The sequence below is a fragment of the Neomelitea salexigens DSM 19753 genome (assembly GCF_000422345.1).
GTDB lineage: Bacteria > Pseudomonadota > Gammaproteobacteria > Pseudomonadales > Spongiibacteraceae > Spongiibacter > Spongiibacter marinus_A.
In genome coordinates, this window is sequence record NZ_AULP01000005.1 from 1 (window position 1) to 57,671 (window position 57,671).

At 57.2% G+C, this 57,671-nt stretch carries 56 protein-coding genes (1 of these 56 running past the window's edge); 13 read left to right on the plus strand and 43 right to left on the minus strand.

What is annotated here, in order from left to right; all coding sequences use genetic code 11:
• Positions 1-320, plus strand: a 320-nt coding sequence (locus tag H573_RS0108905; protein ID WP_027873954.1) for an IS3 family transposase, incomplete at its 5' end; no start/stop codon positions are given.
• 248 nt (positions 321-568) lie between these two features.
• On the opposite strand, the gene H573_RS0108915 is transcribed toward H573_RS0108905, so the two are convergent.
• The 20 genes from H573_RS0108915 to H573_RS0109015 form a co-directional block, all read right to left on the minus strand.
• Positions 569-1,051 carry a hypothetical protein gene (locus H573_RS0108915; RefSeq protein ID WP_027873956.1) on the minus strand — a complete coding sequence of 161 codons (483 nt, stop codon included), beginning with the start codon at positions 1,049-1,051 and terminating at the stop codon, positions 569-571.
• Positions 1,052-1,495: 444 nt separating this feature from the next.
• Positions 1,496-2,479: a lipoyl synthase gene (gene lipA, locus H573_RS0108925; RefSeq protein ID WP_027873957.1), complete on the minus strand. Its 984-nt coding sequence runs from the start codon at positions 2,477-2,479 to the stop codon at positions 1,496-1,498.
• A 26-nt stretch (positions 2,480-2,505) separates the two neighbouring features.
• The gene (gene lipB / locus H573_RS0108930; protein ID WP_234701859.1) at positions 2,506-3,108 is read right to left on the minus strand and encodes a lipoyl(octanoyl) transferase LipB; all 603 of its coding nucleotides are present in this window, start codon (positions 3,106-3,108) and stop codon (positions 2,506-2,508) included.
• Between the two features lie 68 nt (positions 3,109-3,176).
• Positions 3,177-3,446 carry an HP0495 family protein gene (locus H573_RS0108935; protein WP_027873959.1) on the minus strand — a complete coding sequence of 90 codons (270 nt, stop codon included), beginning with the start codon at positions 3,444-3,446 and terminating at the stop codon, positions 3,177-3,179.
• Between the two features lie 10 nt (positions 3,447-3,456).
• Positions 3,457-4,617, minus strand: coding sequence for a D-alanyl-D-alanine carboxypeptidase family protein (locus H573_RS0108940; protein ID WP_036256325.1), 1,161 nt, complete (start codon positions 4,615-4,617; stop codon positions 3,457-3,459).
• A 52-nt stretch (positions 4,618-4,669) separates the two neighbouring features.
• A complete protein-coding gene (locus tag H573_RS19820; protein ID WP_027873961.1) occupies positions 4,670-5,488 on the minus strand; it encodes a septal ring lytic transglycosylase RlpA family protein in 819 nt (272 codons plus the stop codon).
• Complete coding sequence (gene mltB / locus H573_RS0108950; protein ID WP_422730526.1) at positions 5,485-6,498, minus strand: lytic murein transglycosylase B; 1,014 nt, start codon at positions 6,496-6,498, stop codon at positions 5,485-5,487. Before mltB ends, H573_RS19820 begins: the two co-directional genes overlap by 4 nt.
• Positions 6,499-6,552: 54 nt before the next feature.
• Positions 6,553-7,698: a rod shape-determining protein RodA gene (rodA, locus tag H573_RS0108955; RefSeq protein ID WP_027873963.1), complete on the minus strand. Its 1,146-nt coding sequence runs from the start codon at positions 7,696-7,698 to the stop codon at positions 6,553-6,555.
• The gene (mrdA, locus tag H573_RS0108960; protein ID WP_036256328.1) at positions 7,695-9,560 is read right to left on the minus strand and encodes a penicillin-binding protein 2; all 1,866 of its coding nucleotides are present in this window, start codon (positions 9,558-9,560) and stop codon (positions 7,695-7,697) included. The genes rodA and mrdA overlap by 4 nt, the downstream gene beginning before the upstream one ends.
• Positions 9,561-9,563: 3 nt before the next feature.
• Positions 9,564-10,031: a 23S rRNA (pseudouridine(1915)-N(3))-methyltransferase RlmH gene (gene rlmH / locus H573_RS0108965; protein ID WP_027873965.1), complete on the minus strand. Its 468-nt coding sequence runs from the start codon at positions 10,029-10,031 to the stop codon at positions 9,564-9,566.
• On the minus strand, positions 10,021-10,383 hold the full coding sequence (gene rsfS, locus H573_RS0108970; protein ID WP_027873966.1) for a ribosome silencing factor: 363 nt from the start codon (positions 10,381-10,383) through the stop codon (positions 10,021-10,023). Before rsfS ends, rlmH begins: the two co-directional genes overlap by 11 nt.
• Positions 10,383-11,057 carry a nicotinate-nucleotide adenylyltransferase gene (gene nadD / locus H573_RS0108975; RefSeq protein WP_027873967.1) on the minus strand — a complete coding sequence of 225 codons (675 nt, stop codon included), beginning with the start codon at positions 11,055-11,057 and terminating at the stop codon, positions 10,383-10,385. The genes rsfS and nadD overlap by 1 nt, the downstream gene beginning before the upstream one ends.
• Before the next feature lie 6 nt (positions 11,058-11,063).
• On the minus strand, positions 11,064-12,383 hold the full coding sequence (locus H573_RS0108980; protein WP_084498004.1) for a glutamate-5-semialdehyde dehydrogenase: 1,320 nt from the start codon (positions 12,381-12,383) through the stop codon (positions 11,064-11,066).
• A 51-nt stretch (positions 12,384-12,434) separates the two neighbouring features.
• Positions 12,435-13,037, minus strand: coding sequence for an LON peptidase substrate-binding domain-containing protein (locus tag H573_RS0108985; RefSeq protein ID WP_027873969.1), 603 nt, complete (start codon positions 13,035-13,037; stop codon positions 12,435-12,437).
• Entirely contained in the window at positions 13,027-15,684 is a 2,658-nt protein-coding gene (locus H573_RS0108990) for an efflux RND transporter permease subunit (protein WP_027873970.1), read from the minus strand. Before H573_RS0108990 ends, H573_RS0108985 begins: the two co-directional genes overlap by 11 nt.
• A gap of 58 nt (positions 15,685-15,742) precedes the next feature.
• Positions 15,743-16,342 (minus strand): flavin prenyltransferase UbiX, encoded by a 600-nt coding sequence (locus H573_RS0108995; RefSeq protein ID WP_027873971.1) that lies wholly within the window; start codon positions 16,340-16,342, stop codon positions 15,743-15,745.
• 2 nt (positions 16,343-16,344) lie between these two features.
• The gene (mpl, locus tag H573_RS0109000) at positions 16,345-17,715 is read right to left on the minus strand and encodes a UDP-N-acetylmuramate:L-alanyl-gamma-D-glutamyl-meso-diaminopimelate ligase (RefSeq protein WP_027873972.1); all 1,371 of its coding nucleotides are present in this window, start codon (positions 17,713-17,715) and stop codon (positions 16,345-16,347) included.
• 151 nt (positions 17,716-17,866) lie between these two features.
• Positions 17,867-19,066, minus strand: a complete 1,200-nt coding sequence (locus H573_RS0109005; protein ID WP_027873973.1) for an alginate export family protein — start codon at positions 19,064-19,066, stop codon at positions 17,867-17,869.
• Positions 19,067-19,465: 399 nt separating this feature from the next.
• The gene (locus tag H573_RS0109010; protein WP_234701852.1) at positions 19,466-21,160 is read right to left on the minus strand and encodes a bifunctional protein-serine/threonine kinase/phosphatase; all 1,695 of its coding nucleotides are present in this window, start codon (positions 21,158-21,160) and stop codon (positions 19,466-19,468) included.
• Between the two features lie 56 nt (positions 21,161-21,216).
• Positions 21,217-22,689, minus strand: coding sequence for a NarK family nitrate/nitrite MFS transporter (locus H573_RS0109015; RefSeq protein ID WP_027873975.1), 1,473 nt, complete (start codon positions 22,687-22,689; stop codon positions 21,217-21,219).
• A gap of 412 nt (positions 22,690-23,101) precedes the next feature.
• Here H573_RS0109015 and nirB point away from each other — a divergent pair, with 412 nt between their 5' ends.
• From nirB to H573_RS0109045, 5 genes are all read left to right on the plus strand, one after another.
• Positions 23,102-25,651 (plus strand): nitrite reductase large subunit NirB, encoded by a 2,550-nt coding sequence (gene nirB, locus H573_RS0109025; RefSeq protein WP_027873976.1) that lies wholly within the window; start codon positions 23,102-23,104, stop codon positions 25,649-25,651.
• A 69-nt stretch (positions 25,652-25,720) separates the two neighbouring features.
• The gene (nirD, locus tag H573_RS0109030; RefSeq protein ID WP_027873977.1) at positions 25,721-26,038 is read left to right on the plus strand and encodes a nitrite reductase small subunit NirD; all 318 of its coding nucleotides are present in this window, start codon (positions 25,721-25,723) and stop codon (positions 26,036-26,038) included.
• Positions 26,039-26,295: 257 nt separating this feature from the next.
• Positions 26,296-26,823, plus strand: coding sequence for an inorganic diphosphatase (gene ppa, locus H573_RS0109035; RefSeq protein ID WP_027873978.1), 528 nt, complete (start codon positions 26,296-26,298; stop codon positions 26,821-26,823).
• A gap of 158 nt (positions 26,824-26,981) precedes the next feature.
• Positions 26,982-27,416 (plus strand): Zn(2+)-responsive transcriptional regulator, encoded by a 435-nt coding sequence (zntR, locus tag H573_RS0109040; protein ID WP_036256333.1) that lies wholly within the window; start codon positions 26,982-26,984, stop codon positions 27,414-27,416.
• Positions 27,413-28,432 (plus strand): SO_0444 family Cu/Zn efflux transporter, encoded by a 1,020-nt coding sequence (locus tag H573_RS0109045; protein ID WP_027873980.1) that lies wholly within the window; start codon positions 27,413-27,415, stop codon positions 28,430-28,432. The genes zntR and H573_RS0109045 overlap by 4 nt, the downstream gene beginning before the upstream one ends.
• On the opposite strand, the gene H573_RS0109050 is transcribed toward H573_RS0109045, so the two are convergent.
• The 3 genes from H573_RS0109050 to H573_RS0109060 all read right to left on the minus strand — a co-directional run bounded on the left by H573_RS0109050 (position 28,429) and on the right by H573_RS0109060 (position 30,649).
• The gene (locus tag H573_RS0109050; protein WP_027873981.1) at positions 28,429-28,908 is read right to left on the minus strand and encodes a hypothetical protein; all 480 of its coding nucleotides are present in this window, start codon (positions 28,906-28,908) and stop codon (positions 28,429-28,431) included. The genes H573_RS0109045 and H573_RS0109050 overlap by 4 nt on opposite strands.
• Before the next feature lie 188 nt (positions 28,909-29,096).
• A complete protein-coding gene (gene cysE, locus H573_RS0109055; protein ID WP_036256397.1) occupies positions 29,097-29,855 on the minus strand; it encodes a serine O-acetyltransferase in 759 nt (252 codons plus the stop codon).
• Positions 29,856-29,884: 29 nt separating this feature from the next.
• Positions 29,885-30,649 (minus strand): M15 family metallopeptidase, encoded by a 765-nt coding sequence (locus tag H573_RS0109060; protein ID WP_234701853.1) that lies wholly within the window; start codon positions 30,647-30,649, stop codon positions 29,885-29,887.
• Positions 30,650-30,713: 64 nt separating this feature from the next.
• Between H573_RS0109060 and H573_RS17675 the strand changes: the two genes are divergently transcribed.
• Both H573_RS17675 and H573_RS0109070 read left to right on the plus strand, forming a co-directional pair.
• On the plus strand, positions 30,714-31,784 hold the full coding sequence (locus tag H573_RS17675) for a patatin-like phospholipase family protein (protein WP_051171158.1): 1,071 nt from the start codon (positions 30,714-30,716) through the stop codon (positions 31,782-31,784).
• Positions 31,781-32,119: a Rieske (2Fe-2S) protein gene (locus tag H573_RS0109070; RefSeq protein WP_036256335.1), complete on the plus strand. Its 339-nt coding sequence runs from the start codon at positions 31,781-31,783 to the stop codon at positions 32,117-32,119. The genes H573_RS17675 and H573_RS0109070 overlap by 4 nt, the downstream gene beginning before the upstream one ends.
• Here H573_RS0109070 and sfsA read toward each other — a convergent pair.
• Complete coding sequence (gene sfsA, locus H573_RS0109075) at positions 32,116-32,814, minus strand: DNA/RNA nuclease SfsA (protein ID WP_027873985.1); 699 nt, start codon at positions 32,812-32,814, stop codon at positions 32,116-32,118. The genes H573_RS0109070 and sfsA overlap by 4 nt on opposite strands.
• Positions 32,815-32,930: 116 nt before the next feature.
• Here sfsA and H573_RS0109080 point away from each other — a divergent pair, with 116 nt between their 5' ends.
• Positions 32,931-35,588 carry an AsmA family protein gene (locus H573_RS0109080; RefSeq protein ID WP_027873986.1) on the plus strand — a complete coding sequence of 886 codons (2,658 nt, stop codon included), beginning with the start codon at positions 32,931-32,933 and terminating at the stop codon, positions 35,586-35,588.
• Between the two features lie 22 nt (positions 35,589-35,610).
• Here H573_RS0109080 and H573_RS0109085 read toward each other — a convergent pair whose 3' ends face one another.
• The 3 genes from H573_RS0109085 to H573_RS17680 all read right to left on the minus strand — a co-directional run bounded on the left by H573_RS0109085 (position 35,611) and on the right by H573_RS17680 (position 37,985).
• Positions 35,611-36,654: a class I SAM-dependent methyltransferase gene (locus H573_RS0109085; RefSeq protein ID WP_051171159.1), complete on the minus strand. Its 1,044-nt coding sequence runs from the start codon at positions 36,652-36,654 to the stop codon at positions 35,611-35,613.
• Entirely contained in the window at positions 36,647-37,369 is a 723-nt protein-coding gene (gene rsuA, locus H573_RS0109090; protein ID WP_267878902.1) for a 16S rRNA pseudouridine(516) synthase RsuA, read from the minus strand. The genes H573_RS0109085 and rsuA overlap by 8 nt, the downstream gene beginning before the upstream one ends.
• A gap of 103 nt (positions 37,370-37,472) precedes the next feature.
• The gene (locus H573_RS17680) at positions 37,473-37,985 is read right to left on the minus strand and encodes a hypothetical protein (RefSeq protein WP_036256337.1); all 513 of its coding nucleotides are present in this window, start codon (positions 37,983-37,985) and stop codon (positions 37,473-37,475) included.
• A gap of 376 nt (positions 37,986-38,361) precedes the next feature.
• Between H573_RS17680 and H573_RS0109100 the strand changes: the two genes are divergently transcribed.
• Positions 38,362-38,676 (plus strand): hypothetical protein, encoded by a 315-nt coding sequence (locus H573_RS0109100; protein WP_027873989.1) that lies wholly within the window; start codon positions 38,362-38,364, stop codon positions 38,674-38,676.
• Here H573_RS0109100 and H573_RS0109105 read toward each other — a convergent pair.
• Positions 38,673-40,259: a peptide chain release factor 3 gene (locus H573_RS0109105; RefSeq protein ID WP_027873990.1), complete on the minus strand. Its 1,587-nt coding sequence runs from the start codon at positions 40,257-40,259 to the stop codon at positions 38,673-38,675. The genes H573_RS0109100 and H573_RS0109105 overlap by 4 nt on opposite strands.
• Positions 40,260-40,507: 248 nt before the next feature.
• Here H573_RS0109105 and H573_RS0109110 point away from each other — a divergent pair, with 248 nt between their 5' ends.
• Positions 40,508-41,818, plus strand: a complete 1,311-nt coding sequence (locus H573_RS0109110) for a DEAD/DEAH box helicase (RefSeq protein WP_027873991.1) — start codon at positions 40,508-40,510, stop codon at positions 41,816-41,818.
• 17 nt (positions 41,819-41,835) lie between these two features.
• On the opposite strand, the gene H573_RS0109115 is transcribed toward H573_RS0109110, so the two are convergent.
• The 15 genes from H573_RS0109115 to H573_RS0109185 form a co-directional block, all read right to left on the minus strand.
• Positions 41,836-42,960: a PepSY-associated TM helix domain-containing protein gene (locus H573_RS0109115; RefSeq protein WP_027873992.1), complete on the minus strand. Its 1,125-nt coding sequence runs from the start codon at positions 42,958-42,960 to the stop codon at positions 41,836-41,838.
• 1 nt (position 42,961) lies between these two features.
• The gene (locus H573_RS17685; RefSeq protein ID WP_051171160.1) at positions 42,962-44,938 is read right to left on the minus strand and encodes a TonB-dependent siderophore receptor; all 1,977 of its coding nucleotides are present in this window, start codon (positions 44,936-44,938) and stop codon (positions 42,962-42,964) included.
• 181 nt (positions 44,939-45,119) lie between these two features.
• Positions 45,120-46,163, minus strand: a complete 1,044-nt coding sequence (locus tag H573_RS0109125) for a hypothetical protein (protein ID WP_027873993.1) — start codon at positions 46,161-46,163, stop codon at positions 45,120-45,122.
• A gap of 54 nt (positions 46,164-46,217) precedes the next feature.
• Entirely contained in the window at positions 46,218-46,649 is a 432-nt protein-coding gene (locus H573_RS0109130; RefSeq protein WP_027873994.1) for a group II truncated hemoglobin, read from the minus strand.
• Between the two features lie 38 nt (positions 46,650-46,687).
• Positions 46,688-47,869 carry an acetyl-CoA C-acyltransferase gene (locus tag H573_RS0109135; protein ID WP_027873995.1) on the minus strand — a complete coding sequence of 394 codons (1,182 nt, stop codon included), beginning with the start codon at positions 47,867-47,869 and terminating at the stop codon, positions 46,688-46,690.
• A 75-nt stretch (positions 47,870-47,944) separates the two neighbouring features.
• Complete coding sequence (locus H573_RS0109140) at positions 47,945-48,682, minus strand: sulfite exporter TauE/SafE family protein (protein WP_027873996.1); 738 nt, start codon at positions 48,680-48,682, stop codon at positions 47,945-47,947.
• A gap of 90 nt (positions 48,683-48,772) precedes the next feature.
• A complete protein-coding gene (locus H573_RS0109145; protein WP_205618924.1) occupies positions 48,773-49,168 on the minus strand; it encodes a hypothetical protein in 396 nt (131 codons plus the stop codon).
• 33 nt (positions 49,169-49,201) lie between these two features.
• Positions 49,202-50,347, minus strand: a complete 1,146-nt coding sequence (locus H573_RS0109150) for a hypothetical protein (RefSeq protein WP_027873998.1) — start codon at positions 50,345-50,347, stop codon at positions 49,202-49,204.
• Positions 50,348-50,377: 30 nt separating this feature from the next.
• Positions 50,378-51,007: a class I SAM-dependent DNA methyltransferase gene (locus tag H573_RS0109155; protein ID WP_027873999.1), complete on the minus strand. Its 630-nt coding sequence runs from the start codon at positions 51,005-51,007 to the stop codon at positions 50,378-50,380.
• Between the two features lie 134 nt (positions 51,008-51,141).
• Entirely contained in the window at positions 51,142-52,224 is a 1,083-nt protein-coding gene (locus tag H573_RS0109160; protein ID WP_051171162.1) for an endonuclease/exonuclease/phosphatase family protein, read from the minus strand.
• Positions 52,221-52,601: a nuclear transport factor 2 family protein gene (locus H573_RS17690; protein ID WP_036256339.1), complete on the minus strand. Its 381-nt coding sequence runs from the start codon at positions 52,599-52,601 to the stop codon at positions 52,221-52,223. Before H573_RS17690 ends, H573_RS0109160 begins: the two co-directional genes overlap by 4 nt.
• Positions 52,582-53,283, minus strand: coding sequence for a YoaK family protein (locus H573_RS17695; RefSeq protein ID WP_051171163.1), 702 nt, complete (start codon positions 53,281-53,283; stop codon positions 52,582-52,584). Before H573_RS17695 ends, H573_RS17690 begins: the two co-directional genes overlap by 20 nt.
• Before the next feature lie 69 nt (positions 53,284-53,352).
• Complete coding sequence (locus H573_RS19000; RefSeq protein WP_051171164.1) at positions 53,353-53,652, minus strand: hypothetical protein; 300 nt, start codon at positions 53,650-53,652, stop codon at positions 53,353-53,355.
• Positions 53,652-55,082, minus strand: coding sequence for an ATP-dependent RNA helicase DbpA (dbpA, locus tag H573_RS0109180; RefSeq protein WP_205618925.1), 1,431 nt, complete (start codon positions 55,080-55,082; stop codon positions 53,652-53,654). The genes H573_RS19000 and dbpA overlap by 1 nt, the downstream gene beginning before the upstream one ends.
• A gap of 119 nt (positions 55,083-55,201) precedes the next feature.
• Complete coding sequence (locus tag H573_RS0109185; RefSeq protein WP_027874002.1) at positions 55,202-55,408, minus strand: cold-shock protein; 207 nt, start codon at positions 55,406-55,408, stop codon at positions 55,202-55,204.
• 380 nt (positions 55,409-55,788) lie between these two features.
• Here H573_RS0109185 and doeB2 point away from each other — a divergent pair, with 380 nt between their 5' ends.
• The gene (doeB2, locus tag H573_RS0109190; protein ID WP_027874003.1) at positions 55,789-56,955 is read left to right on the plus strand and encodes a N(2)-acetyl-L-2,4-diaminobutanoate deacetylase DoeB2; all 1,167 of its coding nucleotides are present in this window, start codon (positions 55,789-55,791) and stop codon (positions 56,953-56,955) included.
• 55 nt (positions 56,956-57,010) lie between these two features.
• On the plus strand, positions 57,011-57,671 hold the 5' portion of the coding sequence (locus H573_RS0109195; protein WP_027874004.1) for an aspartate aminotransferase family protein. Its footprint extends 611 nt past the window's final position; only the first 661 of its 1,272 coding nucleotides appear in the window; it begins with the start codon at positions 57,011-57,013; its stop codon lies off the right edge, out of view.

Below are 57,671 nucleotides of genomic sequence, written 5' to 3' on the forward strand. Positions count from 1 at the left end.
TGGTTCACTCGGATCAGGGCAGCCAATACACAAGCCATGACTGGAGCGAGTTTCTCAGAGAGCATGGCTTGGAGGGGAGCATGAGCCGCCGAGGCAACTGCCACGACAACGCGGTTGCGGAAAGCTTCTTCCAGTTACTAAAGCGAGAACGAATAAAGCGCAAAATATACGCGACACGAGATGCAGCAAGGAGCGATATATTTGATTACATCGAGATGTTCTACAACACAAAACGACAGCATGGTTCCAACAATGGGCTGTCGCCTGTAGATTATGAGCGTCAGTATTTAAAAGAGGCTGAAAAGCGTCTAGTGAACTAGTGGCGATTCACAACGAGAAGCAAATGCTATTCTCTAGTGAGACCATCATGGTCTCTAGCGGCCTTTCTTTAGCCCAATATGATGACCTTAAAAGTGCTTCAACCTTATCAAGCTGCACATCATTTCGGTCATCGCTTATGCGGTACTTTCCGTTTTCTTTGCTCATAGCTACCCTGAAATGTAAAGCCGGGCTCTGGGGCTGCATGAAGCGAAGCGTAGTGCTGTCCCTAGCAGCCGATTGTTATATTTTATTGGTAGAAAATCTCTCTTTTGGTTACAAGGCAGGTTCTACCTGTTTCAGAAGGCGTGAGATAGAAATATAGGTCCTTCTCATTATTTAGCGCCATTGTCGTTTCGTTGAGAGAGCCACCATACTTCATTTCGGAAAGCCGCTCTTCCCGAACAATTTGGCATGGTTTTTCGACTGGATATGTTTCGGTATATGACCAGTCGCACTGTTTTCCGCGAGGAATAACGGTGAGTGAGATATGACTATCACCATCTGAGTAATCTTTGATTATCAGGGAACTAAAGAATCTTTCATTTACAAAGTCTTTATTCCAGAAGTCGTGTGAAGCATGCGCATTTTGCTTGACAAGAAACTCAGCTAAAGTTTTTGTTGTTTCTAAACAATTTGTAAACCCTGCAGATTTTGCTTGTTCGTCTACCGTTGTTGCCATAGAGGACTGAGCAACCAACGAAAGCAACAGGGTGAGACCTACCTTTTTCATCTTTTCTCCTTGAGTTGAGTTTCACAAAATATAACAGCCTGCTTATGCGGCCTGTGGCCACATACTAAATATTATCGGGCGGCGTTCTATCACGCTGGCTCTTTTCCGCCCCATTGTTAACGCATTGTTTTTAATCGAGTATTTTTAACCCTGGTTTCGCCGCGACGAACAACAGGGCCATTTCACTGGCAAGAAGGGTTTACAGGGGTATGCGTACAGACTACTGACAGGGATTGTCATTATGAGCGCGTTACCATTCCTCCGGTCATATCGGGAGCACATGCTTGTGCGTCGCTATTGCTTACGTAAGATAAAGTCGTGCAGCTACGGGATCAAGTCTTTCATTATTTTTATGGCTAGCACCACCCAGCAGGGCCAGGTGGTTAAAGCAGGGCGCGCACGGCGTGCGCAGCCCCTTGAGTGGTTTGCTGGCTGAGGGCTGAGTTACTTCAGCAGACTAAGATCGACTTGTTTGTCGGCGTGGTAAGAGGAGCGCACCATCGGGCCGCTGGCAACGCTTTTAAAGCCGAGCTCTTCGGCGATGCGGCCGAATTCGTCGAATTCTTCCGGGGTAACAAAGCGGTCTACGGGTAGGTGGTCACGACTGGGCTGCAGGTACTGCCCGAGGGTGATCATGTCGATGTCGTGGGCGCGCATGTCTTTCATTACCTGAATCAGCTCGTCGGCGGTTTCACCGAGGCCGAGCATCAGGCCGGACTTGGTAAGCACGTCGGGGCGGCGCTCTTTGTATTTTTTGAGCAGGTCGAGCGACCATTGGTAGTCGGAACCCGGGCGGATTTTTTTGTAGAGGCTGGGTACCGATTCCAGGTTGTGGTTGAACACGTCGGGGGCTTCTTGCTCGAGTATATCCAGCGCCACATCCATGCGGCCGCGGAAGTCGGGTACGAGCACTTCAATGCGAATGCCTTCGCTGCGCTGACGGGTTTCGCGAATGCAGTCGGCAAAGTGCTGGGCACCGCCGTCGCGCAGGTCGTCGCGGTCCACCGAGGTGATGACCACGTATTTCAGCTGCATTTCGGCAATGGCTTCGGCCAGCTCGCGAGGCTCGTTTTCGTCCAGGGCATTGGGACGGCCGTGGGCAACGTCGCAGAAGGGGCAGCGACGGGTACAGATTTCGCCCATGATCATAAAGGTGGCGGTGCCGCCACTGAAGCACTCGCCTAGGTTGGGGCAAGCGGCTTCTTCACATACCGAGGCGAGTTTGTGCTTACGCAGAATTTGCTTAATACGGCTGATTTCCGGGCTGGCGGGCAGCTTGGCGCGAATCCAGCTCGGTTTAACCGGCAGTTCGACCGAGGGAATCACCTTGACCGGAATACGGGCGACTTTTTCGGCGCCGCGCAGTTTTTCGCCCTGCACCACTTTTTTGGCGGCGGGGCGTTTTTGGCCTTGGCTTGTCTCGCTCATTGCTAATACCTCTGCCGGGCTGCGACTTACAGCTCGGGTAGTTGATTGTCGTCCAGCACGGGGCTACTGCTGTAGCCCAGACGCGTGGCTAGGTGACGCGACAGGCTGTCCATCAGCCTTGCCATGTCTCTGTTTTGCTGCGGTGCCTGGCGAAGAATGTCGGTAACTTCCATACCGACATGGCCGCAGGGGTTGATGCGCTGAAACACCGACAGGTCCATATCGACATTCAGGCTCAAGCCGTGAAAGCTGCAACCGCGCCGCACACGCAGGCCCAGCTGGGCAATTTTAGCGCCGCTTTGCACATAAACGCCGGGGGCGTCGGCACGCGGGTGAGCGGCAATGGACAACTCGGCAAGGGCGTCGACAATGCTCTGCTCAATGGCGGTAACCAGGTCGCGGACACCAATGCCCAGCCGCCGCAAATCAATAAGCACATAGCCCACCAACTGGCCGGGGCCGTGGTAGGTAACCTGGCCACCGCGATCCACTTGCACCACGGGAATGTCGCCGGGCATTAAAATATGTTCGGCCTTGCCAGCCTGCCCCTGTGTAAATACCGCCTGGTGCTCTAAAAACCACAGTTCATCGGGACTGTCGGCATCGCGCTGATCGGTATAGGCCTGCATGGCCTGCCACACTGGCTGGTAGTCTTGCAGCCCAGCCAAGCGGCGCTGATAGAGGATTTTCTCGCTCACTACATTACCATTTTGACGACGCCGGTCGCCTTCAGGTCTACGTGGATGCGCTCAAGCTGGTCTTTGCCGGTGGCCACAATAGTCACGGTGAGCGACATAAAGCGCCCTTCGCGGCTCAGCCGCTCGGTAACACAGCCTTCGGCCAGCGGCGCGGCGTGCTGTTCCATCACCGCCAGTACCTTGCCCCGCGCTTCCTCGTGATTGTCGGCGATCACCTTGATGGGATAGTCGCAGGGGAATTCAATTTTCGGTGGTTCTTGCTGCGTCATGCTTTTACCCTCACGACACCAGGCTCAGGAAGAACAGCACGATGCTGTCCCACAGGCGTTTGAAGATGCTGCCCTCTTCCACTGACTCCAGTGCCACCAGCGGTACGCTCACTTCCAACTTGCCGTCCAGGCTCACTTGCAGCTCGCCGTATTCACTGTCGGCGGCGATGGGCGCAGTAAGCACCTCGTTAACAATCAACTGCGCATCCAGATCGTCGGCCTTGCCGCGGGGAATGGTCAGGTAGACATCGTCTTGCACGCCCAGCGCCACATCGGCACTGCCGCCCTTCCACACCTTGGTCTTGGTCAGCTCAGTGCCGGCCGAGTACAGGTGGTGGGTTTCAAAATACCGGAAGCCGTACGACAACAGCTTTTGCGTTTCGCGCTCGCGAACCCGCTCGCTGGAGGCGCCCATTACCACGGAGATCAGGCGCATGCCCTCACGCTTGGCGGAGGTCACCAAGCAGTAACCCGCTTCATTGGTGTGGCCGGTTTTCAGGCCGTCGACGCTGGGGTCGGTCCACAACAGGCCGTTGCGATTGTTCTGGCGAATGTTGTTGTAGACAAACTCTTTTTCGCTGTACAGCGCGTACTCATTGGGGAAGTCGATGATAGCCCGCGCCAGAATGGCCAGGTCGCGTGCCGAGGTGTAGTGCTCGGGGTGCGGCAAGCCGTGGGAGTTCACAAAGTGGGTGTTTTCCAAACCCAGCATTTGCGCGTGCTGATTCATAATGCCGGCGAAGGCATCTTCGCTGCCGGCCAGGTATTCGGCCACGGCCACACTGGCGTCGTTACCCGAGCTGATCACCACCCCCTTGTGCAGATCGCCGAGGGTGACTTGCTTGCCAACCTCGATCCACATCAGCGAAGAGCCGGCGAAGATGGGATTTTGCGCCCAGGCATTTTTGCTGATGGTCACCAGGTCGCTGTTGCTCACCTGCCCCTGTTCCAGCTCGTATGACAGCACATAGCTGGTCATCAGCTTGGTCAGGCTGGCGGGCGGCAGGCGCTCATCGGCATTGTGTTCAATCAATACCTCTCCGCTGTCGGCGTCCATTAGCAAGTAGCCAGACGCGGAGATAGCCGGTGGCGCTGGCACCAGATTTGGCTGGGCGGTAGCGTGACTAGCAAAGACCAGGGCAGAGACAATCAACAACACTAAGCGTTTCAAAACAAAACCTTTTTCGATGAGTTTTCGTTAGCTAATTTATCGCGACAGCGCCCTATTGACGCTCGTCGACCAGTAACTGCGGTTCACCAGACCAACGACTGCGCAACGCTTTGCGCGCCGCCTGTGCCGTTGCGTAGTCCGGTAGCGGGCCAATGCGCACGCGGTGAATCACCGGCTCCGACGACGCCTGGCTCGCGATGGATACCGGGTAGGCCATGCCGGCACCGAGTGCATCTTTCAGGGCCTGGGCGGAGTCCAGTTGCGAGAAAGCGGCCACCTGCAAATAGTAATCGGCAGCGGCTTTTTCTGCGCCGTCGATATTATCCGTGTCAATCACCTCAATTTCCACTGCGGCCGTGCCTTTGCGCGCAAAGCCGAGCTTAACCGCGGCAGCGTAGGAGAGGTCGATAATGCGGTCTGAATGGAATGGCCCGCGATCATTCACGCGAACAATTGTTGCGCGGCCATTTTCTAAATTTTTCACCCGCACATACACCGGAATGGGCAGTGTTTTGTGTGCCGCCGACATTTGGTAGAGGCTGTAGGTCTCGCCATTGGCGGTGGCTTTACCGTGAAACTTGGTGCCGTACCACGAGGCGATGCCGCGCTGTTTGAAGCCGCGATGGTCATCCACCAAGTGATAGGTTTTTCCCAGCACTTTATAGGGGTTGCTGTTGCCGGCCATGCGGATGATTTCCGGGCGCGGCGTGGCATCGGCGAGGCTATTTGGGTCGACGTCGTGCAGCGGGGCGCCGTCGTTCTCGGTGGGTGTTACCGGTGGTTCGACGGGCCCGCTTTGACGAATTGCCGGCTGACTACAGGCCTGCAGCAGCAGTAACAACAGCAGGCCATAAGATAAGCGTCGCGTCATTTCTGCGCGACTTCACTGCGGTAGGCCTCGGCCACTTTTTGGCTGAGCTGGTGCGCGGCCAATGCGTACATAGAGCTGTGGTTGTAACGCGTAATCACGTAGAAGTTTTTCAGCCCTACCCAGTACTCGTCGCCCTTGGCACCGTCGAACTTCATTGCCGTGGCCTTCATGTTTTCGTCCAGCGCTTGGTTGCTGCTGATCCCGCCCAGCTTCAACTCGGCAAGGGTTTTTACCGGTTTCAGGCCCGCATTAAACAGGGTTTCATCTACCGGTTCGCTCAATACCGCTGGCGTGACCACAGTTTCACCTTTGCGCCAGCCGTGTTCGGCAAAGTAGTTGGCAACGCTGCCGATGGCATCGACAGGATTGTTCACGATGTCCGCCTGGCCGTCGTCGTCGAAGTCGACTGCGTAGGCGCGATAGCTGCTGGGAATAAACTGACCATAACCCATTGCGCCGGCGTAGCTGCCTTTGAAGCTGAGCGGATCAAAGTCCTGCTCGCGTACCATTAACAGGTACTGCTCCAGCTGACCGAGGAAGAAGGTGCTGCGGCGGGGGAAGTCGAAACCCAGGGTCGCCAGCGCATCCACCACGCGGTAGCTGCCTTTATTGCGGCCGTAGCGGGTTTCCACACCGATAATGCCGACGATCATTTCAGCGGGAACGCCAAATTCTTTTTCCGCCCGCGCCAGCGTGTCGGCGTGTTCCTGCCAGAACTTCACGCCCTGCTTGATGCGCGAGTCCTGAATAAATATTTTGCGGTAGCGCGCCCAGGTCATTACCGACTCGGCCGGCCGCTCCATGGCGTCAATAATGGATTGCTTCTTTTCTGCCTGCTGCAGAATATTGACCACCCAGTCGCGGTCAAAGCTGTGTTTTTCGACCACTTTGTCGACAAATTCAGCGGCCTTGTCGTGCTGGCTGTAATCGGCCGACGCCAGCAGCGGCGTCGACATAGCCACGGCGGCAGCAAGGCAGCGCAGCGGCGAAGAAATCAATTTGCGTAAAATCACTGTGTATTCTCTCTTTTATTGAAGGCCCGTGAACAGCGGCCGATAGTGCGTTTACTGATGCACCAATCGCTCGTCGGCATAAATCCCCATCAAGATGCCAAAACCCACCAGCAATGTCACCAATGATGTACCGCCCTGACTGACTAACGGCAGGGGGACACCCACCACTGGCAGTAGCCCGGAGACCATGCCCATATTTACAAATACGTAGACAAAGAAAGTTAGGATAATACTCCCGCCTAATAAGCGACCGAAGCAATGTTTTGCCTGGGTGGAGATCCAGATGCCGCGGCCAATGATCAATGCGTACAACAGCAACAGCAGCAACACCCCGCGCAGGCCGTATTCTTCGGCGAGTACCGCAATTATAAAGTCGGTGTGACTCTCCGGCAGGAAGTCCAGATGAGACTGGGTGCCCATCAGCCAGCCCTTACCCTCGAAGCCGCCGGAACCGATGGCGGTTTTGGACTGAATAATATTCCAACCCGCGCCCAGCTTGTCGCTCTCTGGGTTTAGCAGCGTCAGGATTCGGCGGCGCTGGTAGTCGTGAAGCACAAACTCCCACATCGGCCACGCGGCGGCCAAAAGCAGGCCAAAGGCGGAGAAGATAAAGGTCCAGCTAATGCCCCCCAAAAACAGCACGAACATGCCCGAGGCGGCTATCAGGATGGAGGTTCCCAGATCAGGCTGGGTGGCAACCAGCACGGTGGGCACAAAAATAATCACCAAACTCGCCGCGGTATAGCGCCAGCTCGGCGGCAGTGGATGCGACGACAAGTACCAGGCCACGGTCATCGGCATAATCAGTTTTGCCAACTCCGAAGGCTGAAAGCGAAAGCCGCCGAGCGACAGCCAGCGCTGCGCGCCCTTCGCGCCAACCCCCATAAAATGCACGGCGATCAGCAGTAAAATACAGCCAATAAAGGCAAACGGTGCCCAGCGCTGTAACTGTTCCGGGTGAAGCTGGGCCACCAGCACCATCACCACAAAGGCAACGGAGAGGAAGCGGCCCTGCCGCAACACCACCGCAGCGTTTTCATCGCTGGCGCTGTACAGCACCATTAAGCCCACACCGCTTAACAACAACAGCAGGAACAACATTACCGGGTCGATACGCAGGCGCTGGGACAGTGTGCGCTGGCTGTACATAGGGCCTGCACCACTGGGCAACTGGCGCAGAAAATCGGACTGGCTCATTGCTGCTCTCCGCTCGCCACATCCGGCGAGTTCAATAAATACGCGTCCATCACCGCGCGCGCAACCGGCCCGGCCACACCGCCGCCACTCTCGCCGTTTTCAATAATCACGGCGACGGCAATTTCCGGGTCTTCCGACGGCGCGTAGGCCACAAACAGGGCGTGGTCACGCTTGCGCTTTTCCAGGGATTCCGAGTCGTACTCTTCCCCGGCGGCAATACTAATCACCTGAGCGGTACCGGTTTTACCCGCCATGCGATATTGCAGACCTTTGCGCAGCGAGCGACCGGTGCCGCGCACGTCGTAAATCACTTCTTCCATGGAATGCTGGATCGCATCCCACTGACTTTCCGGGACATCTTCCATTTTGCCCAGTAGCGGCGCCTCAACCGGTTCGCCACCGACGGCGGCTAACAGGCGCGGCGCACGCAGCTCGCCTCGCGACGCCAGCACCGAGGTGGCCACGGCGATTTGCAGCGGCGTTGCCAACATAAAGCCCTGCCCAATGCCCACGTTGATGGTTTCGCCGGGATACCAGTGGCTGCCGCGGGTGTCGCGCTTCCACTGCCGCGACGGCAGCAGCCCGCCGCGCTCGTTGGTGTTATCGATGCCAGTGACATCCCCTAATCCAAAGCGCGTACCAAAGTCGTGCAGGCGATCGATACCCAGCTTGTAGGCCAACTCATAGAAGTACACATCGCAGCTTTCGGCAATGGCCTGATCCATATTCACCGAGGCGCCGTGACCGCCGCGCTTCCAGTCGCGGTAGCGCCGGGTGTCGTTGGGCAAACTGAAGAACCCGGGGTCAGCGTAGCGCGTGGCCGGCGTTACCACGCCGTAATACATGCCAGCCAGTGCCCACAGCGGTTTTACGGTAGAGGCCGGCGGGTACTGGCCCTGTAAGGCACGGTTGTACAGCGGCAGGTCGTTGTCGTTTTGCAGGGCGCGGTAGTCTTTGCCACTAATGCCGCCAACAAATAAGTTGGCGTCGTAGCTCGGTGTGCTGAGCATGGCGATCACGCCCCCGGTTTTGGGGTCGATGGCCACCACGGCGCCGCGTCGTCCGGCCATAGCGTCGTAGGCAACTTTCTGCACTTGCGCATCAATATGCAGTTGAATGTCGCCGCCGGGCAGCGGGTCGTGGCGCTCTAACACGCGCAGAATTCGGCCGTGGGCATTGCTCTCGACATTTTGGTAGCCGACGGTGCCGTGCAGCAGGTCTTCGTAGTATTTTTCCAGACCAATTTTGCCGATGTGGTGGGTGCCGCTGTAGTTAACGGGGTCGATGGTATCTTGCTCGCGCTCACTGATTCGGCCAACGTAGCCCAGCACATGGGCAAATAACTCACCCTGAGGGTAGTGGCGCACCAGCTGGGCGTCGACATCGACACCGGGAATGCGGTGACGGTTGACGGCGATAATGGCGATCTCTTTTTCACTGAGGCGGAACTTAAGCGGTACCTCCTCATAGGGCCGACGCCGACGCAGACGCTTTTTAAATTGCTCGATATCGTCGTCGCTGAGCTCGATAAGCTCGCCAATGATGGCCAGCGTTTCATCCAGCTGGTCAACGCGCTCGCGAATCACCGTGAGTGTATAGCTGGGGATATTCTCCGCGAGCAGGATGCCATTGCGGTCAAAGATCAGGCCGCGCTTGGGCGCTATCGGCATCAGCTGAATGCGATTGCGGTCAGACTGTGTTTTGTAAATGTCGTAGTCGAGGATTTGCAGCTGGGTGTAGCGCGACACCAACACCCCGGTCATCACCATCAATAACACAATGCACACAAACATTCGGCGCCGGTAAACATAGCGCTCGCGGTAGGTGTTTTTTAGGGTCTGGCGTCGGGGTATGGTGGCCATGACTCAACGGTGATAGGGGTGATTAGCTAGGATAGTCCAGGCGCGATAGAGCTGCTCGGCAAACATAACCCGCACCAGTGGGTGCGGCAAGGTCATCGCAGACATCGACCATTTTTCACTGGACGCCGCCAGACAGGGCGCAGCCAAACCGTCGGGGCCGCCGACCAGTATGCTGACGTTATCGCCCTCCATGCGCCACGCCGCCAAGGATTTTGACAGCGACTCAGTACTGACCGAGCGGCCTTCCACATCCAGCGCGATGACCTTGTCACCGCGGGGAATCGCCGCGAGCATCGCCTCGCCTTCCTGGGCGATGGCGCGGCGAATATCGGTGTTTTTGCCACGCTTGGCCAGCGGCAACTCGCGAATGTCCAACTGGATTTCCTGGGGCAGGCGCTTGCGGTATTCCGCCACACCGGCCTCAACCCAATCGGGCATTTTGCCGCCGATACAGAGCAGGCTAACTCTCATCGCCGTCGTCGCTTGATTCGCTATCTGCCGCCGGCACTTGCCAGAGCCGCTCAAGATCATAGAACAAGCGTGCTTCGGGCAGCATCACGTGTACAACCACGTCGCCAAAATCAACCAGCACCCATTCGGCGGTCTGCTGACCTTCCATGCCCATTGGGGTAAACCCTGCTTTCTTGGCTTCTACCCAGACATTGTCCGCCAGCGATTTAACGTGGCGATTCGAGGTGCCACTGCACACCACCATGTAGTCGGTTACGCCGCTGATTCCGCGTACGTCCAGCGTCGTAATATCGCGCCCTTTTACTTCTTCCAGTGCGTCGATCACCAGCGTTTTCAATTGCTCAACGGCCATTAACTTTGTGTTCCTGTTTGCATGTTCTGATAAAGCCCCCAATGGGCGATACGCTCTGCCACAGCATCGGGCAGCAGATAGCGAATAGAGCGCCCGGCAGCAACGCGGGCGCGAATATCGGTGGCGGAGATAGGTAATTGGATCAGGCGGCTGCTGAAAAAACCACCGGCAGCGCTCGCGCGCAATTGCTCAACGCTGGCGAGCCGGCGGGCGTCCATGGCGGCAGCAACTTCGCCATCGGCCTGCAGTGGATGGTCGGCGCGCTCGATCACCCAGACATTGGCGTAATCGAGCAGAGACTGCCAACGGTGCCAGCGGTGCAGTTTGGCGTAGGCATCGCTACCCATCACCATCGTTAAACCAACGCCGTCACCCAGCTCAGTGCGCAGCTCGCGCAAGCTGTCAACGGTGTAGGACGCGCCATCGCGATTGAGCTCGCGGTCGTCGACAACAAAGCCCGGTTCATTGGCGGCGGCCAATTGCACCATTTCCAATCGCTGCCGGGCCGTGCCGCCGGGGCGGCCGCGCAGCGGCGGTTGGTGGCTGGGCATCAGCCTGAGTTCGTCGGCCTGTAGCAGCTCGCGCAGCTCAATAGCCGAGCGCAAGTGGCCGTGGTGAATGGGGTCAAAAGTGCCACCAAATACCAAACAATGCTTGCGCACAGGTGTCGTCAAGGGTGTTTAGCTCCGCACATGGCCATCGCCAAACACCACCCATTTTTGCGATGTCAGCCCTTCCAAACCGACCGGGCCACGGGCGTGAATTTTGTCGGTGGAGATACCGATCTCCGCACCCAGGCCGTATTCGAAGCCGTCGGCAAAACGCGTGGAGGCATTGATCATCACTGAGCTGGAATCGACTTCGCGCAGGAAGCGACGCGCCAGGGTGTAGTTTTCAGTAACAATGGATTCGGTGTGGCCCGAGCTGTACTGGGCGATATGGTCCATCGCCTCATCGATACCGGCCACCACCTTCACCGACAAGATCGGCGCCAGATATTCTGTCGCCCAGTCTTCTTCGCTGGCCTCAACGGCGCCCATCAATACCTGGCGGGTGCGTGGGCAGCCGCGCAGTTCAACACCGGCGGCTTGCAGATCTTCGGCGATGCCGGGCAGTAATTCTTCGGCGCGGCTCTCGGCAACCAGTAGTGTTTCCATGGTATTGCAGGTGCCAAACCGCTGGGCTTTGGCATTCAGGGCAATAGCGCGCGCTTTGTCGGCATCGGCAGCGTCGTCGATATAAACATGACAGATGCCATCGAGGTGCTTGATCACGGTTACCTGAGCATCGCGCGAAATGCGCTCGATCAAGCCCTTGCCGCCACGGGGCACGATCACGTCCACGTATTCGGGCATGGTAATCAGCTCGCCAACGGCGGCGCGGTCGGTGGTTTCCAGCACTTGCACCGCCGTTTCAGGTAGCCCGGCGACCGCCAAGCCCTGACGAATACACGCCGCCAGCGCCTGATTGGAATGAATAGCTTCGGAGCCGCCGCGCAGAATCGCCGCATTGCCCGACTTCAAGCACAGGCTTGCTGCCTCGGCGGTAACATTGGGGCGCGACTCATAAATAATGCCGACCACACCGAGGGGCACACGCATTTTACCCACTTGGATACCACTGGGGCGGTAGTTCATGTCGCTGATGGCACCAACGGGGTCGGGCAGCGCCGCCACCTGTTGAAGGCCTTCGATCACGCCGTCGATACGCGCCGGCGTGAGTGCTAAACGGTCCAATAATGCGGCATCCAGGCCCGCCGCTTCACCGGCCTGTAAATCTTTTTTGTTAGCGTCAGCAATGGTTTGCCGGGCAGCATCTACCGCCTCGGCAATGGCCAGCAACGCGCGGTTTTTTGCCCCGCTATCGGCCGCGGCCAACACCCGCGAAGCCGCGCGCGCTTGCTGTCCGAGTTGCTGCATATACTGTTTGACTTCCATCGACGCGAATCCCCTTGAATACTGCGCGAACTGCCCGCCCGTGCTGGGGCGGAAAAAACGCACAGTATACCGGAATGCGGCGGCACTCACTATCGGTGGCGATGCAGAGGCTGGCTATTGTGAAAGGCTCTCGAGCAGGTCGTGCAGGGCGTCTAGTCGATGCAGCGGTTCGTCTATCTCCAGCAGCGGATATACATCCTCTGGACTGAGCGGCAGCAACTGGGCAAGGCGGTTGACGAGCTCACCGGTGCCGCTCACCTCGGCACTAAAACCCATGCGTTGCACATGGGGGTGCTCCAACAACTGCGCCAACAAGGCTGACAACTCTTCAGCCTCTTCAGGCAGAGGGATGTCCGCCTGCTCGCTGAGCCACTCAACGCGGCCGCGATTCAGCCCGGCGTCGTCGCGATAGCTGTGCAGCAGGCGAAAACGCGGGCCGCCCTCAACCACCACCGACAACAAACCGTCTTCGGTTTGATCCCAGTCCACTACCCGGGCCTGGCAGCCCACGGCGGCGATACGCGGCTCATCGCCCTTACCGTCCACCTCACTACCGGCGTGCAGATGAACAATGCCGAAATGGCCGTCGTCGCGCAGGGTATTGCGCAGCAAATCCAGATAGCGGCGCTCGAAGATACGCAGCGCCATGCGGCCACCGGGAAATAACACACCGCCTAGCGGAAACAGTGGGTAGTGATCTTGTTGCTCAGCGTGCATTGCCTTCCGGCCCCAGTGGCTGAATCATCAGTATCAATTTCGGCAACAGCAACATCGCGCCCATTAGCGCAGCGATCATCGCCAGGCCCGTCAGCAAACCGAAGTAGATGCTCGGGGTAAAATTCGACAGCGCCAAAATGGAGAAGCCAAAGACGATAATCACTGAGGTGTAGTACATCGCCTTGCCGATACTGCCGTGGCAGCGATACATGGTTTGCAGATAGTTGCGGTCGCGGGGAAATTCATCCCGGAAGCGGTGCACATAGTGAATGGTGTCATCGACCCCAATACCCACTGTGATCGCGGCAATGGTGATGGTCATCATATCCAGCGGAATACCCACCAAGCCCATGCCCCCCAGCACCGCACCGGCGGCCAGCAGGTTCGGCGTCAGCGCGATCATCGCCAGACTAAAGGAGCGGAACAGCACCATAAACATTGCCAGGATGGCGACGAATACCGCCGCCAAGGTCAAAATTTGCGAGGTAAACAAGCTCTGCAGCATATTGTTGTAGAGCACCAGCAAGCCCGTCAGGCGCACCTGCTCTTCCTCAAAACCCAGCTCTTCGATCAGGTGCCTGCGCACCTCCTTAAGAAAGGCATCGCGCTCTAGGCTGCGGCTGGTTTCCTTCACCCGCAGGCTAATCCGCGCCTGATCCACCTCGGCAGACAAGTAGGGGTCGAGCAGAATACTGCTGATTGACGTCGGCAGTGAGCGCTGGGCGAGCGCCAATTGCAGGTCGTCGACATTCCCCATAATCATCTGCATCAGCTCGTAGAAGGTGGCCAGGGACAGCACTTTGCCGGTCTCGGGCAAGCTGTCCAGATAGTTGTGCACCTCTTGAATACGGCGCATGCCCGCCACCGTAAACCACTCGCTCTGGGGACTGGCAGCGCCGGTGCCAAAATCATCGCCGGCACTGAAATCGTCAAAGCCCGCATCAAAGTCGCCAGCGAAATCATCGGCAAAGTCGTCGCCCTGCTCAGCGGCAAAGCTGTCGTCAGCCTCGTCGAATTCGGCGTCGCCAAACAGGGCATCGAATTCTTCACCCGCTTGCTCGGCGGCTTCACTGTCGACAGGCGCATCATTAGCGACAGGCGCACCATCGGCAACCGGCGGCGCAGATGACTCACTCGGGCGATTGAGAATAATATCCAGCCCGATAGTGCCGCCCAGCTCGGCATCGATGGTTTCCATGCCCTGATAAATTTCGGTGTCTTCGTGGAAGTAGTCGATGAAGCGGTTTTCCACTTTAAGCTGTGAAATACCCCAGGCACTTACCGCCAGCAAGACTATCGACACCACAACAATGGTGCCGCCGAAACGCTCGGTAGCAACGGCAAAGTAGCGGGTAAAGGCACCCTCGTCACCGGCACCGTTTTTCTCTTCACGGGCGGGCAGGAGCATCAGCACACAGGGCAGTATCAGGAAGCTGAGTATCAGCGCCGCCATCACCCCCATGGTCATCATCCAACCGAAATCAATAACCGGACGAATGCCGCTGACCACCAGTGACGCAAAGGCCACCAGCGTGGTGAGGGCAGTGTAGATACAGGGCCGCGCCATTAGCCGAACGGTGTCACTCACCCGCTGCAGCTGGCTGCTTTGCGGCGACAGCGCCGAAATTTCCCGGTAGCGCACCACCAAGTGGATGGTAATGGCCAGGGTAATAATCAGCAGCAGCGCAACAAAGTTGGCGGAAATGACCGTGAGTCGCCAGTCCATAAAGGCCAGCAGGCCCAGCATGAAAGTGACCGTGGCCACACAGTTCAGCAGCGGAATCAGCACCCAGCGCGGACTGCCAAAAATCACCACCAGCAATACCACGATGAATACTAAGATCCCGGTACCGAACACTTTCAGATCGCTTTTTACAAAGTCGATCATATCCACGGTGATCATTGGCACACCGCCGAGGAACAATTTGGCGCCGTCGCGGTAATTGTCGAGAATGCTTCGCGCCTGAGCCACCAACTCCTCCTGACGCTCGTGAATCTCGGTGACGTAATCGTCAAAGGCCTGCTCGGCCGCTTCAAGCGCAGCCTGCTCGTCCACGGTCAGGGTGCGCTGCGCCGCGTCGGCGCGCAGCACATCGCGGGCATCCAGCAGCTCATAGAATTTTTGGTCGCGCTCCAGGTTCACCTGCAGAGCGGTGGTCGTGCCATCGGGGCTGGTCAGCAGCGAACGATAAATAGGACTGTTGGCAAACTCCTCGCGCGCCATGTCGACATTGGCAGTGCCGTCACCCAGGGTCGGGATCTCACCCGCGGTGACATCACCCAGGCTTACCGGCGGGCTCTGCAATAAGGGCACATCGAGAATGGAGTTAATGCTAGACACCCGCGGCAGCTTCGCCAGGTCATCGCGCAACTTGGCGATGGTTTCCAGCTGCTCGGGCGCGAACAGGTCGCCCTCGGGTTGGTAGGTAACCAGCAGGAAGTCCTCGGTCTGGTAGCGCTTGCTGATTTCGCGGAAATACTCCAGCGAGGTATCCCCTTCTAGCACCAAGGCCTCGGAGGAGGCGTCGAGCTTCATCGCGGGTATATGACTACCTAGGAATCCGGTCACCGCCATCAATAGCAGCAACACCCAGGTAGCATTGCGGAGAATCAGTGTCTGGTATGCGTTGGCAAGCCGCCCAGTCATGGTGTTTCCTTATTGTCATTCGGGCGCAGAGTCTCTGCGTCCGGGCCAGTAACGGCCGTTATTCACCCCAGCGCGGCAGCAGCGTTTGCGCTACGTTGAGGTGGTCCAATATTCTCGCGACGACAAAATCGACGATTTCATCCACGCTTGTCGGGCGCCGATAAAAGCCTGGCGACGCCGGCATAATGGTCGCGCCCATTTGGCTGAGGCTGAGCATATGCTGCAGATGAATGCTCGACAAGGGCATCTCTCGCGTCACCAGAATTAACTGACGCCGCTCTTTGAGCACAACATCGGCGGCGCGTTCAATTAAATTATTGCTGGCGCCACAGGCAATGGCTGACAAGGTACCGGTACTTGCCGGGCAGACCACCATACGGGTTGGCGCGCCGCTGCCCGAGGCCACGGCGGCCATCCAGTCTTCCGGCCCGTGCACCTGCAACTGATCGGGCGGGCAACCAAAGCGCTCCACCAGATGCTTATGCAGGGCCTGGGGTTTGGCTGGCAGGGGCTCGTCGGTTTCTGTTGCCACGACTAACAGCGCCGCCTTGGAGATCATAAAGTGAACCGGGCAGCCTGCGGCCAGCAGACATTCGAGCAGGCGCAAGCCGTATTGCGCACCCGATGCGCCGGTCATTGCCAAGGTTACCGCTTTCATAATTAGGCCCTGTTATTAAGCGCCGTCATCAGGCGCTGATGAATACCGCTGAAGCCACCATTACTCATAATGACCACGTGGTCACCGCTGCGCAGCATGGCGACAAGCTGCTGGAGACAGGCGTCGAGGTCGCGACTTAACTCGGCGGGTACGGGGCTGTTGGCGATCACGCCGTCAAGCGACCAATCCAGTCCGGGTGGCTGATACCAAATAACGCGATCTGCCGAGGCCGTCGAGGCTGCCAGGCGGTCTTTGTAGATGCCCATACGCATGGTATTCGAGCGCGGTTCTATCAGGGCAATAATTCGCCCGTTTTTCTGCACGCGACCGCGCAGGCCTTGCAAGGTGGTTTCAATAGCGGTGGGGTGGTGGGCAAAGTCATCGTAGACCGATACGCCGTCTACGCAGCCGAGCAGCTCCATTCTGCGCTTCACGCCCTGGAACTTGCTGAGCGCATCAATACTGTCAGTCGGCAGGACACCGACATGCCGCGCCGCCGCGATAGCAGCTAAAGCGTTGGCGACATTGTGCTCGCCGGTGTGCTGCCAGCACACCTGCCCCTGATCCTGCCCTTGATGCAGCACGCGAAACTGTGAGTAATCCTCGCTGCATTCACCGCGCTGCCACTCAGCAGTATCGCCGCTGACGCTCAGTTGTTCGCGCTCACTCCAGCAGCCCATTGCCAGGGTTTCGTCAATTGCGGGCACGCTCGCCGGGCTGATAATGCGGCCGCTGCCGGGCACCGTGCGCACCACGTGGTGAAACTGACGCTGAATGGCGTGCAGGTCATCAAAAATATCGGCGTGATCGAATTCCAGGTTGTTGATGACCAAGGTGCGCGGACGGTAGTGAACGAACTTGGAGCGCTTATCAAAGAAAGCGCTGTCGTACTCGTCGGCTTCAATCACAAAGAAGTCCGACTTGCCGATGCGCGCAGACAGGCCGAAGTCGGCGGGCACACCACCGATCAAAAAGCCCGGCTCATAGCCACAGCTATCTAATATCCACGCCAGCATACTGCTGGTGGTGGTCTTGCCGTGTGTGCCGGAACAAGCCAGCACCCAGCGCCCCTGCAATACATGTTCGCTCAGCCACTGCGGCCCCGAGGTATAGGAAAGACCTCTTTCTAAAACATATTCTACGGCCGGGTTGCCCCGGGACATGGCATTGCCCACCACCACAAGATCCGGCGCGGGGTCGAGGTGCGCCGGGTCGTAGCCTTCCATCAATTCTATGCCCTGAGCTTCAAGCTGGGTGCTCATGGGCGGATACACATTGGCATCAGAGCCGGTAACGCGGTGCCCCTGCTCGCGCGCAAGAATCGCCAACCCGCCCATAAACGTTCCGCAGATACCAAGGATATGAATATGCATTGCTTGTGCTTCGACCGTCGAATTTAGCTGGGCATGGTATCACTGGACCCGAGCAAGCTCTACGGCTGACTAGCGCCCGGACTGCAGGCCATCAGGCATAAAAAAACCGGCCACGGGCCGGTTTCTAATTCGCATTGCCTACACAGAGAGCTTAGAACGACGCGCCCAGCCAAAACCATAGTTTATCGGTGTCGACGGCTAATTCATCGGCAGAATAGGCGGCGTACTTCACTCCCACCGAATAGTGTTTAGCAAATTTTCGGCTGTACACCGCGTTGACTTCACTGCCGTAGGCATCGGCACCCGCGGCGTCATCGTCGGCGCGATAGTCATGGTAAATCAGCGCCCACTTCCCCCCGGCGACACTGCCACCGACTGAGGCATAGCGGTCCACCAAGCCCCCTGCCGGGGTTTTAAGAAAGATATCCGCCCAGCCGTTGAATTTATGCAGCGTTGCCAAGGGCGTGGCAAAACCGTAGCTGCCGTCGTCACTACCCAATACCTCGTAGCCAACTTTCGCGGTCAAGCCAGCGGCGGCGACCCCGGCTTCAAGCAACAGATACTCCGCATCGGCATCGAGCAGCGGTGTGTCGGCCCGCTGGCGAGCGAACTCGGCGTGGTAAAGCAGCTTTGCCTCGGCCACAGGCTTTGCCCCCTTCACGCTCACACCACTGGTATCGAGACGGTCTTCGCCCGCCTCATCCAGTTTTAACAAATAGGAATAAGCCGTCACCGTGCCCACCGCACTGTTGAAACGCAGGTTTAGCAAGTGGTCTTTGGACTGCTTGTCTGCCTGTTCGGCAAAGATGCCATTGCGCTGCCCCAGGTAGGCATAGCTCAGCGACAATGCATCATTGGCTTGATAGTTAATTGAGAGGCCATCAAAGGTTTGGCGATCCTGACGCCAACCCACGTGCCCAACAAAACGATGGCCATCGTAAGTGATAACCTGTCGCCCTAATTTGGCCGTTAGCCCGCCGTTTTGGTAGCGCAGAAAGGCCTGATCCAGCTCGGTCGTTTCCGGGTCGGCAATCACCGAGTACTGCCCGACTTTATACCCGGCTGGCGGCGCACTGAACTCGCCCTCTCCTGCGACGATGCGGCTATCCTCAAACTCCAGTTGCGCGGAAAAACCCTGATAGGCGGCGGTCTGGTATCCCAGCCGGCTACGCAGGGTAAGGGCGCTGGCATCGTCCAGGGCATTGTCCTGACTCACCGCTTCATAACGCAGCCTAAAGTCACCGTACATCTTGCCGTTTGCCAACGCGTCGGCAAGGGAATCGGCAAATGAGGTGGCCGGCAAGGTTGCCACCACCGCTCCTAGCAGTACGGCGTTTGTTATAACTCTCATGCAGTTCTCTCCTACACTGTTTTTCTCGGCCGACACAAGGTCGGCAGCACCACGACCATCAGGCCGAATTGAGAACGCCGTTATTTCTAACACCTATTATTGTGGGCATTCGATTTGGGCGACGTCGCCCATTGCAGGGAGATTTAGCAAGCGGTATGCCAGCCGCGAAGAAATCAAAAAAATTATTTTATTTTTATATTTTTCAATAGGTTAGCGCAAAGCAATTCGCTCAAAAAACCTCAAAAGCGAGGACCGCCCTAAAATACGACGACGCGCCCTTAGCGGTGCCTCATAACAAGACGGCCGCGCCCTAAAATATTGCTTGTAAAAGTGCGCAATCGGCAGGTTTGGCGCACCACAACGCTGCACGCCACCACGCCGCCCAGCAAAAGCCAATCGCTATCGACTCAAGCTCCATAGCAGCGCCACGAGCAAAACAGCGCTGACGCCCTGCCAAAACCGCAGGGGGTTGCGGTGTACCAAGGGCTGAAATTCCCCAGCCTGATAGCTGGGGTTGGGGTGATGAAGATCGTGCATAAACTCTGCGATATCGTGATACCGCAGGTCGGGGTTAATACTCAACGCTCGCTTGAGCGCGCGATCCATCCAGTAAGGAATATGCGGGTTGTAATCACTGGCAGAGACGTACTGCAGGCGCGAGTAATCACCGGCGCTGCGGCACTGCTCCAGCTTGCCCTCATAGGGCAGGGCTCTACTGAGCATTTCAAAAGCCACGACGGCCAAGGAGAACTGGTCAGCCCGCGCACTCGGCGGTTTGCGCAGTACGTGCTCCGGCGCCGAATACTGCGCAGTACCCAGAATATGATCACGTTCTAACGGCACCGCGATCTCAGCTAAGCCGGCCACATGGCAGCTGCCAAAGTCGATAATGCGCACCCTGCCATCACCGTCCATCATTACATTGTCGGGCTTAATATCCTGGTGGAGGGTATCGCGCCGATGCATCGCCTGCAGGCCCTTGGCCAACTGACTAAGCACCGCCACTGCCTCGCTCACTGCTGATCGGTCGCGCGCGGCCATCCACTGCGCCAGCGACTGACCGGGAATATATTCGGCAAGGTAGTACAAGCAGCTCGGCCGCTGGGGCGGCTCAACCACCGACACGACAGCTGGATGCTCCAGTCGCTTGGCGATCCAACTCTCCAGCACAAAGCGCTCGATGTAGGCCGGATCATCCAAGTACAGCAATGACGGCGTTTTCATTACTAACTGGCGCTGGTTGCGAGTGTCCACAACCCGATACAACTGGCTGCGCGGGCTGGCGTGAAGCTCTTCTTCAATACGCAAACCGTCGACCACCGCACCCGGCGGCAGCGGCGGCGGGAATGGCAAGGCACTCAGCTGCTGATAAACATCGTCGGCATCGGCCAGCGGCAGCGCCTCTACACGCAGCAGCTGACAACTGAGATTATCCTTGCTGCCCGCGGCCAATGCATCGTCAATCAACTGCTCACAGGCGGGCTCCAGCGCACCGGACGCCCCGGTAAGACGCCGGCGAATCTGCTCGTCAGGCAGCACGTCGTGAATACCGTCGGTAGAAAGTAAAAACAGGTCCCCACAGCAGATATCGACTGAGCGATAGTCGACATCGAGATTGACATCCAGCCCCATTGCGCGGGTCAAATACGCGTGCTCAGGAGAGATACGCCGAGCGTGGTCGCGCGTCAGCTGTTCCAGCACGCCGTCGCGAAGCCGGTATATGCGGCTATCGCCCACATGGAACAAGTGGGCGAGCTGGGACTTAAATACCGCCACACTCAGGGTAGACACATAGCCCTTTTCCGCCTGCGCATAGCCTTGACCCTGGGCAAACAGCCAGCGATTCAATGCGTTTAATACCTGTTGCGCGGAGCGCTTCACCGACCATGACTCGGGCGTTGAAAAGTAGTCATTCAGAAAGCCGGTAATGCAACTTTCCGCTGCCTCTTTGCCCGCCTCGGCCGCCGACACACCATCGGCAATAGCCGCGACGGCACCCTTGGTCGTCAGCAGCGACCCCTCGGGCACTCGCGCGCCGAGACTGTCCTCATTAAACGGCTTAAGCCCAGCGCTACTGCGCTGGGCTATGCTCAATTTCAGTCCACCATCCAGGTGCAAAACACCACTCCTTTTCGAGTTGAGATTGCAGACTAGCTCACTTCAATCAGCGCCACACTGCCATCGTCGTTGTATTCGGCAATGTGTCCCTGTGGCTCTTCCATAAATTGCACCGCAACAAACACAAAGGCAGCGCAAGCGGCGATCACCATAAAGAAGCTGGAAGCATCGACAAAGCTGAGGACGGTCAGGAAGATAACCGCACCCACATTACCGTAAGCGCCGGTCATACCCGCAATCTGCCCAGTCATACTGCGCTTGACCAACGGCACGATGGCAAACACTGCGCCTTCGCCCGCCTGTACGAAGAAGGAGCAACACATGGTCGCCAATACCGCCAGCAGCAGCGGCCACGTTGACGTGATCTGACTGAGTAGCATATAGCCCACCGCCAAGCCGCAGATCAAAATGCTCAGCGAGCGACGACGGCCAAAACGGTCAGACAGGTAGCCACCACTGGGGCGGGCGACCAGGTTCATGAATGCAAAGCCGGAGGCCAACATGCCCGCTTTAACGGCGGTCAGCTCAAAGGTTTCCATAAAGAACAGCGGCAACATCGACACCACCGCGAGCTCAGAGCCAAAGGTAACTAGGTAGGCAACATTCAGAATAGCCACTTGCTTGAAGGGGTATTTCTGCATTGCGGGGATTTCTACGTTGTTCAATACATCGTGGTTAACGCGCAGAATCTGGCTCACCTGCACAATGAACAGCACCACCAGCACACCGTAAAGCGCCATTGCTGCCACGCCATTTAACATACCCAGATTCGATGGTGACAGCTTCCAAGTCAGTACTGCCAAGGCCAGGTACATGGGGATACACATGGCAATGTAAAACACCAAATCGCGCTTGCTGGTTACCACCAAGCCGCCACTTTTCTTTGGCTTGAAGTAGGTAGAACCCTTGGGCGTATTGCGCGCACGTGAGTAAAAGAACACGCCGTAGATCATTGCCATCACACCTGTGCTGGCAATGGCGTAACGCCAGCCATCGTCGCCACCGAACATCAGCGCCAGGGTCGGCAGGGTCATCGCGGCTGCCGCCGAACCAAAGTTACCCCAGCCACCGTAAACGCCCTCGGCCAAGCCGACCTGGCGCGCGGGAAACCACTCACCAACAAGACGAATACCAATAACAAAGCCGGCGCCAATAAAGCCCATTAAAAAGCGCAGCAGTGCTATGGTTTCATAGCTGTCGGCAAACGCAAACGCGATACACATGGCACCGCCACTAACGAGGAGTGCCGAGTAGATAATGCGCGGACCGTAGCGATCCACCAGCATGCCAACCACCACCCGGGCCGGAATCGTCAGCGCCACATTGAGGATCATCAGGGCTTTCACTTGCTGCCCGGTAAGATCGAAGGCCTCTTTGATAGAGGCCAGCATCGGTGCGTGGCTAAACCACACAACAAAAGTCAGGAAGAAGGCAAACCAGCTCAGATGCAGCAAGCGGATTTTATCCTGCTTGAGATCGAGCAAATTTAATGTAGAGGACGACATAGTAGCTCCATTTAGCCAACGAGGAATTTGCTTGCTACTGAGCAAACGCCGTGCCAAACATCAAAGCCAGCCCACTAAACAATTGATATTGTTAACAAAAAATATGACTTAGCGACTGGTTAACGCGACCAGGTACGTGCCAGCCACCACAGCCAACCGCCTGCGGCCTGAATTTTCGCCCCCCGATGAAGCAGCGCGCCCCAGAAACAATCAGCCGCGCCACACCATAAAGCACCAAAATGCGCCCCAGGCTGGATCACAAAAATAAAAAAACCATAAAAATCAATCACATAAACAACATAAAAATCGCTGGCATACCTTTTGCTAGAAGCCTATTACACGCCCCAGGGCACATTAATAATGCAGCACTCCCCGGTGCTGCCAATGGTAGAAAGAAGCAAAGGACGTCACTATGAGCCATATACAGCGCTTGCTTGTTGTGGGCAACGGCCCCGTTGGACATCAATTCCTAGAGTCAATCGTCGAAAGTGGCTGCGCGACGGATTACCAAATCACCGTAATCGGCGAAGAGCCCCGCCCCGCCTACGACCGCGTACACCTGACGGCCTGGTTTGAAACACGACAAGCCGGCGCGCTGAACATGGTTGCCGATGGCTTCTACGCGACAAACAATATCGACGTTAGATGCGGTGAAAAAGTTGTCGCCATTGATCGCGATGCAAAAACCGCAACAACGGATTCAGGGCGCCGCTACGATTATGACCAGCTGGTGCTGGCGACCGGCTCCTACCCTTTTGTTCCCCCTGTTCCCGGCCACGAGCGCGAAAACTGCTTTGTTTACCGCACCATCGAAGACCTTGAAGCGATCACCGCGGCTGCAAAAAATGCCTCTGTGGGCGCCGTGGTGGGCGGCGGGCTACTCGGTCTGGAGGCCGCTAAGGCCATTAAAGACCTCGGCCTGAAAACCCATGTCATTGAATTCGCGCCGCGCCTGATGGCGGTGCAAGTCGACGACGGCGGCGGCGCACTGCTGCGACGTAAAATCGAAGACCTTGGCGTTGAAGTGCACACCCAGAAAAACACGCAAAACATCGGCGACGGCGAGCACTGCGTGCACAAGCTGTCCTTCGCCGACGGCGCAGAACTGGAAACCGACATTCTGGTTTTCTCCGCGGGTATTCGCCCGCAAGATGCGCTGGCCCGTCAGTGCGAACTGGAGATCGGCGAACGCGGCGGCATCGCCATTAACAATTACTGCCAGACCTCTGACCCCGCCATCTATGCCATTGGCGAATGCGCGCTGTGGAACCAACGCATCTTTGGCCTGATTGCGCCGGGCAATGAAATGGCCCGCGTCGCCGCTGCGCATATCCTTGGCAACCGTGACGACAAGCAATTCACTGGCGCCGACATGAGCACCAAGCTCAAGCTGATGGGCGTCGACGTTGCCTCGATCGGTGACGCCCACGGCAACACGCCCGGCGCCAAGTCCTATACCTTCATCGACGAACAGGCCGAGATCTATAAAAAGATAGTGGTTAGCGAAAGCGGCAAGCACTTGCTCGGCGCGGTATTGGTGGGCGATGCCGACGACTACGGCAATTTGCTGCAATTTGCGCTCAATGGCATCGCGCTTCCCGAACACCCGGAAGCGATGATTCTCCCCAATATAGACGGCAGTGCGAGCGTTGGCCTGGGGGTGGATGCCCTCCCCGACAGCGCGCAAATTTGCAGCTGTAACAACGTCAGCAAGGGCGATATCTGCGCGGCAGTGCAAGGCGGCGCACTGACCGTTGGCGATGTGAAAAGCTGCACCAAGGCCGCCAGCACCTGCGGCGGCTGTACCGCCCTGGTTGGCCAGGTGGTTAACGCTGAGCTCACCAAACTTGGCGTTGAAGTGAATACCGACCTCTGTGAACACTTCCCCTATACCCGCCAAGAGCTCTTTCACTTGGTACGTGTAGGCGGCATTAAGTCCTTTGACGAACTATTGGAGAAGCACGGCTCCGGTAAAGGCTGCGCCATCTGTAAGCCGACGGCAGCGTCCATTTTCGCTTCCTGCTGGAACGAGTACATACTGGAAAGCCAGCACGCCGGTCTGCAGGACACCAATGACCGCTTCCTCGCGAATATGCAGAATAACGGCACCTTCTCTGTTGTACCGCGCATGGCCGGCGGTGAGGTCACTCCCGATGGTTTGATCACCGTGGGCAGCATCGCCAAAAAATACAAGCTGTACACCAAAATCACCGGTGGCCAGCGGGTGGATTTATTCGGCGCCACCCTCGACCAACTTCCCGCTATATGGAAGGAACTGATCGATGCCGGTTTTGAAAGTGGCCACGCCTACGGCAAGTCGCTGCGCACAGTGAAGTCCTGCGTGGGCTCCAGCTGGTGTCGCTACGGTGTGCAAGACAGCGTTGGTCAGGCCATCGACCTGGAGAATCGCTACAAAGGCCTGCGCTCACCGCACAAGATAAAAATGGCGGTGTCTGGCTGTACCCGCGAGTGCGCCGAAGCGCAGAGTAAAGACGTTGGCGTGATCGCCACGGAAAAAGGCTGGAACCTCTACGTGTGCGGCAACGGTGGCATGAAACCCCGCCACGCCGACCTCTTTGCCTCCGACATCGATACCGAAACCCTGGTGAAATACGTCGATCGCTTGTTGATGTTCTACGTGCGCACCGCCGACCGCCTGCAACGCACCTCGGTGTGGATGGAAAACCTCGAGGGCGGTTTGGACTATCTGCGCCAGGTCATCATCGACGACTCACTAGGTATCTGCGACGAACTGGAGCGCGATATGCAAAGCGTGGTCGACAGCTACCAATGCGAGTGGAAGACCACCATCGAAGACGAGCAAAAACTCAAACAATTCCGCTCCTTCGTGAATGCCGATGACGGCGACAAAGACATTGTTTTCGTGGAAGAGCGCGGTCAAATCAGGCCCGCCAACGAAGAAGAAAAACAACTCAACAACAACTTAATTGCGGTTGCCTAACGGCCTCACTGACAGGAGCCAAATAGCGCAACGCGTTTCGGGACACCCCGAACAACAAGGAGAGCATTTATGAGCTGGACCACCGTCTGCACACTCGACGACATTTTACCCAATGCTGGCGCCGCGGCCTTAGTCGGCGACACGCAGCTTGCCGTCTTTCGCGTCGATGACCGCATCTTCGCACTGGACAACCACTGCCCCTTCAGCCGCGCCAATGTGCTGGCGCGGGGAATTGTCGGTAGCGTCGGCGAAACGCTAGTGGTTGCCTCACCACTGTACAAACAGCATTTCAGTCTAGAGGCGGGACACTGCCTTGAAGACGACAGTATCTCTGTGCGTCGCTTCCCCGCGCGCAACGAGAACGGCCTGGTGCAGGTCCAACTATAAAACGCACCTTCCAAGGATTAGTCTCCCCCTTGCCGGCTGCAACTCCCCGTGCAGTCGGCCCTTTCACTACCCCCCCTTTGCCAGGTGCAATTTGCCTACGCGCCGCGGCAACCGCTGGCCCGTCGCCACAAACTCAGGCCGAAGCGGGCAAAAAGCCGGCCGGCAAGGCGGTGAATCAAATTAGTGTTAACCCGCCCTAGCGGGTATAATCAGCGCGAATTTTTCACCTCGCACACAGCTGATAACGGAAACGACTCATGAGCTATAACTCGATCCCAGCCGGCAAAGAACTGCCACACGATATTTTCGTCGCCATTGAAATCCCTGCAAACAGCAGCCCCATCAAGTACGAAATTGAAAAAGAGTACGATGCGCTGATGGTTGACCGTTTCATGGCCACGCCAATGTTCTACCCAGCCAACTACGGCTACATCCCCAACACCCTGTCTGAAGACGGTGACCCGCTGGACGTACTGGTTGTTACTCCCTACCCCGTGGTTCCCGGTTCAGTAATCCGTGCTCGCCCTATCGGCATTCTGAACATGAGCGACGAAGCGGGTAAAGACGCCAAACTGCTGGCCGTTCCTCACGACAAACTGAGCGTGCTCTACAAAGACGTAAAAGAGCCCTCTGACCTGCCCGAGCTGCTGATCCAACAGATCGAGCACTTCTTCGAGAACTACAAAGACCTCGAAAAAGGCAAGTGGGTGAAGGTTGACGGTTGGGCAGGCAGCAAAGAAGCCCTGGCCGAAGTTGAAAAAGCCGCTGCTGCTTACAAAGGCTAAGTAGCCACGCTAAAAAAAGCCCGGCCTCTGAAAAGACGCCGGGCTTTTTTGTGCCCACCTTATCGCCATTTTTAACAAACCTACTGCCAAGCCTTGACCCTGTAGTAACCTACAAGCTCTATTCTGATCTCAGTAGCAACGGAATCAGGGGAATCACCATGGCTCAACTAAGGATTGGAGAACTCGCTAAAAAGCTCGATTGCACAGTGGAAACGCTGCGCTTTTACGAGCGCGAGGGCTTACTGGCCGCCACCGGGCGCAGCGCCAATGGCTATCGTTTTTACAACACCGCCTCTATTAAGCAGCTAAAGTTTATCCTGCGCGCCAAGAGCATGGGCTTCAGCCTCGACGATATTCGCGAATTACTGGCCATTCGCGTCGACCCGGAAGCCAAGTCCTGTGGCGAAGTAAAGGGCATTGCCCAAGAGAAACTCGCTCAGGTCGAACGAAAACTGAGGGAGCTGAAAAGCATCCGTGACGCCTTGAGCAAGGTAGTCGAGGCCTGCTGCGGCGGCGATGTTCCCGCCAATCACTGCAGCATCCTGCAAGCGCTCGATGACGAACTCAGTGCCCAACAGGAGCATCACGCATGAACTTCCTCAACAACCTCTACTTACTCAGCCTGGACGCTGCCCCCCTACTGGTTATGGGTTTGGTGCTTGCCGGCTTGATGAAAGCCTGGATTCCCAATGCCCTGCTGGAGCGCCAACTGGGCAAACCCGGCATTGGCTCGGTGATCAAAGCAGCGCTATTTGGCGCCCCCATGCCCCTTTGCTCGTGCGGCGTTCTACCAGTGGCGATGGGGCTTAGGCGCGCCGGCGCATCAAAGGGCGCCACGGTATCGTTTTTGATTTCCACGCCTGAGACCGGCGTCGACTCCATTGCCCTGAGTTACGGCCTACTGGGGCCGGTGATGACCATTGCGCGACCCATTGTGGCCATCGCCAATGCCATTGCCGCGGGCTTGTTAACCGGCTGGAACGATGGCAAACCCGCATCACAAGCCGAGGCCGCAACAACGTCTTGTTGCTCAAAGCGCTCTGCCGCGCCGACGAAAACCAGCTGGAGAGAGGGCCTTCACTACACCTTCGGGCGACTGCTTGAGGACATGCTGCCCTGGCTGTTGGTAGGCATGCTGTTTGCGGCGACGGTGCAGACCTTTGTGCCAGCGGCCTGGCTGGCCGAATGGGGCCGCGGCCCCCTTGCTATGGTCGTAATGGTGTTGGTCGGTATTCCAATGTATATCTGTGCCAGCGCGTCCACACCCATCGCCGCGGGACTGTTGATGGCGGGCGTATCACCTGGCGCGGTGCTGGTCTTTATGCTCGCGGGCCCGGCCAGCAATATCGCGGCTGTGGGAATGGTGCACAAGGAATTAGGACGCCGCGCGCTCGTTGCCTACCTGGGTACGGTAAGCACCATCAGTATCGCTGCGGGTCTGTTGCTAGACCAATTGGTGAGCCTGTTCAACTGGGAGATTAGCGGCGGGCAGGCACACCAGCACAGCATGCTGCCCGAGTGGTTGGCAGTGGCCGCGCTGGTCGTGCTCGCAGCAGCGGCGATTAAACCGCTGCGCCAGCATACCTTCGGCCGCTTACTTAACGCTTAAGATGCGACCTTGGGCTTGGCACTTAACAGGCGCTGATAGAGTTTGGAGTTTTTGTGAATCGTTTTATGTTTCGCATAGGCTTCCACCGCGCGATGCCAAGCCTCATCACTGCCGTGAGCATTGAGTGAAAAACTCGTGCACACGGTCTTTTTCTCGACCTTTGACGCCACACCCACCTGAAAGATCGGCGTCAAGTTGCCACTCTTCTCGGTCTTCAACAGATAGCTGATACCCCGCACGCTGCCGTCTGGCTTGAAGCAGCGCTCTTCCTTGGTTTCCTCCAGGAAGCGCTTTTGCTGCGCCTCTAATTCTTGATCGCGTTCCATCGCTTGCTTCTCTATGGCCTTTTGCGCTCGTCCCTCTAAGCGCTTACCGTCTTTCTTCAGGGAGAAATACTCCTGATAGAGCTCACCCGCCACTGTCCGGCGGACCCGGTAGCCATAAAAAGCTTTGTTATCCAGCAACTTAACGCTCACACGCACCCCTTATCTATGCTTTTTTTGTTTTCTTATGTCATCATCACGGCCGCTACGGCCGCAATGTCACTATTAGCAGACATTGTAATCTAAACATTCTGACGAAATTATCAAGCTGCTACGACAAAAACCGTGACACAGACGCATAAAAATCGTGCCTGGGCCTGCGGCTCAAAGGAGTATGGGCGCTAGCCGTCGCCGTTAATGTTCTGATCCATATTCAGGGCGGGAATTTCTCGCGACAGGCGCCCGACAGGCTTCGCGGGTACGCCCGCCACGGTGGTATGGGCGGCAACAGGGTTGAGCACCACACTACCCGCAGCGATCTTTGCGCCTTCACCGATGGTGATATTGCCCAGCACCTTGGCACCAGCAGCGATCAACACACCGTCTTCAATGTGCGGGTGCCGCGGGCCGCGACCACTGCCGCAGCCACCGAGAGTCACGGAGTGCAGCATGGAAACATTATTGCCAACCACCGCAGTTTCACCAATCACGACGCCGGTGGCGTGATCGACCATAATACCGCGGCCAATGCGCGCGGCCGGGTGAATATCGACATCAAATACGGTGGCGATGCGATTTTGCAAAAACAGCGATAACGACTCGCGCCCCTGCTGCCAGAGCCAGTGGGCAATACGGTGGGCCTGAATCGCCTGAAAGCCTTTAAAGTACAGAAAGGGCATGCCGTAGTGGTCACAAGCGGGGTCACGATCGTAATGGGCGCAAATATCAGCCACGGCGGCGGCGAGCACCTCCGGGTCAGCGGCATACGCCTCGCTTGCGACATCGCGTATCAGCATCGCGGGCACCGAATCGCAGCCCAGACGCGAGGCAATATGAAAACTCAATGCGGCAGAAAAGCTGCCGTGATTGAGAATACTGGCGTGATAAAAGCTGGCCAGCACGGGTTCATTGCGACCAAATGCCTTGGCCTCTTCCTGCATAGCGGCCCACAGCTGCGCGACGCTTAAATTCAATACTCTTCTCCTACGGCCAACAGCGGCGCATACGCTGAGGGGTATGCCTCTTTCGGCACGGCAACGTAGCGACGATACAACTCATCTAAGTGCGCCAGTATCGACTCTTTAAGTTCAATATCCGCCTCGGCGAGAACCTGGCGCAATCGCCCTGGCGTGAGTGCGGATTCGCAGCGTGCCGACAGCGGCGCATAGCTTAAATGCCAACGCTCCGGAGCGATACCCCCGCGATCTTCGGCATAGGGCCGGAAGAAACCGTAACTGGCACCGTTGGCAAGTTGATGGTCCAGCCAGTCGTGCAGGGGAGCAAAGGGGCCGCCTTCGTTCACCTCCTGCGGGCTGAGCTGTACCGCATAATCACTGGCCACCGCCGCAGCGTCATACACGTCGATATCGCTGCCCCAATGGTGGCGGGAAGCGCCGGGCAGGGCTGACCAACGCAAGATGGCGTCGAGCAACTGCTCACAGCTTAACTCGTTAAAGCACAAGGACTGGCCGTTGCTATCGAGCAGCGGGCGACGACCACTGGCCTTCGCATTCCAAATTGCCAACTGTCGGTCAAAGCCGCGGAACCCGCTGACAATTTTCAACTCAAAGCCTGCGCGCGCGGCATCTGATCGCAGCGCTTCGAAGGGCGCAACAATCGCGGGATGAACGGGACAGCCCAACACATCCACCATCAGCGATTCGTCTTGCCCACAAATGAGCGCTTCTGTCAGTCGGTAGTTGTCCATGTCGTCGCGGGTTCTGTTAGTGTCCACCTTTCAAGTCATGGCATCATAGTAACGCCATCAACTCAGTGGCGAAACCAGGAGCAAAAATACTGTGGAAGCTCACACCGCCGACCACAAAAAAATCGCTTTAGCACTGGGCAGCGGCTCTGCCCGGGGCATGGCACATATTGGCGTCATTCAACGCTTGGGAGAACTGGGGATCAAGCCCGATATTATCGTCGGCACCTCCATTGGCTCCGTGATTGCCGCCTGCTATCTCACCGAACATCTGGACGATTTTTCAGCCTGGATTCAAACACTGAGCAGCGCCCAGGTTTTCCACTACATGAGTGTTAGCCTGACAGCCGCAGGCGGTGTGGCTCACGCGACACGACTCATCGATTACTTCATCAGCGAATACGGCAACCCCAATATCGAAGACTTATCGCTGCCCTTTGCCGCCGTCGCAACAGACCTCCAACGCGGCCGAGAAGTGTGGCTGCAGCGCGGCCCACTGTGGGAAGCCGTACGCGCCTCAATGGCGGTGCCCGGTGTATTAACGCCGGTGGCTCACCGCGACTCCTGGCTTGTGGACGGTGGCTTGGTAAACCCCGTTCCGGTGTCGGTATGCCGCGCCCTCGGTGCCGACATCACCATTGGCGTTGACCTGAATAGCGACTTAGTTGGCCGCCGCAAAATTGAGCGAGACGCCCGCGCGCCCGACAATGAGCAGCAGCGCAAAGAGGAGATCGCCGAAGAGGAGGAGGCCGAGGAGGATCAACCCGCTATTGGGACCGACACCGACGGAGAAGGCGACGAAGAATCGCAACTCGCCGCCGCGTTCAGCCGTTTTGCCAGCAGCGTGAAAGAAGCGGCCAGCAACTGGCGCAGCCCCAGCGAGAAAAAGCCAGAAGCGCCCGGCACCCTGAGTGTGATGATGAGTTCCATCAATATTATGCAGGACCGCATTACCCGCTCTCGCCTGGCCGGTGAACCGGCGGATATTATGCTGTGGCCGCGCCTCGGGCACATCGGTTTGCTGGACTTTGGCGATGCTGCAGAAGCTATTGCCGAGGGTCGCGACGCCGTGGATCGCATGCTGCCTGCGATACGCCACGCCTTTAATAGCGAAGGTGATGACCGACTTGTCCACAGCGCCCCCGCCGGAGACCAAGACCTGTGACTGTACTTTGCCGCCTTGACGAGATCCCCGAGCCTGGCTCCAAAGGCCTCAGCTACCAAGGTCACTCACTGTTTGCGGTCCGCAGTAATGGCGGCGTTTACCTGTATCGCAACCTTTGCCCCCACCTCGGCATTGAACTGCACTGGCAGGAAGACCAATTCCTCGATGTGGAAGAAACACTGATCCAATGCGCAACCCACGGCGCGCTGTTTATTATCGAGTCTGGTGAATGTGTCTCTGGCCCCTGCTTGGGTCAGTCTTTGCAGGCACTGCGTTGCCGGGTAGAAAATGGCGAGCTATTACTCGACGAACTACTCGCCGAGCAGGTGCCCTAAGCCGTCACTGGCAGCGGTGCTTGCAGGCGCATCCCCTGCTCATCAATCTGCGCGCGATATGCCAGCAATTGCACGCCATCGCGCTGGGCTTCAGCCAATTCGCGCGCATAGGCAGGGTCGATATCCGCCGCAGCGGCCACCGCGTTAATCCCCTCATGCAACACCGCAAAAAGCAGCGCCGCTTGCCCGCCCGCCGCTACGTGTTCACGCAAGCCGCGAATGTGGCGACGCGCACGCGTGCTCACCGCATCAGGAAAACGACCGCCCCCGCCCTCGCTTAACAGGGTTACCGATTTAACCTCCACGTTACAGGGGCCATTTGCCGTCTCCAGGACAAAGTCGATGCGACTGCCATCGGGCAAGCGCTGCTCAGCCTGGTAGCCTGAACACCCCGCAAGCTCAGTTATCACTTGCTCATCCAAGGCCTCGGCCACCAGCTTATTGGCCAAGGCCGAATGGATACACACCTTGTTACCGTCTACCTCCACCAACTGCCAAGTGTAGGCATACTTGCGCTTGGGGTTGTCGCTGTAACTCAACCACACGCGGCTACCCGGTGTAGCGCACCCCGTCATGGCGCCGGTATTGGGGCAGTGCACGGTCAACTCGGTGCCGCACTCCAAGCGCACATCGGCGAGAAAGCGCTTATAGCGACGAAGCAGTACAGCGGGAGTCAGCGGAGACGGCCATTGCATAATCGGGCACCCTTTTTCATTTTGTTTTCTCTGCGACGTGATCGACGTTGCACATCTATCCTGAAGCTCTCACACTACCCCACTAGGATTGTTAATCAGGGGCAGCCCAGCGCACAATGTTAAAAAAATTGTTGCTTAGCGTCAGTGTTTTACTGCTACTCATCATCATTGGCATCACCGCCATTGTTATTCAGCCACAACTTCTGCAGGGCGCAATCGCGACGGGCGGCCAGCGTTTTGCCGGCCTCGACATCACCTTCGAGTCGCTCAGCTCCCACCGCAGCCCCCTACGGCTGGAGCTGAAGGGACTGGAACTTCGCAATCCCGACTGGCCCGAACCGACACTGTTACGCCTAGACACCTTGTCACTGAAGCTTATCGCCTCCCCCTTTGACGACGGCGCCTTCTGGTCGCTGCACAGCAAAGGACTCACGATTAATCTGGAGCACAACCGCGAGGGCGAACTCAACTGGCTGACCAGTAAACTGCGTGGCGACGGCGAAACCGCCTCGCCAGACGCTGAGCCTTCGACTCCTGCTCCCGTGCAATTGCCGGGCGATTTTAATTTTCAGGAAATTGTCCTGCTCGACAACCATATTCATATTCTGCGCGCCGACGGCGAGCGCTATCACATCGACCTGCCCGAGGTTAGAGGCGAGCGCAGTGAAACGGCTAACGGCCACCTTTCATTAGAGCTGGCCTATGCCCAACAGCATTTTGTGGTGAGTGGGGATATCGTGTTGTTTGATCCCAGTGCCGGTGTGCTGGACTATCAACTCGCCATTGAACATGAAGACGCTCAACTGAACAGCGAGGGCCGCCTATCGCTAAGCCCGGACCTATCCGGCAGCCGCATAGCCCTATCCCTCGCCTTGCAGCGTCTGGAAGGGTTGGCAACCATGGCAGGCTTGGAGCATGCACCAGCGCTACCTGAAAGCCACCTGGCCACAACCTTAGCCATCGACAATGGCTACCAACTCAGCGACACCACCCTGGTCCTTGGCGACAATACCCTGTCTGGCACACTGACTGTCGCCACTGATTTTTCGCGGATCGACGCCAAACTTAGCAGCCCTTCATTGAATATCGATGCACTGCAGGAAATTTTCGCGCCCGCCCCGCAGGAGGCAACACAGCCTGATGCGGCAGCAAAACCGGCCGAGACCGCGATGGACTGGCAGTGGTTGAGCAAGCCAGAAGTGAAGACAACACTTGCCATTGAGCGACTGGTTGCCAGCGGCTGGCAACTGGATGCACTGAAAGTCACTGCCACAACGGGCGAGCAGCTGTCCGCGGACTTTAGCATTGCCACGGTAAGTGAGGCGGCCAGCCAGCGCCAGCTAAACGACGTAACGGGGGAAATTCGCCTGACGCCATTGGCACCGCAGAGCGAAGGCGCTGATGCCCGATTAGAACTGGCACTGCGCGAGCGCGGTGTAAACGTCGATATAGAAGGTGACGTTAACCTCAACGGCAAGACTGGCAACGCGCTAAAGATCAGCGCACAGGCGCCACAGAGCGCACACCTTTGGGCGCTGGCGCAGCTGCCCTGGCAAGAAGCCGGCGCGCTGGCGCTAACCGGGGAGTTCGCCAGTGAAGCGCAGCGCTACACGGTAAACAGTTCCGCCTCACTGGGTGAGCAACAGGCCGATATGACGCTGCAATACAAAACGCCGGAAGCCTTGGAGTACGGCCACCTAGACGGCCAATTAACCCTTAAAAACCTCTCGATGGCCTTCACTTCGCCTGCCAATGAAAGCCCTTCGACACAAACCAGCACGCCGCGCCCGCGCAGCAAAAAATTGCTGAGCAAAGACCCTTTAGCCTTTGATGTCCTGCATAAATTCGAAGGCCAGTTAAACATTGACCTTCAAGATGTCGATACCGGCTATACCTACATCAAGCGTGCGTCTCTGGCGCCCAGCGTGAAGAAAGGTGTGCTGACCCTCAGCGACAGCCGCATTCTCACCAACGGTGGTGAAGCCCGGCTTTCCGCGCGGTTGGACGCCAACGGCGAGCGCCCACAACTGCGCAGTGAAATCCGTGTTGACGGCAGCGACTACGGCAAACTCGGTTTAGAAAAAGCGGCGGGCATTCGCGGCGGTACTGGCGATGTACGCCTCAATCTGCGCGCCAACGGAAACAGCCCCGCCTCCCTGGCCGCCTCCCTCAACGGCCAGGTCGATATCAAAATTACCGACCTGGAGGCCAAGGGCAATGCGCTGAACCTGATCGGTAGCGACGTGCTCACCGAAACATTTAACAAGCTCAACCCGTTTAGAGAAAAACGCAGCAACACCGAAATCGAGTGTCTCGCCGTGCACTTTACAGGCCGTGACGGCAAGTTTGTCAGCAACGACGGCATTGCCCTGGAAACCGAAACTAGCAAAATTATCGGTACCGGCCATATCGATTTTGCCAATGAAGAATTGCGATTTGGCATCTCGCCCATCGCTCGCAAGGGCGTTGGCATTAATGTTGGCGCCGCAGCAGGACTGGTCAGGCTGGGAGGCACCTTTAGCAAACCGCGCGTAGAGGCCGACCCCGGCGGCATGTTTACCTCGGGCCTCTCTACTGGTGCAGCCATTTACACAGGCGGCCTGTCGCTGGTCGCGCAGGGATTAATGAAGCGCGCGCTGTATTCGGGGAGTGCCTGCGATGGTGCCTTGGAGGAAATTCCCAGCGCTGACGAACTGCCGCCAGAATTACTGCAACCCGCTGGCAATCCCGCCGCACCGGCCAGCACTGAACAAGTAACGCAGCCCAAGCCCTAGGTGAGCCCGAGCCCTGGGCGGGTTAGTCAGCCATTTTTTTTAAGCGATATACTCGAAAGCCATCCTGTTCACTGAGCAGCTCATGCTCAGCGAACAACGCTGCGGCATAGCGCGGCAGGGGAATAAACTGGTTGACCACAAACAGCGCTTCGCCATTGCGCTTGAGCAAGCGCGCGGCGGCCTTTAGGAACCGCTCAATCAGGCCGCTTTCAATGGCAAAGCCCTGATGAAACGGCGGATTACACAGCACGACATCCACAGGGCCAGTGAGGCCATCAGCGCAATCGGCCAGCTGGATGTCTGCGGCGAGACCGTGCGCTTTTGCATTTTTCTCGCAGGCGAGCAGCGCTGTGGCATTGTTGTCGGTCATCAACCACTGGCAGCCAGGAAGTTGTTGGGCGGCCATAATACCGAGATAACCATAGCCGCAACCGAGGTCAGCCAGCCGTTTGGGGGGGCGCGCCATTGACGCCAACACGCCGGATAATTGCTCAATTAGCAAAGCGCTACCGCGATCGATTTTCTGCCAGCCGTAGATACCTGGCTTGCTGTACATAGCCGGCGACTCGTGGATCAGCCGCAGTTGTCGATAATCTTTATCTGGCAGCGTCGCATCACTTTCACCCCGTTTGGTCAGGGTGGCAACATAGGCACCGGCGTCGCATTTTTCGATGTGGCGCGAGGCATCGAATACCTTGGCAGCTTTGTCAGCGTAGCCTTTCACGCCATCATTCTTATAGCCGCTAAGCAGCAGGCGGCCGCCAACCGGGAGCGCCGACATCGCGGCGTTGATTAACATGTTGACCAACGGCCTTTCTTTCGACACGCGGTACACAATAGTCTGCGGCGGTGCCTCAAGCGTTGCGGGCACCTCAAAGTCACCCAACGACACGGAAAAACCCTCGGCAGAGAGCGCGTGAGAGGTATCACAGCGGTTACTAAAGACGTGACAGTCTCCCCGCGCGGCGGGCAGCTCTCCCGAGACCTGCTCGTCGGCAAACCACCAAACCGGGCCCGTGAGTTCGGGCAGGCGGTCATAGAGCTGTTGCAGCGGCCCATCATTCATGTGGTGTCATCACGCTTGCGCGCTCCTCAGCGGTTAGTGGGCGGTACTCGCCCTCGTTCAGGGTTTCATCGAGCTCAATACCCCCAATTGCCTCACGATGCAGCTCAATCACGGCATTGCCCAGCGCACCAAACATGCGCTTAACTTGATGGTAGCGCCCCTCGCAAATACGCAGGCGCGCTTCGCAGCTGGCGAGAATGTCGAGCTCGGCAGGTAAGGTACGCTGCTTGTCGTCTTTCAGGAAAATACCTTTGGCAAATTTTGCTATCGCGGCCTCGGCTATGGGCTCGGCCGTGCGCAGCCAGTATCGCTTCCAGCACTGCTGTTTGGGCGAGGTAACAGCATGAGACCAATTACCATCGTCAGTCAGTAACACCAGGCCGGTGGTATCGATATCCAAGCGACCGGCAACGTGCAGCTTCTCGGGATTATCTTCATCGAGCAAATCCAACACCGTTAAATGCCTGCGGTCGCGGGCTGCGCAAACGTAGTCCTGCGGTTTATTGAGCATAAAATAACGTGGCTGAGCACTGCGCAGAGGCTGTCCGCGCAGACGGACATCGGCATCCTCGGCGACCGCTGCTCGCGGATCCGACAATAGCGCGCCGTCGAGGCTGACCTCACCGGCTTTAATTAGTCGCTTGGCATCACTGCGAGAATAGTCAGTCACCGTTGCTAGAAAGCGGTCTAGGCGGATGGTTTTACTGGAAGACACCCAATATATCCTGTTCAGGCACAAAAAAAGGGGCTTGCGCCCCTTTAGTATTTTACATGCTTAAACGCGATATGCAGCGTCTGGTTTAAACGCCCGCCGGTACTTACTCGGCGCCCGCCTCAACGTTGGCGTTCACACGAATATTACCCAAGCCCTTAATCGCTTTTTTGGCATCATCTGCTTTCGCCTTTGCATCTGCTTTCGCCTCAGCTCGGGCTTCAGCACGTGCCTGGGCTTCTTCCTCAGCTTTGGCATCACGCTCGGCGCGCTTGGCTTCCATCTCAGCTTTTTTTGCTTCCATTTCTGCGCGCTTTGCCTCGCGTTTCGCTTCCATCTCAGCTTTCTTTGCTTCCATTTCTGCCCGCTTTGCCTCGCGCTTCGCTTCCATTTCCGCACGCTTCTCGTCAGCTTTCGCCTTCATTTCAGCGCTTTTTTCTTTGCCGTACTGATTCGCCTCTTCTGCTGAAGCGCCGGCATTTACTTCAGCATTTGCCTCAACACTCGCTTCGCTAGAGCCGCCAAACAAGCGCCCAAAGAAACCGCGATCGTCGTCAGCCAAAGCCACAGCGCTGCTAAACATCACGGTGGCAGCAATAACACAGTGTTTAATCGACATAATGTATCCCCAGATATTGGTATTTGATTTTTCGTATTGTTACGCACCACGACCCTAGGGTCGTTTTCAGCGCTCACCCAAATCGATGGGTGATCAACCACTTTCACAGTCTAGATTTGGCAGCTAAGAACTCAAGCGTCCTTAGCAGCAATATTCACCGCAACTAAATCCAAGCTGTATTGTCCGGCAGCGCAAAACGCCACCGAAAACGCAGCTTACACCACATAGCTGAATGGAATATGAACACTGACTCACAGAAAACAAACCGGGCGAAGCGATCGTTGCGCAGCAAGTACAATTGCCAAATTTTGGGAATACCCCTATCTTACTAACGTAATTGCAAAAGAAGACAAGAACACCAAGGAAGGAGTTCTCAATGCAACTAGCCAGACCTTACCTATTAGCGCTCGGGGTTAACCTTTCACTCTTGGCCTGCTCGGGCAGCAATTCTGCCGATACTAATGACGAGCCACTTACTGGCAAGCGATTCTTCGACTCTGCCGCCAGCAAATTTATTGCAGCCTCGCCCGGCATGACTCGCCGCCAAGCCAATTGCATTGTTTCAGCGATGACAGAAAGCGGAGAGATTGGCCTGGGAGAAATCAACGCCATGCGCAGCACCGAGAGCGGCTTGAGTGGCCGCCAGTCGCTGATGGAGGCCTACCAAAAGGCCGCCGACACCTGCAGCTAGTGTTCCCTTGTCGCGCGGAAGCGGACTTTCGGGTGGCGCTCTTCGGTCAATGACAGGTTTACCCTTGTCGGGGCCAGGTAGGTGAGGTGGCCACCACCATCGATGGCGAGATTCTCGGCGCATTTGCGCTTGAACTCATCAAAGGCCTTGGGATCATCGCAATCTACCCAGCGCGCGGTATACACGTTGATCGGCTCGTAGATCGCCTCAACTTTATATTCGTCCTTGAGCCGGTAGGCGACTACATCAAACTGCAACACCCCAACCGCACCCACGATCAAGTCACTGTTGCGCTGAGGCATAAACACCTGGGTAGAGCCTTCCTCAGACAATTGTTGAAGGCCCTTTTGCAGCTGCTTGGATTTCATGGGGTCACGCAGCCGGATTCGGCGAAACAGCTCAGGCGCAAAGTGGGGAATGCCGGTAAATTTAAGCTCTTCACCACTGGTGAAGGTGTCGCCGATCTGGATAGTGCCGTGGTTATGCAGGCCGATAATATCGCCAGACACCGCCTCCTGCACCAGGGAGCGGTCGCCGGCTAGAAAGCTCACCGCATCGGCAATTTTTACGTCTTTACCCAGGCGCACATGGCGCATCTTCATGCCCTTGCTATAAGTGCCTGAGCAGATGCGCATAAAGGCAATGCGGTCGCGGTGTTTCGGGTCCATATTGGCCTGAATTTTAAACACAAAACCGCTGAAGCCCGCTTCGCCCGCATCGACCTCGCGTTGATCGGTTTTGCGATTCAGCGGCGCTGGCGCCCACTCGACAAAACCGTCGAGCATTTCCCGCACACCAAAGTTGGACAAGGCCGTACCGAAGTAAACCGGGGTCAGCTTGCCCGCCAAGTATGCGTCGTGGTCGAACTCGTGACTGGCGCCGCGCACCAGCTCAATTTCATCGAGGTAATCTTCATACTCATCGGCCAGTAGTTCTCGGGCGGCGTCGCTCTCAAGCCCGTCAATGCGAATATCTTCAGCAATAACACTGCCTTTGCCGGGCTCAAAAACATGAATGGTATCGGTATAGAGGTTGTAAACCCCCTTGAACTCCTTCCCCATACCAATCGGCCAATTGATCGGCGCGGCTTCAATGCCCAACACACTTTCAATTTCATCGAGCAGCTCAATGGGATCGCGAATATCGCGGTCCATCTTGTTAACAAAGCTGAGGATGGGCGTGTCTCGCAAGCGGCACACGTTCATTAATTTAATGGTGCGATCCTCAACACCCTTGGCACCATCGATCACCATCAGCGCGGAATCCACCGCTGTCAGCGTGCGGTAAGTATCCTCAGAAAAATCCTCGTGCCCTGGGGTATCCAGCAGATTGACGATGCGGTCCCGATAAGGGAATTGCATCACTGACGAGGTGACGGAAATGCCCCGCTCCTTTTCCAAGCTCATCCAGTCAGAAGTGGCCGATTTATCGTTTTTCTTACCCTTGACCGTACCCGCAACCTGGATCAGCTGGCCGAGCAGAATCAATTTTTCGGTGATGGTGGTTTTACCGGCATCGGGGTGGGAAATAATCGCAAAGGTGCGACGCTTGGCGATTTGCTGATCTAGCGACTGCTCTGACATGACCTATCTTCTGCTGTAGGGAAAGAACCGGTACGCTCACCGGAAAAAGAGCGGCGATTCTACGCCATCGGCGCGCTATTTTCAGCAATAGCCTCAGCAAACTGTTCAAATATTAGGCATTTATCTGGTGCTAACCCGCGTTATCGCGTAAGCTAGCCCGCCGCCAAAACAGGCGGCTTTGAACACAGGGAGCCCCGCTCGACTGGCACCGGCCACTCGCCAACGCCGCTCCCCCATTGAGACGATCTATGCAGTTTACTTCCCTGGGCCTTTCGGCCCCGATCCTTGAAGCCGTTACCGATAGCGGTTATACCACTCCCTCACCAATCCAAGCGAAAGCCATTCCCGCCGTATTAGAAGGCCGTGATGTGATGGCTGCCGCGCAAACCGGCACCGGCAAAACCGCCGGCTTTACCCTGCCGATTTTGGAGATGCTCTCCACCGGCAAGCGCGCCTCACCCAACCAGGCCCGCGCATTAATCTTAACGCCGACTCGCGAACTCGCCGCCCAGATCGGCGACAATGTCCACAAGTATGGCAAAAACCTACCACTGCGCTCTACCGTGGTATTCGGCGGTGTGAAGATCAACCCGCAGATGATGAAGCTGCGCAAGGGCGTGGATATTTTGGTCGCCACCCCTGGCCGCCTGCTCGACCTGTACCAGCAAAATGCCGTGCGCTTTGACGAGCTGGAAGTGCTGGTGCTCGATGAAGCCGACCGTATGCTGGACATGGGCTTTATTCACGACATTCGCAAAATTCTGGCGCTGCTGCCCGCTAAACGTCAGAACCTGATGTTTTCCGCGACCTTCTCTGATGATATTCGCAAGCTTGCCAAGGGCATTGTTAACAACCCCGTCGAAGTGTCGGTAACGCCACCAAACAGCACCGCCGAACGCGTCGAGCAGTGGATATGCCCGGTCGATAAAAAACGCAAACCGGCGCTGCTGGCAAAGTTGATTGAAGAGAATGGCTGGCATCAGGTACTGGTGTTTTCGCGCACTAAACACGGCGCCAACAAACTCAGCCGTTTTCTCGACGACCGCGGCATTCCCTCGGCACCGATTCACGGCAACAAGAGCCAGAATGCCCGTACCAAGGCGCTGGCGGAGTTTAAAAGCGGCAAGATTCAAGCGCTGGTGGCCACCGATATCGCCGCGCGCGGTTTGGACATCAGTCACTTGCCCCACGTGGTGAATGTCGATCTGCCGAATGTGCCAGAGGATTACGTACACCGCATTGGCCGCACGGGACGCGCCGGGGCTGCCGGGCAGGCCGTTTCACTGGTGAGCGCCGACGAATTTGACCAACTCAGCGACATTGAACGCTTGATCAAACAGCTGCTGCGCCGCGAAGAAATAGAAGGCTTTGAGCCGACTCACGTCTTACCGGAGTCACGCCTGAACGCGCGCCCTGGACGCAGCCGTAAGCCACAGCAAAACCGCAAACCTCACTCGGAACACCGGGACGGACAACGCCCACCGCAGGCGAGACGGCGTCGCCGCCGCCCCGCCGCTGGCGGCAAAAGCAGTGCGCGGCCAGCGAGTGGAAATCGCTAGTCTCGACCGAGAGCGGCTCAGGTAGAGATGCCTGTCGCCGCTCGCTGTTTGCACCGGCGCTTATGCCTGGCGCGACGTCGTTTGGCGCGTCGCGTCAACCACAGATAGCCGCCAGTGAAGGCCAGCAGTAGCGGCGCCAATCCCAATACACTCCATATCACGCGACTGGTCAGTCCGGCGAAGTTACCAAAGTGCAGGCGCCGAAAGCTATCCAACACCTTTGCCCCCATCCCAGCAGTGCGAATATCGCTCGCCGCTAATACTTCACCCGTGTCGGCATTGAAACCAATGCTGCTCGCGTATTCGCTGAGCAGAGGGTTGGCAGAGCCAACATCCCCCCAGAAACGGATCGCCCGGCCGGGCTCCCAGGGCAGGGATAAGTACCGAGCCGTAAAGCCAGGCAGTTGCGCCTGACTCTCGGCAAGTAAGGCATCAAGCGATAGGTCGCGGCTATACATCCGCCCTTCGACTATCGGGTGCTCGTGGCCATCGGCATGCTCTTGGTATTCCTCAATACTGTGCGCGATATTCCAATAGCCCCCGGTAATGCCGAGCACCAACAATACCGGCGATGCCAGCGCACCACTCAATTTGTGCAGGTCGCTGTAGTACACGATACGCCGGCTGTGGCGGCGCAAGGTGAACAGGTTTTTCCAAAACTTGCGATGCAAAATCAGGCCGCTAATGCCAAGCAGGCACAGCACGAGCGCCACCACCGCACTCACCATAATGCCGGCATCGTCCAACAACAGGGTGTAGTGCAACTCCAGCAACCAGTCACTGAGGTAGTGGTCGGTCGCCACCGCTGGCGCCAATAGTTCACCTCGATAGGGGTCGACCAAGGTATACAACCAATCTCGGCTGCCGTGCGCAATCACATACACCTGATCGGCGCGCTGTGGATCATCAAACAGCGTCCAGCCTACGATTTCATGATTCGGCAAACCTTGGTGCAGCACCGCTTGCAATGCATCCAGAGACTGCCGCTGCCCACTGGCCTGAACCCGCACCTTTTCGGGCATCAGCAGGCGGTCAATTTCGTGCTTGAACACGAGAACACTGCCGGTCGCGCAGATAATCACCAACGGTACGCAGGCCGCCAGCGCCAACCAGCTGTGCCATTTGAACAGCCACTTATTCATGTCAATAGTTCCAGCGCACCGTCAGCGACGCATTGCGAGGCGCGGCATAAAACGCCTGGTCCCAATAGAGGCTGTTCAGGTATTTTTCATCACCGAGGTTATTGGCATTAATGACGATGCTCAGCGCCTCATCATATTGATAGCTGACAAAGGCATTCACAACGGAATACGCCTTCTGCTCAACACGCATTCCATCTTTGGTATCCCGACGGGTGTCATCCTGCCATCGCACCGAACTACCCAGCTTCCATTTCGACGCCCAGGGCAATTGATAGCTCAGCGCCGCGGCGAAAATACGCTTGGGCACAAAGCGCCGGGCGGTATCGCCCTCTTCATCCTCTATACGCAGCTGGGTAAGGCTGACATTCGCCGACAGGCCCTCGACGATCTGGCCGTAGACATCCAGCTCCAGGCCTTCGCTTTGATAGTCGCGACCAACATAGACATTCCGCCCCAGCGTTGTATCAAAACCATCCGACTCGGCAACGTGCTGGTGTTTGGCCTGGAATAGCGCCACGGCAACGGTTAGGCGCTGGTCAAAGAAGGCCGACTTTAAGCCTAGTTCGGTATTACTGCCTTCGGCGGGGTCTAATCGGTCATCATTGCGATCCAGGTCGCGCTGGGGCATAAACGTTTCGGTATAGCTCAGGTAAGCGCTGTGATTATCGGCATATTCATACACCACACCGCTGTAGGGCAGTATCTTGCCACTGGCCCGCGTCGCCTTGGACTTCCCGTAGCTATCGCCCTTGCTGCGCCAGTCCAACACCCGGGCGCCACCAATAAAGCTTAACTGCTCGCTCAGTCGAATACGGCTCGCCGCGTAAGCCGCCTGCTGAACATCCTGCCAGTCGCTGCCCGTAGGGCCATCGACAAAATTCGGCGTCGGCGCCCGCCCCCGCCACTGCGAAAAATCGCCTATCGCGGGGAAGCCATTGGTGTAGTCATACAGGGAAACATCTTCAATATTGCTCTGCGCATAGTTAACGCCGAAAACAGCGTCGTGTTCACGCCCCCACAGCGTGTAAAGCCCTTGCAAGTAGGCATCGAGCTGTTGGCGGCGATCATCCAGCGTGTATTCGCTGGCATACCCAATCATGCCAGACTCAGACGCCCGGTCCGGCAAGTTGTACATATAAAATAGGTGGCTATCGCTATCGGTGTCGTCGTATTGATACACCGCTTTAAACTGCCAGTCTTCAGCAACCGGCATCGACCATTCGACAAAGGCACTGCGGTTGCGATTATCCCAATACGCCCAATCTGCTGAGGTACTTGTCGACACGTCATAGTCTGTCTGGCTGCCATCGCTGTAGTTCATCGGCAACGCCCCCCAAAGCGGACTGTCTGCCTGACGGTCTTCAATGCTAAGCCCCGCGGTTAAGCGACCGGCACTGGCGAGGTCCTGTTCAATCACCCCGTAGATAACGCGATTGTAGGTTTCGTAGCGATCTAAATGCGACTCGCCTTTTTCAATGGCGGCGACCAAGCGGCCACGGGTGCCTGCGGCAAGCGCGCCACCAGCATCCACCTCTAAACGCCGTGTGTTCCATGAACCCAGCGTCGCGGCCACCGAGAGCGCGAGGTCATCACTCGGGCGCTTGCGAATTAAGTTGATCGTGGCCGAAGGATTACCGGCCCCCGACATCAAGCCATTGGCACCACGCAGCACGTCGATACGCTCGAAGAGCGCCGAGTCGACACTGCCATACACACTACCTGAGCTGAGCGGCAAGCCGATGCCGTCGCGTTGAAAATTGGTGATATCGAAGCCACGAGCCGTGTAGTAGGTACGATCGGTTTCGATACTTTGTACCTGAACCGTCGCCTGGTTTGCCAGCGCGTCATTGAGATTGTGCAGAGCGAAATCATCGAGTTGCGAACGGCTGATCGCGCTTAGCGATTGGGGGGGGTTCCAATACAGACAACCCCAGGCGGGTAGCCGTTTCGCCATCGCTAAGGCCGTACTGCGCTGCATCGCGCTGGCCGTAAACCTCGACGGTTTCCAAGTGGTCATTGGCAAAAATAGGGGGGCTAAAAGTAAGACTCAGGGCCAGTGGCCCGGTGTAAATCCGCCAAGACGACATACTGCACGCTCCATGATCTAACGAAAGAGCGCAGCATGCTATTGTAAATGATATTGATTATCAACTTTATTATTATTTACCAGCACCTTCCTCTAGCCAGCGCTTGCGTTGCACCTGGGCGCGCAGCAGACTAACCACCTCATCAAGCGCGGGGCCGAAATCTCGCGGCCTTGGCCGGCGTTCATCGACGAGGTCATCGATAACACTGCGCACCACGCCCTCCAATAATTCTCCACCCAGTGCCGTGCGGTTGTCGCCGTAACCAAACAACTCATCAATGGTGTCGCAACTGGCGCTGACCAGGATACTTTCCAATGCCTCGATAATGGCATCGCCGACGCCCGGCAGTCGATCCACACGCTGCGCCGCCGCATTGTGTGCGAGAGTGCGCTGCACAAGCTCGGTAACGTAGCGATGAATATCCTGGCGGCGCTGCCCGTAGACGGTATTTGCCGTTTTGCCGATACGCTCGGCCAGCGCCGATGACAATGGCTCCCGACGCGGCGCAATGACCTTCTGCAAAATTTGGTCGGGTAGCTCCGAGGCACCACTTCGCAGCTCAGACTGTACGCCGGAGAGCACATTGTCGACGATGCGATCCGAGAGCTCTTCGATCAAAATGCGGTAGTAACGCATCACGATGCCGTAGGCGGGCCACTGCTGAACATGAATCAGACCCAGACGCTGCAGGCGGAACAATATCGAAAACACCCGCAAAATTCTCAGCCAACGGAAGCCCGCCAGGGGTATGCAACCCAACACGTCGTACCAGTGAACGAAGGGGTAAAACCACCAGCGCTCATAGCGGCGCTCCCACGCTGCCAAGCCCCAGCCCAGAACGACGTCGAAGACAAACACCGCCACAAAAAGTAAGTCGATAGCCTGGAAATTAGCATGCACCTGATCGGTATAGCGCTGATGAAAAGCCGGTAACACGTCAGCCAACAACTGGTTAAACGGTGCGAAAATAAACAGGCTATCGAAGACGATAAGCAGCAGGTTGGCAGACACTAAAAATATCACCAACAGATCCCACAACAGCAGTAACTGCTCTTCCAGGCGGCTACTCTGTTGGCGGCTGTGACGGCTCTTCGCGGATTCTTCTGGCTCACTCATCGCGGCATCCTTTTTGGCGAGATCAATACTGTGACCGACCAAGGCCGCCAGGATTCAACCCGATTTGGCGGTGTGCTCTAGCTGGCTGCGCTGGCGAACCCGCTCAGCAGGAATACTGAGCTGGGCGAGCAAATATTCTTTGAACTCCGGCGGGTAGTCCTGCCGATCCAGTGCGCGCTGCATGCACCACAGCCATTGGTCTCGCTCTTCTGACCCGATTCGCAAATGCTTGTGGATATCGGGAATACTGATCGCACCGAAGTGCTCGCGATACAGGCGCGGCCCGCCCAACCAGCCCGACAGAAAGTAGCTCAAGCGCTGGCGCGAAGAGGACAGGTCGTCAGGGTGCATGGCGCGGATTACTGCCGCATGGGGCTCGGCGTCCATAACGGCGTAAAAATCATCGACCAGCGCAGTAATGCCCGCCAGCTCCCCCGCCGCTTTGTAGGATGCATCACCCTCGCCAAATGCCAATTTAAGACTCACACTCGCCCCTCAATATCATCGCCGCCGCGCATGCTCAGTCACAGTCGCTCTATGATAACAGCGGCGCCAATACCCGAGGCTCCGGTTGCAACGACCATTCCCAGGCGGCCATCGCGCTGCTCCAACGCATCCACCAAACACGACAATAGTACCGCACCGGTGGCGCCCATTGGGTGCCCTTTTGCCAGGTGGCCGCCCGCAATATTCACTTTACTGGGGTCAACCCGGTAGCGCTGTTCAAACAGCACCGGCACAACGGCAAAGGCCTCCATCATCTCGATAACATCGATATCGTCCAGCGATAAACCCGCACGACTCAGCACCTGCTCCATCGCCGCAAAGCCGCCTGTCAGGGACTCCTCCGGACTGCCGCAGTGCTCTGATAGTGCAATGAAGCGGGCGCGCGGCGCGCTTTCCAACGGCAAATTCGCCGGGCCGATCAGCGCCACGGCAGCACCATCCACCATGGGCGGCATATGCGCAAAGCTATGTCGCGCTTCCAATGCGCGGCCATGCAGCGTCTCTGCATAGGGCTTGGCAACGTCGGCAAAGGCCGGCGGCATCGCCGCCAGACTTTCAACAGAAAGCTGCGCCTGAATCGCTTCGTCACGATCCGCCAGCACACGGCCGTCGGCCGACGTCATTGCCACCAGCGACGCATTGAACGCCGCCTGTTGCTGCGCAGCCGCCGCTCGCTGGTGGGAGCGCAATGCCTGTGCATTGAGTTGCTCAACCGTCACATCAAACTGACTGGCCAACAGGTCAGCGGCCACCGGAACAGGAATGAATCGGCCCTTGCGCGGCAGACTAGCGTCACTGTAGTAGCTAGCACGGTCGGCCATAAAAGGTACCTGGCTTAAATTCTCGACACCGCCCGCCAGGCTCATATGACTCATGCCAGCCTGCACTGCCAGCACCGCCTGGCTAATGGCCGTGAGACCCGACACGCAGTAGTTATTCAGCGTGTAAGCGGCTGCACTGTCGCTAAGCCCAGCGGCCATCTTGCTGACCAGTGCGATGTTGCCCCCCTGGCTGGACACTTGACCGACGCAGCCCAACAGCAGCTGCTGAGCCGACTCACGCACGCCCGGATGACGCCCTTCCATGGCCGACAACAACTGCCTAACCATCTCGTGTGGCGGCATCGACGCCAAACTACCCTGTTCGGCTTTGGCCCTGGCTCGCGGGCTGCGCAAACAGTCGTATAGATACGCGTCCATTTCTGCTCCTTATTCCTCTCGGTTCACCGCACACGGGCGGGCAAGGAAAAGGTATCACAATGCAAGTAATAAATCTTACGCCGACAAACGAAGAAAGAAGACCGCTGCCATCACCAGCCCCACCACCACAATACCGCCGCGCAACCACGACGCCGGAATACGATAGGCCAGCGCAGCACCCGCATACCCGCCAACAATAGCGGCCAGCGCCATCGGCAAGAAAGATGCCCACACAACCATGCCACCCGCGGCATACACCAGCACTGCAATAGCGGTCAGCACCGCAGACAACACATTTTTCACCCCGTTCATGCTGTGTAGATTGCGCTGCCCGAGCAGGCCCAGGGCCGCCAACAAAATAATGCCCAAACCACCATTGAAGTAGCCGCCATAGAGACACACCCCAAACACGCTGCCAAGGGCGAGAGGCCGGCTAACCTGACGAACGGAAACCAGTAATGACGGGCCCAGCGCGAAGAGCGTCGTGGCCAGCAGTATCAACCAGGGTGCCAAGCGCGCAAACCACTGCGGGTCGCCGACCGTTAACAGCGCTGCGCCAAGGCTGCCACCCAGTAAACTAATCCCTAGTAGAAGTGGCCAAGACAGGCCCGCAGGCGCACGAATATCGCGGCGAAAGCGCCAGGCGCTCATGATATAGCCGGGCAGCAACGCCGCTGTGCCCGTGGCATTCGCCATCACCGGCGGCAATCCAGCAAACACCAGCGCGGGTAAGGTAACAAAACTGCCGCCGCCCGCCAGTGCATTCATCGCCCCACCGGCGAATCCAGCGGTGACAATTAGCAGTAGCTCCACGTAAAACCTCCAGTGCCGCCCGGTAAAATCAGAAGATGCAAATCAGGCGGCGATCGGCGCCCGGTAACCGCGGCTGCAATAACCCGGCGGTTATTGACGACGCTGCGGCGCCCTACGCGAATGGACCACCAGCCAAGCGCCCAGGGCAAGGTCCACCGCTGCGCAAAATGCCGGCCACCAGATTGGCACACCGGGGTTGTCGATAAGGCCGTCGTGGAGCATATCGAATACGCCGTGCAACGCAATGCCAATACCCACCCCCAGCGGCCAGTAAAACGCGGCAAGCAAGGCCGCCGCGGTAAACGCCAGCGCGACAAGTGCCTCCTCAAAAACAGCTTGCCCAGCCATACAGGCAAACAAAAGGTAGTAACTGGCGATCACAATTAACACGGTGGGATAAAAGCTTCTATCTCGGTCAAATTGCATCCAGCGTGCAGATGCCGCAATCACCACCGCAAGCGCGATCCCCAGCATAATGGGCATCATGCTTTCTTCCCACAAGCACTAAACGCGGCCGGCTCAGTCACTGAAATACGCACTGTGATCAGCCTCGTAAAATAAGCGGTCATTGGGGCGGGGAATGGCCGAGGGCAAGCCCGAGCCGCGCCGCGTACGCGCCGCGGTGTACTTAAAGCCGGGGCCGGAGGTTTTTTCGTCACACCACAAGCAGGCATTGAGCTTACCGGTTTTTTCATTCTCCAGCGGGCAACCATTGGCCTGCAGAGTGGCCCGCAACGCCGGGTCGTCACTTTCCACATCAGCGGGGCAGGCACTAAACTCGCCCTTCACCATGGTATTGAAAACGCCACGCAACAGCGGCGACAGCCAGGCATCGCGGCCGTAACTGCGCATACAGTCCAGAGCACATTCAGCGCCTGTATGAATGCCGTTGTAGGCCCAGCTCTCCGCGCACATTTCTGTGAAGCCCACTTCCTCGATAATGCACCGCTTAACGTCGTCCAGCTTGCTGACCTGCCCTCGCCCCTTCTTGGTACAGGCGCGCACTGGCGTCGTTTGATCGGGAATGCCCATGTATGCCGCTAAATCTTGTAGCGTCGAGCACGTGCCACAGTGGTACTGATGCGTAATGGTCCAACCCGCTTGTTTCGCGGCCTCGCCATTGGCGAAGGTTTTCAGCTCATAGCGCTGCTGCGCCGCATCGATAAACTTTACCGCACACACTTCCTGCGCTGCAGCCTTACCGTGACTCACGTCGCTGAACCACTGGCTGACGCGCCGTTGCTGGAAGTAATTGGGACGGCCATTTTCCAGCCCGTAACCTTCAGCAATATCAGCGTAACCCTCAGGGTTGTCAACCGTTTTGCCGTCGCGAACGACACTGCGCGGTTTGGGCAACGCGATCGAGACCTCCTCCGCGCGAGGATAATAGGGGTTGGCGCTTGCAAAGCCCTCGCCGCGATTCACACCACCCTGCAGGGCCAGCTCCTCAACGATATCAGCGTGATTCACCGACCGGGTGTTATAAAGGCGGATCACCAGTTCCCGCGTCTGGCTCTGGCTCAGTGCCACCCCGGTATTCGGATTGCGGTAGTGGATATCGGCGTCGAGGATATTGTAGCGGCCAATGTAGGTATTCGAGGCGGGCTCTGCCACCGCAAACTCAGCGGCCAGCAGCAAGCCAAAGCAGAGAAGAAGGGCTTTCATTCGCACAGTCTCTTGTCGACAAAAGCGTGATTAAAGCAGACGCTGCGCGTTGGCGCCCTCGTCTTTTTGGCGCTTGTGAGCGATTACATAGACATGGGATTGCGGGTGCTGATCGCGCTCGCAGTGGAGGATGGTCAGCCCCTCGCTCATTAGGACACGGAGATTTTCCGAAATACCGATAGAGCTGTAGAGAAAATCGCGACCGTGCCACTGGTCGATGTGGCTGCCCTCGGCGTCGCCGAAGCTGTATATCAGCACGCCGTTGTCATCGAGTAGCTGGCACAGTTTTCTCAGCACCGGCTCGTGCTCGTTGAGCGGTAGGTGAAAAAGGCTGTCCCAGGCCAGAATCAGTGCGAAGCGCCGCTGGCTCTGCCATTGGCAAATGTCGGCGCGGCAAAATCCCAGCCCCGGATGCGCCTGTTGGGCCAGGCTCAACATCCCCGCCGAAACGTCGATGCCCTCGGGCGTAAAGCCCGCTTGCTGAAGGGCGTCAATCATCCGCCCTCCCACGCCACAACCGACATCCAGTGCGTCGCCCACAATCGGGCAATAACGTATCGTGCGTCGCAGGGCGCTCAGTCCGTAGTCGGAATGCAGCATATCGCGCTGATAAAGCGGGGCAATGTAGTCGTAGGTTGCGCCAAGTTCCTGCGGCGTCATGGAGTCGTCCTTGCTGTGGGCCGGTATCAATAGGCAATGAAGATCACTTCAAACTAGACGCCCAGCATAAAATAAAGTTCCGCTTTAAAATCTGCGCTGCTTTGCAAAAATGCCGCTCAGTCCGCTAACGCACCCTATGCTCTCGGTGTCGGTACATCGTCAACGCCCACATCTTGCTGGGCAATCAAGGCATCCACCTCGCTGTCGGTATCGGCGTCGGCGTCCAAACCGGCATCCGCGCGATGCTGCTCAGCCACCAACACCAGCTCGGTGTACAAGGCGAAGTGGTCGGAGCCAAAGGCCGGCAGGCGGCCGATCTCGGCAACAGCAAAGTGGCTGCTGTGAAACACGTGATCCAGGGGCCAGCGCATGCCCGGGTATTTCGCGTGAAAAGTATTAAACATCCCGCGCCCAACCCGGGGGTCCAGCAGGCCGCTTTTCTTGCGGAACAAGCGCGTTGTCCGCGACCAGGCCACATCATTCAGGTCGCCGCACACCACCACTGGCTCACGGCAGGCATCTAGCTTCTTGGCGACTACCATCAACTCCGCATCGCGCTCCGCAGACTCGTCATTTTCTGTCGGGCTCGGTGGCGCAGGGTGCAGGCAATGCAGGCGCAGCCGCGGCCCAGCCGGCATTTGCAGCAACACATGTATCGACGGCACATCCTCTTCGACCAAAAATTCAACGTGGCTATCGAGCAGCGGCCAGCGCGAATACAAGTGCATACCGTATAAATTATCCTGGGGACATTTAACGCTATAGGGGTAGTCGACATCCAGCTCCGCCAGGGCGCTTTGCCACCAGGCATCGCTTTCCAGGGTCACTAGCACATCGGGGCGCGTCTCTCGCACCAACGATAAGAATTGTTCAGCATTGCGGTTGGGCGTGAGCACATTCGCGGTCATTAAGCGCAGCGTGGGAAGGTGCGTTTCAGCGGGAGCATCCGGTACTTCTTTGGGGTACAAGGGCGTGTAGGGAACAATCCACCACCACTGATAGACGGCGCAGGCTGCGGTCACCCCCACCATCGCCTGCACCCACTCCTGATTGCTATCGAGCAACAGGTATTGCGCAGCCACCAAGGCGCTGGCGAGCAGGGCAATTTGCATGCGCGGGAAATCAAACCCGCGCACCCACCACTGCTGTTTGGGCAGGGCAGGCAATAGCGACGCCACCACGCAAAACAGACTTAATACCACTACAACGGCGCTCATGAGGGCACTTCGGCTGCACGGATGTCCGCGCTGATGATGCGACCTTCTTGCAAGCGGTACCGCGCGTGTAAATACAGCACCAAACTGTCGCCCTTAGCAAAGGAGCGTCCCAGAAAATCTGCCACCGGCATTTTCGCGGTAAAGCGATCCTGAATATCCACGCAAAACTCGTCACCGCGCTGAACAATACGCGTCGGGGTCATTTGGTCGTAAAACTGCGCAATGATATGTTGATAGACGCCCAATATTGCTTGCGGCCCAGCAAACTCGCCCTCGGCAGTACGCAGCACCACGTCGGGATGGTAAAAGGCACTCAACGCCTCGGCCGAGGCCGAATTGTAGGTGCGGAAATAGTCTTCAATGACCGCCTTGCTCATCGCCTTCAGCCTCTGAAATGGCATCACTATCTGCCGAGCGCAATCGCCGTATGCGATAGGCCAGCGCCAGAGAAAAACATAGCACAGCGGGCACCACCAGGGCGAAGAAACCAAGGCCCGCATAGAGCCAGGCTCCCAGGCTGCCGCCGGAGGTAAAACCGAGAATAATCAATAAAAACAGGCTGGCTTTTCGTCGATCAAAATACTCGCCCCGCAGCGCCGCCCCCACCATTATGCCGAGATCCGTGAACAGCCCCGTTACATGGGTGGTGCGAACCACCGCGCCGCTATACCGGGTTGCCATCGCATTCTGCAAGCCACAGGCAGCCGACGCGAAGTAGTGCCCAGCCGCCTGCTGCCTCTGAAGAAATGCAATCGCTATCAGCAATAGCAACCCCTCCACAACCAGCAAGGTATCGTAGTGACGCCCCAGGCGCAGGGTTTCGCTGCGATTGAAATATCCAGAAATTGCGGCGCCCACCAGAAAGCTCAGCAGAATGGCCAACAAGTGCCCGGCCTCACTCCCTGTCAGCAAACCCACACCCAGCAGCGTAGCAGTGCCCGACAAGTGAGAAACCGACTGATGAGCAAAACCCAGCAGTCCTACAGCATTGATGATGCCCGCCAGCAGGGCCAGCGTGAAGGCGCCCAATTCTAACCAACGCGGCAGTGAAGAAATCAACGGCAACTCCCTTTATCTACCCGACGACACGCCTATTGAAGGGTGGCAGCACCACTTATCAACAAAGCGCTACGCCAACGGAAATGCACTTCGCCACGCCTTACCCGCGGTGACGCTATAACTAAGCCCCTTTTCGCTCGGAGCCCGGCATGGACTCGCCTGCCACGCCTCGACCAACACTTCGCAGCCGGGCGAGAAGTACACCCACAGCTCGCAGTGCAAACGCCCCTCTGACTCGTGTCGCGCCATCAAAACCCTCGGCGTGGCAGACGCTGAGTAGCGACGCTGAAAGTCGGCAATAAGAGCGGCATGCTGCGCCTCAGCCAATAGCGCATCGCCTAAATTCAAACAGTGCCAGCCACCGGCCATCAGCGGATTTTTCGCACCCGCACGCTGCGACCTTTCAACTTACCCGCCGTCAGTGTGCGCAGCGCCTGATCTGCCACATTGCGGCGCACCGCAACATAGGCGCAGTTATCAAAGATATGGATTTTACCAACATCTTTGCCCGCCACGCCGTCGTCGCGGGTTAGCGCGCCGAGAATATCGCCGGGGCGAATTTTTTGCTTTTTGCCCGAGTCCAATTGAATGCAGGCCATTGCCGGCTTGTAGCCAGGAGCACTGAGCACAGCCGGGCTAGGCAGCTCGGCGGGGCGAATTTGCAGCTGGCCATATTCCGCCAACCGCTCGATCTTTTGAGTTTCGCGGTCGCCGAATAAGCTGCACGCCATGCCCTTGGCACCCGCTCGACCGGTGCGCCCTATCCGGTGGGTATGTACTTCAGCATCGCGGGCTATATGGTAATTAATCACCATATCCAATTCTTCAATATCCAAACCGCGCGCCGCCACATCCGTCGCCACTAGTATCGAAATACTCTTGTTGGCGAAGCACACCAACGCTTGATCGCGGGCGCGCTGGTCGAGTTCACCATGCAGTGCGACAACATTTAAGTTGTAGTCGCGCAAACCCGCAGCCACCTCTTCAGTGTCGCGCCGCGTATTACAAAACACCACCGCCGAATCCGGCCGGTGTTCAAGCAACAGGCGCGCAACGGCCTCGGCGCGCTCAGTATTATCTTTCACATGAAAGAATGACTGGGCGATGGTGCTCGCACTGTGCTGTTCTTTAATTTGCAGCAGCTCTGGTTTATTCATCACTCGCTTGGAAATGGCGCGGATCTCATCGGGGTAGGTTGCGCTGAATAACAGCGTCTGGCGCTGCTTGGGCATCTTCTCAACAATGGCATCCAGTGTCGCCTGAAAGCCCATTTCCAACATGCGATCAGCTTCATCCAACACCAGCATCGATAAATTTTCGAGCTTCAAATTGCCTTTGCGCAGATGCTCTTCCACACGCCCCGGCGTCCCCACCACGATATGCGCTCCGTGCTCCAGTGAGCCTATTTGCGGACCAAACGGCATACCGCCGCACAGTGTCAGCACCTTCACATTGTGCACGCCGCGCGCCAGCTTTCTGAGCTCCCGGGCCACTTGGTCAGCCAGCTCTCGGGTGGGGCACAGCACCACCGACTGAACAGCAAAGCGCTTAACGTCGAGCTTTTGCAATAGCCCCAAACCGAAGGCCACGGTTTTTCCCGAGCCGGTTTTAGCCTGGGCAATTAGGTCCACGCCATCCAAGATACGCGGCAACGCCTGCGCCTGCACGGCGGTCATGTGTTCGTATCCCAGAGATGAAAGGTTGTTACGCAGCCCGCTTTTGAGCGACAGGCTGGCGAAATCGTAGTGATTCAAGATGTTACCTATGTAAAGTCGAGCTGGCTGCAATAGGGCTATCATGCCAGTTCAGCAATGTTTTAAAAGCCCAAAAACAAAAGGGCAGAACCTCTCGGTTCTGCCCTTTTTCGTCATTCGGCCAAGGCCGATGTCATGTCAGATCCGCGATGCGGATCTGAGCATTACACTACGACGATGTTGTCAGCCTGAGGACCTTTTTGGCCTTGGCTTACAGAGAATTCAACACGCTGGCCTTCAACCAGAGTTTTGAAGCCGCTGCCAGAAATAGCGCTGAAGTGTGCGAACACGTCTGGGCCATTTTCTTGCTCGATGAAGCCGAAGCCTTTAGTTTCGTTGAACCATTTTACTGTGCCAGTAACTGTAGACATATTTCTATCCTGAGTTTTCAAAAATAACGTTTTGCCTCAAAAGAGGCGGTTGTGCTGGAAGTGTTTCTATTACTTATGAGATCAGGACGAGAACTAAAGGTAGAACATCGAAATGGCGTGCATAAATATTAGGAGCTACTTTCTAGCTGATGACCACTATATAGACAAAGTGAATAGAGGTATAGCCCTTTTTCCTGTTCCCGCTCACAACAGCGGAAATCCCTTACCCCCAACGACCACTATCGACCTCGCGCTGGCAAATATTCGGCACACGGCATTGCAACCCACGTCTTCCTGTAGCTAGTATGGAAGTCACTGGCTGATACTCAGCAGGACCGCAAGCGTGCCGATAGCAAGCCTTGCCAACCCGCAGGAGGACTATGCCAATACAATGGCAAGACATCGTGACGGACGCTATCTCGCTACGTCGCGAACTGCATAAAAACCCCGAACTCGGCTGGCAAGAGACCCGCACGGCTGAACGCATTCGTACAATCTTATCTAGTCTGGACATTCCCTGGCGCCAATGCGCCGATACAGGCACCATCGCCTGGCTCAACCAACACGGCAAAGGCCACCACATCGCATTGCGGGGCGACATCGATGCCCTGCCTATCACCGAAAAAACCGATCTTGACTGGGCTTCTGGAACTGCCGGCTGTATGCATGCCTGCGGGCACGACGGTCACACAGCCACGCTCATCGCCAGCGCCCGTTGGCTCAAAGCGCACGAAGGGCAGCTGCCCGGGCCTGTAACGCTCATCTTTCAACCTGCAGAAGAGGGTGGGCATGGTGCCCGTGAAATGATTCACGATGGTGCCTTAGATGGCGTCGATGAAATCTATGGCTGGCACAATTGGCCAGCGATCCCCTTCGGAAAATTGGTTTCACCAGACGATATCGTAATGTGTGGCAACGGCACATTCAGCATCACCGTCAACGGCGAGGGTGGCCACGCCAGCCAGCCTGAGCTCTGCCGCGACCCGGTTCTTGCCGCCAGCGCAATCACAATGGCCTTGCAACAGGTCATCAGCCGGCGCCTGCCGCCGCAAAGCGCCACCGTACTTAGCGTGACGAGTATCGAAGCGCCCAGCGGCGCAACCATCATCCCCAGCCAGGCGAAGCTGGGGGGCAGTATCCGAATATCTAATGAAGCGAGCCGCGAACAGGTCAACCGCCTCATTCGCGAGATCGCAACACAAACCGCCACCAGCTACGGTGTCAGTTGCGTGGTGGATATTCAGTCTCGCTACCAAGCGACTATCAACCACCCCGCACCCGCTCAACGCCTGCGCAAACTCTGGCAGAGCCTGCACGGCACCAGCGCACTGCACGATGGTATCGCCCTCCCCATCATGGCGTCAGAGGATTTCAGCTACTACTTGCGAGAAATTCCAGGCGCCTTTGCTCTGATCGGCGCCGACGATGGCCGAGGCCACGACAAGCCCTGTCACAGCGACCAATACGACTTCAACGACCGCCTTATCCCAATGGTAACCCAACTCTTTGCAGGCCTTGCTGGCCTGCCTTCTCGTACCGACAACTAAGCCAAAAAGCACAACGCCGTCGCCGCATCGCGACAACTTTCCCCCAGGAGGAACTATGAGCATTTTTGATCAACGTGAATCCGACATTCGAGGCTACTGCCGAACGTATCCAGTCGTCTTCGATACCGCCTACAACGCTCGGCAAACTGATGAAAGTGGCAAGCAGTATATCGACTTTTTTGCTGGCGCCGGGGTGCTGAACTTCGGTCACAACAACGCCAACATGAAGCAGGCGATGATCGATTACCTGCAGCGCGACGGCGTCACCCACAGCCTCGATATGCACACCACTGCGAAGCGCGAATTTATCGACGCATTTGTCAGCACCATACTTGAACCGCGCAACATGCCGCACAAATTACAATTCATTGGCCCCACCGGCACCAACGCCGTAGAGGCGGCGCTAAAACTGGCTCGCAGGGCAACAGGGCGTCAAGAAGTTGTGGCGTTTACACGAGGCTTTCACGGCATGACGCTAGGCTCGCTCGCCTGCACCGCCAACCAATACTTCAGGGGTGCCGCTGGCGTGCCCTTAAACCACGTTAGTCACCAGCCCTATGGCTGCGAAACTCCCTGCCAAGGTTGCACACTGGGCTGTGGCCTGGACAGCCTGGAAAAACTTCGCGCAAATTACCTCGATGGCAGCAGCGGCCTCACTCCCCCGGCAGCGTTTATCGTCGAGGTGATTCAGGCGGAGGGCGGCGTAAACGTCGCCA

Bases quoted from the DNA above. Each gene is read 5' to 3' on its own strand.
- H573_RS0108995 (WP_027873971.1), bottom strand. From the start codon at position 16,342: ATGAAAGCGGTAACCTTGGCAATGACCGGCGCATCGGGTGCGCAATAC.
- H573_RS0108915 (WP_027873956.1), bottom strand. From the start codon at position 1,051: ATGAAAAAGGTAGGTCTCACCCTGTTGCTTTCGTTGGTTGCTCAGTCC.
- lipA (WP_027873957.1), bottom strand. From the start codon at position 2,479: ATGAGCGAGACAAGCCAAGGCCAAAAACGCCCCGCCGCCAAAAAAGTG.
- H573_RS0109015 (WP_027873975.1), bottom strand. From the start codon at position 22,689: ATGTCGTCCTCTACATTAAATTTGCTCGATCTCAAGCAGGATAAAATC.
- H573_RS0108990 (WP_027873970.1), bottom strand. From the start codon at position 15,684: ATGACTGGGCGGCTTGCCAACGCATACCAGACACTGATTCTCCGCAAT.
- H573_RS17685 (WP_051171160.1), bottom strand. From the start codon at position 44,938: ATGCAGCGCAGTACGGCCTTAGCGATGGCGAAACGGCTACCCGCCTGG.
- ppa (WP_027873978.1), top strand. From the start codon at position 26,296: ATGAGCTATAACTCGATCCCAGCCGGCAAAGAACTGCCACACGATATT.
- doeB2 (WP_027874003.1), top strand. From the start codon at position 55,789: ATGCCAATACAATGGCAAGACATCGTGACGGACGCTATCTCGCTACGT.
- H573_RS19820 (WP_027873961.1), bottom strand. From the start codon at position 5,488: ATGACGCGACGCTTATCTTATGGCCTGCTGTTGTTACTGCTGCTGCAG.
- H573_RS17690 (WP_036256339.1), bottom strand. From the start codon at position 52,601: ATGAGCAAGGCGGTCATTGAAGACTATTTCCGCACCTACAATTCGGCC.
- H573_RS19000 (WP_051171164.1), bottom strand. From the start codon at position 53,652: ATGGCCGGTGGCTGGCACTGTTTGAATTTAGGCGATGCGCTATTGGCT.
- dbpA (WP_205618925.1), bottom strand. From the start codon at position 55,082: ATGATAGCCCTATTGCAGCCAGCTCGACTTTACATAGGTAACATCTTG.
- H573_RS0109145 (WP_205618924.1), bottom strand. From the start codon at position 49,168: ATGATGCCCATTATGCTGGGGATCGCGCTTGCGGTGGTGATTGCGGCA.
- H573_RS0108935 (WP_027873959.1), bottom strand. From the start codon at position 3,446: ATGACGCAGCAAGAACCACCGAAAATTGAATTCCCCTGCGACTATCCC.
- mrdA (WP_036256328.1), bottom strand. From the start codon at position 9,560: ATGGCCACCATACCCCGACGCCAGACCCTAAAAAACACCTACCGCGAG.
- H573_RS0109115 (WP_027873992.1), bottom strand. From the start codon at position 42,960: ATGAATAAGTGGCTGTTCAAATGGCACAGCTGGTTGGCGCTGGCGGCC.
- H573_RS0109005 (WP_027873973.1), bottom strand. From the start codon at position 19,066: ATGAGAGTTATAACAAACGCCGTACTGCTAGGAGCGGTGGTGGCAACC.
- rodA (WP_027873963.1), bottom strand. From the start codon at position 7,698: ATGAGCCAGTCCGATTTTCTGCGCCAGTTGCCCAGTGGTGCAGGCCCT.
- nirB (WP_027873976.1), top strand. From the start codon at position 23,102: ATGAGCCATATACAGCGCTTGCTTGTTGTGGGCAACGGCCCCGTTGGA.
- H573_RS0109100 (WP_027873989.1), top strand. From the start codon at position 38,362: ATGCAACTAGCCAGACCTTACCTATTAGCGCTCGGGGTTAACCTTTCA.
- sfsA (WP_027873985.1), bottom strand. From the start codon at position 32,814: ATGCAATGGCCGTCTCCGCTGACTCCCGCTGTACTGCTTCGTCGCTAT.
- rsfS (WP_027873966.1), bottom strand. From the start codon at position 10,383: ATGGCCGTTGAGCAATTGAAAACGCTGGTGATCGACGCACTGGAAGAA.
- H573_RS0109160 (WP_051171162.1), bottom strand. From the start codon at position 52,224: ATGAGCGCCGTTGTAGTGGTATTAAGTCTGTTTTGCGTGGTGGCGTCG.
- H573_RS0109155 (WP_027873999.1), bottom strand. From the start codon at position 51,007: ATGACGCCGCAGGAACTTGGCGCAACCTACGACTACATTGCCCCGCTT.
- H573_RS0109045 (WP_027873980.1), top strand. From the start codon at position 27,413: ATGAACTTCCTCAACAACCTCTACTTACTCAGCCTGGACGCTGCCCCC.
- H573_RS0109085 (WP_051171159.1), bottom strand. From the start codon at position 36,654: ATGAATGATGGGCCGCTGCAACAGCTCTATGACCGCCTGCCCGAACTC.
- zntR (WP_036256333.1), top strand. From the start codon at position 26,982: ATGGCTCAACTAAGGATTGGAGAACTCGCTAAAAAGCTCGATTGCACA.
- cysE (WP_036256397.1), bottom strand. From the start codon at position 29,855: ATGCAGGAAGAGGCCAAGGCATTTGGTCGCAATGAACCCGTGCTGGCC.
- H573_RS0109080 (WP_027873986.1), top strand. From the start codon at position 32,931: ATGTTAAAAAAATTGTTGCTTAGCGTCAGTGTTTTACTGCTACTCATC.
- H573_RS0109110 (WP_027873991.1), top strand. From the start codon at position 40,508: ATGCAGTTTACTTCCCTGGGCCTTTCGGCCCCGATCCTTGAAGCCGTT.
- mpl (WP_027873972.1), bottom strand. From the start codon at position 17,715: ATGCATATTCATATCCTTGGTATCTGCGGAACGTTTATGGGCGGGTTG.
- H573_RS0108985 (WP_027873969.1), bottom strand. From the start codon at position 13,037: ATGCACGCTGAGCAACAAGATCACTACCCACTGTTTCCGCTAGGCGGT.
- H573_RS0109150 (WP_027873998.1), bottom strand. From the start codon at position 50,347: ATGAAAGCCCTTCTTCTCTGCTTTGGCTTGCTGCTGGCCGCTGAGTTT.
- rlmH (WP_027873965.1), bottom strand. From the start codon at position 10,031: ATGAGAGTTAGCCTGCTCTGTATCGGCGGCAAAATGCCCGATTGGGTT.
- H573_RS0109125 (WP_027873993.1), bottom strand. From the start codon at position 46,163: ATGAGTGAGCCAGAAGAATCCGCGAAGAGCCGTCACAGCCGCCAACAG.
- H573_RS17680 (WP_036256337.1), bottom strand. From the start codon at position 37,985: ATGTCGATTAAACACTGTGTTATTGCTGCCACCGTGATGTTTAGCAGC.
- H573_RS0109105 (WP_027873990.1), bottom strand. From the start codon at position 40,259: ATGTCAGAGCAGTCGCTAGATCAGCAAATCGCCAAGCGTCGCACCTTT.
- H573_RS0109185 (WP_027874002.1), bottom strand. From the start codon at position 55,408: ATGTCTACAGTTACTGGCACAGTAAAATGGTTCAACGAAACTAAAGGC.
- lipB (WP_234701859.1), bottom strand. From the start codon at position 3,108: ATGCAGGCCTATACCGATCAGCGCGATGCCGACAGTCCCGATGAACTG.
- nirD (WP_027873977.1), top strand. From the start codon at position 25,721: ATGAGCTGGACCACCGTCTGCACACTCGACGACATTTTACCCAATGCT.
- H573_RS0109135 (WP_027873995.1), bottom strand. From the start codon at position 47,869: ATGGACGCGTATCTATACGACTGTTTGCGCAGCCCGCGAGCCAGGGCC.